We start from the raw sequence: 57,671 nt of genomic DNA, 5'->3' as shown, positions 1-57,671 counted from the left end.
GATGACAAAGCTGGAATTGTGGAAATCATTGAAGCAATGAAATTTTTGATTGAAAATCCACAGATTGAGCATGGAAAAGTGAAAATAGCCTTTGGTCCAGATGAAGAAATAGGTAGAGGCGCGGATAATTTTGATGTAAAAAAATTTGGTGCAGATTTTGCATATACAATGGATGGCGGACCAGTTGGAGAACTTCAATATGAATGTTTTAATGCGGCACAGTCAACTTTTAAAATAAAAGGAAAAAGTGTTCATCCAGGAACGGCAAAAAATAAAATGATTAATGCAAATGTTGTAGCAATGGAAATTGCAGATAGTTTTCCAGAAGAAGAAGTGCCAGAAAAAACAGAAGGTTATGAAGGCTTTTATTTGCTTGAAAAAATGACTTCAAACATTGAAGAAGGGAAAATGTCATATATTTTGCGTGATCACGATAGAGAAAAATTTGAAGCAAAAAAAGAATTTGTAAAAAAAGTTGCTAAAAAAATAAATGAAAAATATGGTGATAAAATTGTAGAAGTTGAGATAAGAGATCAATATTATAACATGCGAGAAATTATAAAAAATCATATGAATGTTGTAGAAATTGCTCAAAAAGCTATGAAAAATGTTGGAGTTAAGCCAGTGATTGAGCCAATTCGCGGGGGAACAGATGGTTCAAAAATTTCCTTTATGGGACTTCCAACACCAAATATTTTCGCAGGCGGAGAAAATTTTCATGGGAAATACGAATTTGTAGCACTTGAGAGTATGATTCTGGCAACTGATGTGATTGTGGAGATTGTAAGATTGAATACTGAAGGAGAGTAAAAAAAATGCGAAAGGCGGCACTAAAAACTTATCTGTATGAAATAATTTTTATATTGATTTATAAATTAAGCATGGACATATTTTTGAGAGTGTCTTATTTTGTATATTCTTTGTTATGGATATTGTCAGTAATAATAATGATATATTTATTTCCGTATTTAATACTACTTTTGATAGGAAATCATTATTTATTTGTTAAATTAGATCCTGAAAAATATATTTTAATAATAGAAAAAATTTACAAAATTTTTAAAATTAATATTATGAAAGATTTTAACAGAATTAATTTATCAGTTTGTTATTGGCTGCTAAACGAGAAAGAAAAAGCGTTAAAGTATTTAAATGAAATAAAAATAACTAGATTAACACTACCAATAATAAAATATTGTTACTATAGAAATTTAATGGAATATAAATATTTTATGGGAGAAAAAGAGGAAGCAAGAAAAATATTTGATGAAAATTTTAGAAAAAGTGGAGAAAAACTTGTAATAGGGATTATGTTGGATTATGAAAATAATCCACAACAGAAAATTATTGAACTGGAAAAACTATTGAAAGGGAAAAGAAAATTGTATCAAATAGAGATAAAGTTCAATTTAGCTAAAACATATGAAGAAATTGGAAATTTTGAAAAAGCATTGGAATTTTATAAGAAAGTGGCTGAAAAGGAAAGTGAAATTTATTTTATTAAAGTTGCGAAAGAAAAGGTTTTGGAGTTAAGTTTAAAGAATAAAGAAATGTAGCAGGAAAGGATATGAGATAAAATGTTTGATTTAGCAGGTGAGGTTGCTCTTGTTACAGGAGGAGCAAAGGGAATTGGAAAAGGAATTGCAAAAGCATTGAAACAGGCTGGGGCAAAGGTTATTATTGGAGATATTGATAAGGAAAAAGGGGAGATGACAGCAAATGAGCTGGATGGGGATTTTTACTATCTTGATGTTATAAATAAAGAACAAGTGCAGTATGTTGTTCAAAGCATTTGTGAAAAATATGGAAAATTGAGTATTCTTTGTTCAAATGCAGGAATTTTCCCGCAAGTGACTATTGAAAATATGACAGAAGAAGATTGGGATAAGGTTCAGAATATAAATGTAAAAGGAGCTTTTTTGGTAATACAAGCGACATTGAAACATATGAAAAAACAAAATTATGGACGTATAGTATTAACATCTTCAATTACAGGTGATATTACTGGATATCCAGGATGGGCACATTATGGAGCGAGTAAAGCGGCTCAATTAGGATTTATGAGAACTGCAGCTTTAGAATATGCAAAATATGGAATTACAATTAATGCTATTCAACCAGGGAATATTTTGACAGATGGATTAATAGAAGCTGGAGAAGAATATATGAATAAAATGAAAAGTGTCATTCCAGTTAATGTTTTAGGAAAACCTGAAGATATTGGATATACAGCTGTTTTCTTGGCAAGTCGTGAAGCAGGATTTATTACAGGGCAAAGAATAGTTGTAGATGGTGGACAAATATTGCCAGAAACACCTGACTTTCAATAAATAAAATATTTTTATTTTCTTTTGAAAAAAGTGTTGAAATTATTGTATATTTCGTGTTAAAATAATATAATTAAAAAAAGTAATGTAAAAAATATGGTTTAGTTAGGGAAATTTTGAAAGATAAGAAAAATAAACAAAGTTTAAAAATAAAATGAGGAGGAATCTTAAAATGAGTCAAAAAGATAAAGTTGTAATTTCTGAAGGATTGACTTTTGATGATGTACTTCTTATTCCGCAAGCGTCGGAAGTAGCGCCTAATCAAGTTATATTAAAGACAAAATTGACTAAAAATTTGGAATTGAATGTGCCAATTTTAAGTGCAGCTATGGATACTGTAACAGAATCAAAACTTGCGATTGCTATTGCAAGAGAAGGTGGAATTGGGTTTATTCATAAAAATATGACCATTGAAAGACAAGCTGAAGAAGTGGCAAGAGTTAAAAGATATGAGAGCGGAATGATTACAAATCCTGTTACATTGCGGCAAGATGCCATTTTAGAAGATGCTAATAAACTTATGAGAGAATATAAAATTTCAGGACTTCCAGTAGTTGATGGCGAAGGAAATTTAAAAGGGATTATTACAAATAGAGATTTAAAATATAGAGAAGATTTGTCATCTAAAGTGACAGAAGTTATGACAAAAGAAAATTTAATAACAGCGCCAGTCGGAACTACATTGGATGAAGCAAAAACAATATTACTTCAACATAGAATTGAAAAATTGCCAATTGTAGAAGGAACAAAACTAAAAGGATTAATCACGATAAAAGATATTGACAATGTAATAAATTATCCAAATGCCGCAAAAGACAGTCAAGGACGACTTCGTGTGGGAGCTGGAGTTGGTGTTGGACCTGATTCTGTGAGAAGAGTTCAAGCTTTAGTTGAAGCTGGAGTTGATATAATTGCGGTGGATTCGGCTCATGGGCACTCAAAAGCGGTTATTAATAAAATTAAAGAAATTAGAGAAGCTTTTCCAAAATTGGACATTATCGGTGGAAATATTGTTACGAAGGAAGCCGCACTTGATTTGATTGAAGCTGGAGTAAATGCAGTAAAAGTTGGTGTTGGACCTGGCTCAATCTGTACGACGAGGGTTGTGTCAGGAGTAGGAGTTCCACAGATTTCAGCAGTTATGGACGTTGCTGAAGTTTGTAGTGAAAAAGGAATTGGAGTAATAGCAGATGGGGGAATTAAATTGTCTGGGGACGTGGTAAAAGCAATTGCCGCTGGAGCAGATTGTGTAATGCTTGGTGGAATGCTTGCTGGAACTGATGAAGCACCAGGAGAAGAAATTTTATATAACGGAAGAAAATTCAAAACTTATGCTGGAATGGGTTCGCTTGCAGCTATGAAAAGAGGAAGTAAGGACAGATATTTCCAATTGGAATCAGCCACAGAAAAATTAGTTCCAGAAGGAATAGAGTCAATGGTTCCATATAAAGGTGCATTAAAAGACACGGTTTATCAAATTTGTGGAGGACTTCGCTCAGGAATGGGGTATTGCGGAACTCCGACAATTGAAGATTTGAAATTGAATGGAAAATTTGTGAAAATTACAGGAGCAGGACTTAAAGAAAGTCATCCGCACGATGTAATTATTACAAAAGAAGCTCCAAATTACAATAATTCAAATAAATAAAAAAATAAAAGGCTGTCTTAAAAATTATTTTTAAGACAGTCTGAAGTTTAAGATTAAATGGACTTTGAAAGGAAAAAAATGAAAAAAATAAAAAATTTGATTATTTATTCAGTGATGGTTTTTGGAATGAGCAGTTTTGTTTATTCTTATGAAGATTATTATGAAAAAGTTTACATTGTAAAAGTGTCCAAAGGCGATATTTTTAAGAAGTTGAATGTGACAAAAAAACAACAGAAAAAATTAGAAAAAATATTTGATAAATATCAAAATAAAGCAAAAGATATTGAAAAAGAATTAATAACATTTGAAGAAAAAAAAGAAAAAATTGGAAAAATTGAAATACAAAGATACGAAGAAATTGCAAAAATTCTGACAAATGAGCAGTTAGAAGAATATAATTCTTATATAAATTCAAAAAAACAGTCTTTTAACGAAAAAATTGACAGAATAAAAAAACTTGAAGACAATGTGAATTTGTCTAATGAACAAAAAGCAAAGGTACTAAAATTTGAGCGTGATTTTAAAAGAAACGTAGAAAAATTAAAAAATGATAGATTGAGTGTAGAAATGTTTACGCAAAAATATGAAGAATTAAAACAAAAAAGAAATGAACAAATTCGTTCAGTTTTGACAGATGAACAAAGTAAGTATTTTAGTGAAAATTAAAAGATAACAGAGTAGATTTTAAAAATTTACTCTATTTTTTGTTTAATTAATATTTTCACAAATTCTACTGTTATTTAATTGAGAATTCGGTTTTAAAAAAAATAAAAATAATCTTGATTTTTTTTAGTGTATTTGATAAAATCAAAGTATAAAAAAAAGTATTGGAGGAATTTTTATGGTTGGAAATGTAAAAAACGAAATTGGAGTATTATTTTCAAAAGATAATTTTATGTTGATTAAGAAAAAACTAAAAAAAGATGAGAAAATTGAAAAACATAATCACGAAAACGAAGAGATTATTTTTACGGTTCTAAAAGGAAAAGTGGAAGTGTTTTTAAATGAAAAAGAAAATCATATTTTAGTGCCAGGAGAAATTCTACAATTTGATGGAATAAACTTTATAAGTGCAGTTGCAATAGAAGATTCTGAATTTAGCGTCACGCTTATAAAAAAATAGATGAATTTATTTTGTCTAAAGATAATTGGCATAATAACAATGTTTATTGACCATTATCACTATATAATAGGTGGAAATCAAATATTTAACATAATTGGAAGAATTGCTTTTCCGATATTTGCGTTTTCCCTTAATGAAGGTTATTTTCACACAAGCAATTTGAAAAAATATTTAATTAGATTATTTACTTTTGCAGTAATTATACAAATTCCTGCAATTTTATTTAAACTTAATTATCCAGTAAATATATTTTTTACACTATTTTTTGGATTACTTGCAATTTATATTTTAAATTTAAAAAATAAAAAAATGCCTTTATATATTTTTGTTTTTTTAAAAATATTTTTGATATTCTTAATTTTTTATATAAGTAAAAAATTTAAATTTGATTATGGAATATATGGAATTTTGCTTATAATAATTTTTAATATATTTAGAAACAAAAAATTATTTTTATTCTTAGCGTTTTTTTTATTAAATTTGGCAGTTGTAGTTTTCCCAAATATTTTTGGATTATTTAAAATACAGTTTTTTTCAATGTTTTCATTGGTTTTCATATTTTCTTACAATGGGAAAAAAGGTAAAAGTTTAAAATATTTTTTCTATCTATTTTATCCGATACATTTTTTAATTTTAGAAACAATAAATTTTTTCCTTAAAAAGTTGTGATATGAAAAGTGAGAATTGAAATAAATAAGGTGATAAAATGACGAAAAAAGAAAGATTTGATAAAGTATTTCCGATATTGGAAAAAAAGTTTGGTAAAGCAAAAGCAGCTCTGAATTACGAAACGCCATTTCAGTTTATGATAGCTGTAATACTTTCAGCGCAATGCACAGATGCAAGAGTAAATATTGTTACAAAAGAGCTGTTTAAAGTGGTTAAAAATCCAGAAGATATTAGAAAAATGGATATTAAGACATTGGAAGAATACATTAAATCGACGGGATTTTTTAGAAATAAAGCTAAAAATATAAAATTAAATGCCCAAATGATGAAAGAAAAATATAATGACAAATTGCCAAGAACAATTGAAGAATTACTAGTTTTGCTAGGAGTTGGGAGAAAGACTACCAATGTCATATTGGGAGATTTGTGGAATATAAGACAAGGAATTGTCGTAGATACGCATGTTAAAAGACTCTCAAATTTAATTGGATTTGTTGAAAGTGATAATCCAGAAATTATTGAAAGAGAACTTATGAAATTTGTACCAAAAAAATATTGGTTTGAATACTCGCACTATTTGATTTTGCACGGTAGAGATAAATGCGTAGCCAGAAGACCAAAATGTTTGGAATGTGAAATAAATAAATATTGTAAACATGGACAAAAGTTAATTAATAAATAAAGATTGATAAATAAAATAAAGAAAGGAAAGTAATGTTTAGTAAAACAAAAAAAATTTTAATTTTAACAGTATTTTTTGCAGTTCTGTTGTATGGGGAAGGAGAAGGAACAAGTGAAAAGCAGGACAGCGGTAGTAGTAAAAGTGAAGCAGTAAAGGTGGTGAAAAGTGGTTCAGATGAAATAGAGCAAGCAACAAATCGTGGAAACAGCGCTCATAAGTACTCAAAAAAATCATCAAAACATAATAAAAAACATAAAAACAAAAGTGAATGGAATTCCAAAAATTCTAAAAATACATCTTCAAAAGCGTCAGATACATTAAACAGCAAAGGTAAAAACTCAAAATCCCAGACAGATTCTTTAACAAAATCGAAAAAAAATGTGAAAATTGTAAAAGCGGTAGAAAAAGAAAAAGAAGGGGAGTCAAAGTATAACGGAAAAGTTATAAAATTTATAGCAACAACAGATGGAAAAGTTATAAAAAATGAAGATGCAAAACAAAAACACCCAATAGCTTCGCTTACAAAAGTTATGAATATAATGGTTGCACTTGACCAAGTCGATAAAGGAAAGGTAAAATTAAGCGACAAAGTTTGCTTTACGCCTGATGTGGTTGATACAGGCGGAAGCTGGTTAAATGCAAAAGCAGGAGATTGTTTTACACTAAGAGATTTGCTTCGTGCAGAAATAATTTATTCAGCTAATAATGCGGCTTATATGGTTGCTTCCTACATCGGAAAAGGAAATCTTGACAACTATGTAAAACTTATGAATGAAAAAGCAAAGGAATTTGGAATGAAAGACACGCAGTATTTTACACCATCTGGGCTTCCGACTTCGATGACTAAAAAGCAAATGGATATTTCTACAGCATATGATATGTATTTATTGGGGCGACAGGCAATTAAAGATGAAAGACTTAGGGAATGGATGAGTGAAAAAGAACTTGAATTATTGAATGAAAAAGGTGAAGAAGTTGTCTACAATAATCGTAATCACTTACTTGGACAATTCGGAGTTTTTGGGCTTAAAACAGGATTTCATGAACAAGCTGGATATAATATGATAGTTTCGAGTAAAATTGGAAATCTTGAAATAATTTCAGTTTCGCTTGGAAATAAAAGTGATGTTGAAAGAACAGAAGAGCAGAAAAAAGAATTTCAAGCGATAGAAAAAAATCTTGTGCCAATTTACAAAGCGGGACAAGTTGTGGCAAATAAATTTAAAATAAAAGATGCTGTAAAAAAAGAAATTACTGGAATTTTAGCTGAAAACGTGTATCAATTGGGAAATACGGATTATAAATTTGAAGTAAAAGATTTAAGGGTTACAGCAGAAAAAGATGGAATTTTAAAAGGAGACGTAATTGGGAAATTACAAGTTTTATCAAATGATAACAAGATTGTAAATACAATTGATATAGTTGCAAGTAACGACTACAAACGGTTATCATTGCTTGGAAAAGTTTTAAGATTTGTAACTTTTGGAATGGCATAAAATAAAAAAATCACACTTTTATTAATTAATAAAAATTTAATTTTTAAAGGTGTGTTTTTTTTGTGTGCAAATTAATAAAAAATATGATAAAATTAAATATAAGAATTGAAAAAAGGGAGAAAAATATGAAAATATTGGGAGTGATACCAGCGAGATTTTTTTCAACAAGGTTTGAAGGAAAGCCACTAAAAGATATAAATGGAAATCCGATGATTGAATGGGTTTATAAACGAGCTAAAAATGCTAATATTGATGAATTAATTGTTGCAACTGATGATAAAAGAATATTTGAGGCAGTTAAAAAATTTGGTGGAAAGGTAGTTATGACATCAAGCGATCACAAAAATGGGACTTCAAGAATAATTGAAGTTATAAATAAAGAAAAATATAAAGATTTTGATTTTGTAATAAATATTCAAGGAGATGAGCCGTTAATAGATATTAAGTCTATAAATATTCTGGCTGATAATTATAGAAGCCAAAAGTCTGAAATCATTACATTAAAGCAAGAAATTATTGAAGAAAGTGATATTTTAAATCCGAATGTTGTAAAAGTTATCACAGATTTTTATGATAATGCAATTTATTTTAGCAGGCTTCCAATTCCATTTGAGCGGGAAAAAATACAAAATTTTAAATATTATCGACATATTGGGATTTATGGATATACGACAAAATTTTTAAATGAGCTTAGTAATTTGAAAGATGGAATTTTGCAAAGAATGGAGTCGCTTGAACAGTTAAAATTTATGGAAAATGGTTATAAAATAAAAGTTTTGGAAACAGATTCCAAAGTTATTGGAGTTGATACAAAAGAGGACTTGGAAGAAGTTATAAAGTTTATCTGCAAAAATGGAATTATTTTGGAGTAAAAAAATTTTTAGAAAATTGAAAATTTATTGTAAATTAAAAAATTTAAATTCTGACTGAAATGATTTTTAATAAAATTTTATGAAAAGAGGTGCTTTTTTATGAAAAAGAGGATTCTATTTTTAATTTTCTCTGTCTTATTTTTAAATTCTTGTGCAGCGACTGCGATTGCGACTGGACTTTTAATGACTTATGAACTCGGGTGTAATGAAGGGGAAATGAAAACTTGCGATTCAGATGATTCTGTTGTGAAAAGAGTGGCTAAAGGACTAACTTGGCCTGTGATAGAGCCAATAAAAAGTATTTCTGATGGTATAGAAGATTATCAGCCAAAAAGAAAAAATAGATATATGGCATATTCAAATAAAAGTCATAAGGAATCTGTTAGTCGTGTAACGTTACGAGTGATAGATAGAGAAATGGCGACACAAACAGTAAATATTTTGGGTAAAAATATACAAATTTCAGTTCCTAAAAATGTTGAATTAAAAGTTATAGATAATGATATAGAAATGATAGATGCACAGTCTGGTTATGGACTTCCAATAAAATTTTTTACTGTTTCAAATCCTTGTAATAATCAGGAAGAATGGAAAAATAAAGAGTACAAAGATAAATATTTGAAAAAAATATCTAAAGATGAATATTTTTATTTAAAATCTTATACTTATGATGGAAAAGAGCTGGAAGATAAAATTGTAAAAGCAAATAACATGGAAAAGATTTGTGAAAATAATTAAAAATTAATGATTGGAGAATTAATATTATGAAAAAAGCATTTTTATTAATTTTGAGTGCAATTTGTTTGAATTCTTGTCATGCTCTTGTTATAAGACCGCTGACAGAAGCGACAGTTGCAGTTATAGGAGCACCGTTTTATGCAGTTGGTAAGTTACTTCCTAAAAAAGATGAGCAGGATTATGGTAAATATAGAGAAGGTTATCGTGCCTATAAAGTCGAAGAATATAAAGACAGAATTGACAAATTGATGAGTGATATTTTACAAAGGGAATGGGAAAAAACGACATTTTTTTCTGGTTTTGTGGATACGGATTACCATACAGAACAAATTTTACTTCCTAAAGGTTTAGTTGTAGAAAAAGATGTGTTGGTTGATAAAGAAACTGGTTATGGATTGCCTGTTCATTTTTTAAAAGATGAATATCCTTGTTATTTTGACACAAAAAAAGGGATATATGATTTGAAGTCAAAAGAAGAATATTTTATAAAAGGAAATAGAAGAGATTATTTTAGAATTGAAAGTGAAACTGAAAAAGGAAATTTACTTGAAAAAATGATTTTGGAAAAAAATAATGTGCAAAGAGGGTGTAAGCAATGAAAAAATTGATACTTTTTTTGATAATATTTACCAGCTTTATCATATTTCCTGAGCAAAAAGATAAAAATAGTGAAATTTATGAAAAAAGAAAATATTCAACCGTTTTAAAAATTGAGAATGATGACTATGATAGAGCTGTTGGGATAAGGACGAGCAATAGAAGAGATTTAAAAGGAGTGATGACGGTTATAATGGGAGGCAGTTTTTCTGTAGACAATGATGTGGCTAGTATATACAATCAAATATCTAAAAATGCGAATAAAGTTACATTGATTTATTTCGATGACAAAGATACACCTGCTATAAAAAGAGTAATTGATACTTTAAAAAAGAAAAAATTTAGCGGAAAAGTTGAAGTTATTTCTTTTTTGAATAAAGAAAGCAAAATTTTAAAAAATAGTTTTGCAAAAAAAGATTGGAGTTATACAAATTATTATAATTTAGATGATATTTCAGAATTAGTTAGTTATGATGGGGAGAAAAAAACTAAAAGTGAAGTTATAAAAATATTTTTAGAAAAAATAAAAAAATCTTTAGAAAATAACGAAGATGATATAAATAAATTTTATGAAACAAATTAGGAGAAAAATATGATAAATGGAGTAATGATACAATATTTTGAGTGGAATTTAGCTGATGATGGAAAACATTGGGAAAGACTAAAAAATGATGCCGCTCATCTAAAAGAAATTGGAGTTTCAGCAGTTTGGATTCCGCCTGCCTATAAAGGGACTTTTTCAGGGGATGTTGGATATGGCGCTTATGATTTGTGGGATTTGGGAGAGTTTAATCAAAAAGGAACTGTGCGTACAAAATATGGGACAAAAGAAGAACTTATTGATGCGATTAATGAACTTCATAAATATGGAATAAATGTCTATTTGGACGCTGTGCTTAATCATAAGGGAGGTGCTGACGAAACAGAAAGATTTTTGGCAATAGAAGTGGACCCTGAAAACAGAAATGAAGAAATTTCAGAACCAAAAGAGATCGAAGGTTGGACGAAATTTACTTTTCCTGGAAGAAATAAGAAATATTCTGAATTTGAATGGAATTATACTCTTTTTAGCGGAGTTGACTATGATAATTTAACAGGGAAAACTGCAATTTATAAAATTGCTGGTGAAAATAAAGGATGGGCAGAAAATGTGGATTCTGAACTTGGAAATTATGACTATCTTATGAATGCTGATGTCGATTATTCACATCCTGAAGTGAGAAATGAAATTATAAACTGGGGAAAATGGGTTATAAACGAATTAAATCTCGATGGATTCAGAATGGATGCTGTAAAACATATAAGCGAAGATTTTATCAAGGAATTTTTAATTGAAGTAAGAAAAGTTTATGGAGAAAAATTTTATTCTGTTGGAGAATATTGGAAAGATGACTTGGATACTTTAAAAACTTATTTGGAAAATATAGGATATGAAACTGATTTATTTGACGTGGGACTTCATTTTAATTTCCACAAAGCTTCGGTGGAAAAAGAAAATTATGATTTGACAACAATACTGGATAATTCAGTGATGCTCATGGATCCAATTAAAGCGGTAACATTTGTGGATAATCACGATTCGCAAAAGGGAAGCGCACTGGAATCTGAAATAGAAAGCTGGTTTATTCCACATGCCTATGCAATAATATTGCTTTCTGAAAAAGGTTATCCGTGCTTGTTCTATGGAGATTATTACGGTGTAGGAGATAATAAAAGTCCGCATGGATGGGTAATAGATAAACTTCTTTACGTGAGAAGAAATAACGCTTATGGAGAACAGATAAATTATTTTGATGATCCAAATATAATAGCTTTTTACAGAAAAGGTAGGGAAAATGAAATAAATACAGGATGCGTAGCTATTTTATCCAATAATGAAGATGGAGAAAAAGCTATTGAAATTGGAAAAGATAGAATAGGACAAGTTTGGGAAGAAGTTACAGGAAGCGGATTTGAAGACGTGGTAATTGATGAAGAAGGAAATGCCGCATTTAGAGTCGAAGGTCAAAAAATTGCAGTTTGGATACCTAAAAAACAATAGTTTGAAATATGAAAAAATAAAAAAATAAAATTAAAGGAGAAAAAATTATGAAAAAAATAAAATTAGCATTAATATTATCGGTCTTAGTAGGAGCGCTTAATTCATGTACTGCAGTTGCGCTTGGAGCTGGAGCTGTTGCTGGAGGATACACTTGTACAAAAACAAATATCTGTAAAGATTTAATAAATAAAAAAAATAATACTAAAAATATTCAAAGTACACAGCCAAATACAGAACCATCAAGTATAAATGAGAGTGGATTATAAAATTATAGAAAGGAGAAGTTACAAAAAAACTGTAACTGCAAAGTATGAAAAAACAGAATAAAAGAGAAGAAATTTTAGAAGATATACAGAGAATAGTGATAAAAGTGGGGACTTCTACGCTTACTGATGAAAATGGACAGCTGGATTTGCAAAAAATGAAAAAAATAGTTGTGGAAATCAGCAATCTCCAAGACAAGGGATTTGATGTGATACTTGTTTCATCTGGAGCAGTTGGAGCTGGAATGGGGCTTCTTGAAATCGAAGAAAGACCGAAGTTGCTTTCAGAAAAGCAGATGTTATCAGCAGTTGGACAAGTGACACTTATGCAAGTTTATCAGACTTTTTTTAAAAAGTATGACAAGCTTATTGGACAGCTTCTTTTGACTAAAGGAGAATTTTCAAACAGAAAAAGGTATTTGAATGTAAGAAATGTATGTAACGCCTTTCTGGATAAAAAAATAATTCCGATTATAAATGAAAATGATGCAATTGTTTCAGATGAGCTTAAAGTAGGAGATAATGATACAATGTCAGCGCTTGTTTCAGGACTGATTGATGCAGATTTATTAATTATTCTGTCGGATATAGACGGACTTTACAACAAAAATCCTAAGAAATATGAAGATGCCAATTTGATTGAAGTTGTTGGAGATATAAATGAAGATGTAAAAAATATGGCTGGTGGAAAAGGCTCAAAATTTGGAACTGGTGGAATGATTACGAAAATAATGGCTGCAGAAATGGCAACAAAAATTGGGACAAATTTAGTTATCGTAAATGGAGATGACCCGAGAAACATCTCAAGAGTTGTGGAAAAAGAAAATATTGGAACATTGTTTGTAAGAAAAAATAAAAAAATTAGTTCTAAAAAATATTGGCTTGCTTATGGAACAAATAAAAAAGGTGAAGTCGTAGTTGATGAAGGTGCAGAAAAAGCTCTGCTTTCAGGAAAAAGTTTGCTTCCAATAGGAATTAAATCAGTTTTTGAAACATTTGACAGAGGTGGAGTCTTGGAAATAAAAAACTCTAAAAATAAAGTTATTGCCAATGGAATTTCAAACTATTCGTCAGATGAAATTGAACTAATAAAAGGGCAAAAAAGTGAAGACATCGAAAAAATATTGGGGCATAAATATGACGATGTCGTGATTCATGCGGACAATATTGTTTTGATTGAAAATGTATAAATTTAATTTAAAAAAATTTTGAAAAATAATTCATTAATGCAAAGTATTTAGGATTTTTTTTAAATAAAATAAAATAAAGTAAAGTATATTTGAATAAATTTTTATAAATTATTAATATTAATAAATTGAAATAGGAGAAAAAATTATGAATAAATATATCGAAGAAATGGGAAAAAAGGCAAAAATTGCTTCTCAAAAACTTTTGACGCTTGATACAAAAATTAAAAATAATGCACTTCGTGCCATTGCAGATGAAATAATTGAAAAAAAGGAAGAAATAAAAGCGGCAAATAAAATTGATTTGGAAAATGGGAAAAAGGCAGGGCTTAGTTTTGCGTTGCTTGACAGAATGGAATTGACAGACGCTAGAATTGAAGGGATGGCACAAAGTTTGAGAGAAATTGCGGCATTTAATGATCCGATTGGAGAAATTTTAACTGGATGGAACCACAAAAATGGGATGTCGATTGCGAAAAAAAGAGTCCCACTTGGCGTGATTGGAATGATTTATGAATCAAGACCAAATGTTACGATTGATGCGGCAGGGCTATGTTTGAAATCTTCAAATGCAGTAATTTTGAGAGGTTCTGAAAATGCAATAAATTCAAATATTTATTTGAGCAGACTTTTCAGCGAAGTTGGGAAAAAAGTGGGAATTCCTGAAAATTCAGTTCAGTTGATTGAAAAGCCAGAACGGGAATTGGTAAAAGAAATGATAACTTTAAACGAATATATTGATGTTTTGATTCCAAGAGGCGGAAAAGGCTTAAAAAAATTTATGATTGAAAATGCGACGATTCCTGTAATTGAAACGGGAGCTGGGGTTTGTCATGTTTTTGTCGATGAAAGCGCAGATATTGAGATGGCTTTACCAATAATTGAAAATGCAAAAACTCAAAGACCGAGCACTTGTAATTCAATTGAAACGGTTTTAGTTCATAAAAATATTGCAAGTGAAATATTGCCAAAATTGACGGATATGCTGATAAAAGATAAAGTTGAGCTTAGATACAGCAAAGAAGCGCTTGAAATTGTTGGAAACAGAAGTGATGTGAAATTGGCTCAAGATGAAGATTTTGGGGCGGAATATTTGGATATGGTGATGTCGCTAAAATTGGTGGACAATGTGGAAGAAGCAATTTGTTACATCAATGAACACGGAACACATCACTCGGATTCGATTATTACAAAAAATATTCAAAATGCTGAAAAATTCTTAAATGAAGTGGATTCGGCAGCGGTTTATTTAAATGCATCAACTAGATTTTCTGACGGCGGAGAATTTGGATTTGGTGGAGAAATTGGAATTTCTACGCAAAAATTACACGCTCGTGGGCCTATGGGAGTGAGAGAGTTGACTACGACTAAATATGTAATTCGTGGAAATGGGCAAATTAGAGAATAAAATTTTTTTATAAGAAAATAAAAAAATCATATTCAAGTTATAAAACTAAGGAGAAAAAATGAAAATAGGATTTATTGGAACAGGAAATATGGGAAGTTCAATAATAAAAGGAATTTTGTCTTCAAAATTTGAAAAAAGTGAAAATATAAATATTTTTGATTTGGATAAAGAAAAAGTAAACAATTTAGTTAAAGAATATGGAGTAAATGCCGTAAATAGTGAAAAAGAGCTGGCAGAAAATTGTGATATTATTGTTTTGTCAGTAAAACCCCATATAATTCCTGTCGTTTTGAAAAATTTGAGCGGAAATGTGAAAAAAGATACGATTATTTTGACAATTGCGGCTGGAATAAGTATTTCCATGATTGAAAATACTTTGGGAGAAGATAAAAAAGTTGTTAGAACAATGCCAAATACTCCTGCTCAAGTACTTTCAGGAATGACAGCGGTTACATTTAATAAAAATATTGAAAATTCTGAAAAAGAAATAATTTTTAAACTTTTAAATAGTTTTGGAAAAAGTGTAGAAATTGAAGAAAAATTGATGCATGCATATACGGGAATTAGCGGTTCACTTCCAGCGTATGTCTACATGTTTATGGAAGCACTAGCTGACGGTGGCGTACTTTGCGGAATGCCAAGAAATAAAGCATACGAAATAGTCGCTCAAACTGTAGCGGGATCAGCAAAAATGCTTCTTGAAACAGGAAAGCATCCAGGACAGTTAAAAGACGAAGTTTGCTCTCCAGCTGGAACGACAATCGAAGCAGTCAGAGTTTTAGAAAATGGAAATTTTCGTGGAAATGTAATTGAAGCAGTTGCAGCTTGTACGGAAAAATCAAAAGAAATGGCAGGAGAAAAGTAAATTTACAAAGAAAAACTAAATTTTTTGTTTAGTTTTTCTTTTTTTTATAAAAAAATTTTGAAAAAAGAGAAAAATATGGTAAAATAAGTTTGTAGAAAAAGTTCCTACCACTATAAGAAATAAAAAAGTATTAAGAAAGTCCATTCAAAGCCAGTAAAAATGGGGATTAGGAGTTACGGAAAATGCTAAAAAAACGACAAAAATTGAAAAAAATTAAGCAAAAAAAAGCGATTTTAATGTCTGAAAAAATCTCTGTAACATTGATGAATAAAGGATTTTCTTGAAAGTACGGGGTTAAAGTAGTTTATCCATTAAAACAAGGATTGAAACTAATATATTGTTCCCGAAGTACTCTTCGGAATATTTGTTAAAGTAGTTTATCCATTAAAACAAGGATTGAAACTAGTGTTTCCGATTTATTTTGAAAACATCATAATTTTGTTAAAGTAGTTTATCCATTAAAACAAGGATTGAAACCCAGCAGGGCTTGTGTCAGGACCTACTAAGTCTTCTCTGTTAAAGTAGTTTATCCATTAAAACAAGGATTGAAACTTTCTATTATTTTTCTTGCAAACATTACTGCTTCTATAAAGTTAAAGTAGTTTATCCATTAAAACAAGGATTGAAACACCATTCTCTACTTTTCTTATTCGCATATATATCACAGTTAAAGTAGTTTATCCATTAAAATAAGGATTGAAACTCAATCTTTTCACGTGACCACATAATGAATCAATCATAGTTAAAGAAGTGAATCCATTAAAACAAGGATAAAAATTTAAAAAAATTTAATCACAGTAGTATCTGTGATTTTTTTTGAAAAAAAATAAAAATATAAAAATAAAATTTGATTTTTTTAATTGATAAGGTAAAATAATAGTAAAATAAATATTAAATTAAAAACATATCTAAGAAAGGATAAAAAACTATGGAACTATACATAACAGATTTGGGGACAGTGGTAAAAAAGAGGGATGATTTGTTTGAGATAGCTACGAGTAAGAAGAAAGTAGCGGTAGCTCCACAAAAGATAAAATCATTAGTGCTATCTAAAGGGATTTTTTTGACAACAGATGTGATAAAATTGGCAGTGGATAATAATATTGATATAGTGATTGTTGATGATTTTGGAAATCCTTATGGAAGATTTTGGCAAAGCAAATTTGGTTCAACAGCTAATATTAGAAGAAAACAGTTGGAAATATTTAGGACTCAAAAAGGAATTGAATTGGCAAAACAGATATTGATACAGAAAATTAAAAATTGTGCAGAACATTTGGAAGATTTGAAGATAAAAAGAGAAGCGAAAAAGGCATTTTTGGATAAACAAATAAAAGAAATGAAAAGATATATTTATCAAATAAAATTAGTAGAAGGAAATGTTAGTGAAAAAAGAGGAACTTTGATGGGGTACGAAGGAAATGCAGCAAAAATATACTACCAAACATTGTCGGAATTGATACCAGAAGGATTTAAATTTGAAAAAAGAAGTATGCACCCTGCGGAAGATGAATTTAATGCAATGTTAAACTATGCTTTTGGAATATTGTACAGTAAAGTTGAAAAAGCTTGTATAATTGCGGGACTTGATCCTTATGTTGGAATAATTCATACAGATAATTATGGGAAAAAATCGCTTGTTTTTGATTTAATAGAAAGTTACAGACATTTAGCTAGTAGAACAGTATTTTCACTTTTTACACAAAAAAGAGTTCAAAAATATTTTTTCAAAAGAGAAGGAAATAGCGTTATGTTAGTAGGCGATGGAAAAAAAGTTTTGGTTGAGAGTTTTTATAATAGATTGGAAAAAAAGGTGCGTTACAATAACAGAAATATTTCGAGTTTAGATAAGTTACAGTTTGAATGTCACGAATTAGCAAATTTTTTGATATCAAAGTAAAATTAAAATTTTTGGGCTTGAAAACTATTTTTGAATTATTTATAGAAGGTGATTGAAAATGATGACTTGGTTAATATACGATATAACAGATGATAGAAATAGAAGAGAAATTATTAGAATAGCACAAAAACATGGATTATACAGAGTTCAGAAGTCAGTATTTCTAGGGAATATAGAAAAAGATGAAGTTGATGAAATTATAGTGGAAACAAAAAAAGCAATTGATTTACGAGAAGATTCGGTATATATTTTCCCAGTTTGTGAAGCAGATTACAAAAAGGCAACATTGCTGGGATTATCTTTTGAACAAGATATCGTTAAAGATGAAAAGCCAGTACTATTTTTTTAAAAGAGGTGAATAAAAATGGAAGTTATTAAATCTCAGAAAATATCAATATTTGAAATTTTGGACTATATTTTTTGTCCTAGAATAATATATTATGAAAATGTGCTAAAAATGTTTGGAGAAAAAAAGGAAGATTCTAACAAGGAAGAAGAAGAAAGGGTGAAAGGAAAAAATCGTATAAATAGGAAATGGATATGGGATAGATTGAAATTAAAAAAACAAAATATAGAACAAATGATAAATTCAAATCAAGAAAACATATTATACTGGTATAATAGAGAATTTAACAAAGAATTGTCTTCAGAAAAATATCATTTTTATGGGAAATTAGACGACATACTTCTTTTAGAAGACGAAACAATAGTTCCAGTTTATTACTACAATGCTAAATATACAGCAAGAGAAGAAAATAGATACAAATATATAGTAGCCATGTTTTTAATATTAATTGAAGAAAAGTATAAAATTAAATCTCAAAAAGGGTATATTTTGTTTTTAGATGGTTTATCATTAAAGAAAATAGAATGTACAAATAAAGATTTGGAAAAAGTAAAAGAAAGTGCTGCTGAAGTATTAAAAATAATTGAAACTGAGCGGTACCCAATAGAAGCAGAAGGCGGTACAAAATGCCGAGATTGTTATTACAAAAAAATTTGTGGAAGATAGTATTAAAAAATAAAAATAGAGAAAATCATTTTTTAGTAAAATTATCATAAATAGATTTTCTCTTTTTTTGCAAAAAAATCAAAAAAAATTTTGAAAAAATAAGAAAGTATGGTAAAATAAGTTCGTGGTGAAAATTCCTACCACTATCAAAAATAAAAAAAGAGAAAGAAAATCTACTCAAAGTCAATAAAAATGAGGGTTAGGAGTTACGGAAAATGCTAAAAAAACAGCAAAAAACGATAAAAATTAATCAAAAAAATACGATTTTAATGTCTGAAAAAATCTCTGTAGCACCTATAAATAAAGGATTTTCTTGAAAGTACGGGGGTTAAAGAAGTGAATCCATTAAAACAAGGATTGAAACACTTCCACATATTTATCTTCTAGGTAATCTAACACCTTAACGGTTAAAGAAGTGAATCCATTAAAACAAGGATTGAAACGCGTATGTTGTACCTCCCAACACCGCTGTTGCGGCAGGTTAAAGAAGTGAATCCATTAAAACAAGGATTGAAACATCTCAAATCAAAATTTTCTCTCTTCAACTTTTTATTTGTTAAAGAAGTGAATCCATTAAAACAAGGAAAAAGATATTTAATCACAATTTATAGTTGTGATTTTTTTTTGAAAAAATTAAAAGATGTGGTATAATTATACTAATAATATTAGTTTAAATTAAAAAGAGATTAGTAATTCTATTTTTTAAAAATTAATAACATAAGAAATTAAATAGTGAAATAACAATAGAATATTCTTTCGTTGAAAAAATTAATAAATAAAAATGAGAGGAGAAAATAAATGAAAAATTCAAAATATATTTATGAAGTAGAATTAGAGCAGATAACACCTTATGTCAATGAAATAGATGGAAAAGGTAAAGATATTTTGAGACCGACAGAGTTTAAACCGAGATTCGATAGATTTCTTGCTGGAAAATATAAAGAAAAAGATATAGAAAAATTTTTATTAGAAAGCAACGGAGAAAAGAGAAAAGCATTTGACTATAATGTTACTATTAAAACAAGGGGAAAATATGACAATCGTAAAGAGTATAGAATATTTATGACAGCAGGTGGGAAAAAAGTAGAAGGTTATAAAGCTAGAAAAGAAAATATAAAATTAGAAATATTTTTCTTTTCTTTGAATTCAGAAATGATAAAATTAATAAAAGAAAATTTGCCTGAATTTTTAGCGACAACAAATTTTGGGAAAAGAAAAAATAAATGCTTTGGCTCTTTTTATATTTCTAAGACTGATTTAAGTTATAAAGATATAGATGAAATTGAAGCATTAAAAGATTACAAATTCTTTAAGACTGATGCAGAAAATAAAGAATATTTGGAATTAAAAGGAAATGATGTTGAAAAAATATTAGAAGATTTAGAATTTAAGACAAAAATAAAAGAGAGAATTTCCAAAAAAGCATTAATTCTTTTAAGAATTGAGATAAACAGGAAAGAATCATTAGGAGCAATGAAAATTTTGAAAACTAAGAATAATGATTATAGATTATATTTTATACCTAATTTAGAATTAATAAAAGCATTAACTAAAGAAGACAAAATATATGAAACAAAAAAACAAACGAAAGAGTTCAGTATATCGGAGATCCTGCTTATAAACCAGAAGTATTTGATTATAAAGAGTTTAATAAGTATATAGAACAACAAATGAAAGGAGAATAAAATGATGAAAATTGTAGGGATTACATTAGGACCAATAGTAGAAACCATTTCAGAAAGTAGAAAAATTTATGAAATAGCAAATGCTTCGGCTTTTTTTCAACATTCATGTATGAGTTTTTAAAAAAGTGAGTACTTCAAAAAATTATGAGATAATAACACCTCATTTTGAAAATAATGAAAATGAGAATAAGTTATATCCCGATCGAGCCATTTTGAAAATAAAGGCGGAAGAAAAAGAAGAAATAGGAAAAAGTGATGAAGATATAGTAAAAGAAATAGAACATTTTAAAAATGAAGTTTTTGAGGAATTTCTAGAAAAAATAAAAAATAAAAACTAAAAATAACATTTTAGAAGATTTAGAAAAAATAAATAAAATTATTAAAAAAAGGAAAATAAAAGTTTCAGGGATAACTATGAAGAGCAAATAGATTTATTAAAAGAATATATAAATTTTAATATTGTTTTGATGAATGTAGAAAAAAAAGAAGATATCAAAGAAATTTTTTCAAAGTTAGACGGAATAGAGTTAATTAAAAACTTTCCAATTCAATACAATGAAAAAGTGATAAATGAAATTATAGCAGATAGTTTATCTGAAAAAATAAAATTGAGAGAAGATAGTTTTTTAGTAAATGAAAATAATTACAGAGCAATTATTTCTCTTGATTTAGACAACATGGGGAAATTTTCTCAAGAAGAAATTGAAAAAATAAAAGATGTTTCAGTTAGGATACACAACTATATTTCAAAATTAAAAGAATTTATAGAATCTAAAAAAAGAAATGAGAAATCAGAAGGATTAGTTTTGTATTCAGCTGGTGATGACATATTAGCTATTTTGAATCCTAAATATATACTTGAGTTTATTGAAAAAGCTTGTAGATTATTAAAAGAGTGCTTTGGAAATGAAAATAAGGCATTAAGTGTGTCTTTTGGAATATTTATTTGCTATGATAAAAATCCAATTAAGGAATCTATTGAAAAATCTCATGAGTTATTATTCTATAAGGCAAAAAAAACAAATAAGAAAGATTCAGCAGTAATATCAGTACAAAAGCATAGCGGACAAAGTTTTGAATTTATAATAAATAACTTAGTTAAAGATATGGAGTTTAATGATAAAAATAATATTTTTTTTAGCAAAATGAATAGTTATTTAAAAAAATATATAGAAAAAGGTCAAGTTTATTCAAAAGAAAGAGGAAAATTACTGAATACAATTATTCAAAAAGTTTATATGAATAATTTTATTTTTAAAGAAATTATTACAAGTCCAGAACAAATAAATAATTTTTTAAGTAACCTGTTTGATAGTAAAAAAGAAAATAATGAATTATTAAATGATTTATACGAGCTATTAGTTTATGTTGGAAAAGAAAATTCCAAACCAGAAGAAAAATTTGAGGAAAAATTAGAAAAAATAGTTTCATATTTTAAATTGATAAAATTTTATGAAGATAGAGGGGGAAAATAATATGGTAGAATATTTTATAAAATTGAAACCATTGAATCCTTTTTATTTTGGGAGTACAAAAAGTTTTGATGACAATAAAAACGACAAAGATTATAAAAAGCCATATTTCTTAAAAGGAAACATGTATCCGCAGCAAACAGCTGTATTAGGAATGTTACGAAAAAAAGTACTGGAAGATAATGGAATTTTAATAAGCAATGCGAAAAGGAATAATGAACAAAAAAATAGAGAAAAAGAATATATAGGAAATATAACTAAAAAAATTTCAGAAAGTACATTTGGGAAAATAGAGAGTATTAGTTCAGTACAAGTTTATATTGACGATATTCCATATTATTTTTATGAAGATAATAAAACAGGGGAAACAAATGCAAAATTTTCTGATATAAAAAATTTTACTAATAAAAATGGAGAAAAAAGGTTATTAGAATATAATCCAAAAAGTTTTGGAGAATATTTTGTGAATTTTAGAAATAAAGATAAAAAAAGTAAAGATAAAATTTTTAAAGAAGTTGCAGAATTGGGAATAGATAAGCAAAAAAAAGAAGGTGAAGATAATAGTTTATTTAAAAAGCAAAGATATTTATTTAAAGAAAGAAATATTTATTTTGGTTTTTATGTAATTCTAAAAGATGTCAATATAAAAAATGGGTTTGTTCAATTAGGGGATAAGTATTCGATTTTTTATTTAGAAGTTGAGCAAAAAAATAAAACAGAAAAGAATTTAGAGATTAATGTGAATCAAGAAAATAATTTGATGTTGTTTACAAGTGATATGTATATAGAACAAGATGATTTAAATAAATTGTTAGAATTAAGTGAAGGAATAAATTTAAAAAATAGTAAATTTAAATTTATTAATGATAGTAATAGTGAATTTTATAAAAATAAAAATTCACAGAACTTAATAAAAAGAGGTAGTATTTTATTAAGTAACAATGAAGTTAGTAAGATTTTAGAAAATGAGAAATATAAAAATTATAAAAAAGTAGGATTTAATGATTATAAATTATATAGAAGGAGATAAATAGTATGGAAGCAAAATTATTTAGAATGCGTTTAGTTACAAATTTACATATGGGAAGTGGAGAAGCTAATTTTAATTTTATAGATAATCAAGTGCAAAGAGATCCGATTACAGAATATCCAAATATGCATCCTTCAGGGATAAAAGGTGCACTAAGAGAATTTTTTGATGGAATTGAAAGTAAAGAATATGTGAGAGAAATTTTTGGTTCAGAAAATACTGAAAAGGAAGATAATAAACAAGGCGAAGTAAGTTTTATTGAAGGTAAATTATTATCAATTCCTGTAAGAAGTAATAAAAAGTCATATTTTATGGGAACAACTATAGAAATAATAAGAGAATATGTGGAATTCAGTAATTTATTTGGAAAAAATACTGAAAATCTAAAAGAAATAAAAGAAGAATTAGAAAAAATACATAAAAAACTAACTGAAGCAGGAAAAAAAGTTTGTGTATTAGGAAATGAAGAAAAAGGATTATTGATAGAAAGTTTTGAAAATAATGAAATAGATTTTTATGCTGAAAATGATGTCTTAAGTAAAGTGTTGGGAATAAAAGATATTGTTGTAATAAAAGAAGAAAATTTTAAAGATGAAATTTCAAAAAGATTACCAGTAATAGCAAGAAATCAGCTAGAAAATGGAGTAAGTAAAAATTTATGGTATGAAGAAGTAGTGCCTAGGGAAACAGTATTTTATACAGGACTTGTTAATTCTCAAAATATAGATAAATTTGAAGATTTTTGTAAAAAACTAGAAGAAAATTTAGTTCAAATAGGAGCTAATGCTACAATTGGTTATGGATTTACGAAATTTGAAGAGGTGAAATAAAATGAGTAGAAGAGTAGAAAAATATTTTCCTTATATATTAAAAATGACAAAAGAAGAATTTAGAGAAGATATAAACAAAAATGGAATTCCTTCAGAGTATAAAGGTTATATATCAACTTTTGGGGCTATGGTTATTCAAAATGGATTAATACCGGCATTAGCTTATTTTGAAAAAACCGATGCAAATGAAAAAGGAAACAGAAAAAAGATAGCAAATATAGTAAAAGAGTTCCTAAAAGTAAAAGGGGATATTAGAATAGATGATAAGAAAAAATTATGTCAATATTTAGCAGATGAAATTCAAACTAAGAGAATGTCAAAGGATAAATTAAGAGAAATCGAAAATAAAGTTATAGATATTTCAATAGCAATAAAATTAGCTTTAAGAACTTTTTTAGAAGAAAAATAGGAGGAGGTATAATGGAAAAGTATAATATTAATTTAGGTTTTCATTATATGAAATCAAGATTACAAAAGTTTTATTTAAATAGAGAGTATAAAATAGAAAATCCTTTTAAAGTAAAAAAACAGATGAAAATAGTAATCAAAAAAGATTAGAAGATTTAATAAATGTTGATAAAATTTATTTTTCAGTAAATTATCCAGGATTATTGATTGGAACAGGGACAAAAATTGAATATACATCATTTAATGAGAAAGAAAAAGATAATACAAAAAACAATTTTAAAAATGGTCTTTCTTTTGATTATACAACTGGACTTCCATATATTCCAGGAAGTGGAATAAAAGGTGTGATTAGAGATTTCTTTCCTCAAAAAATTGAAGATAAAAATTATTTAGAAAAAGAAAAATTGAAATATCAAGAGCAAAATGAAGCTAAAATGGAACTAATAAATCAAATTTTGGAATCAAATTATTCTTTTGAAGAGATTGAAAAAATAAAAGAATCTATTTTTGATGGAAGAGATTTTAGAGAAAAAGAAAATTTAGAGGAAGAAAAATTTTTACCAATATTTAAAAGAGATAAATTTATTGAAGGAAGAATACTGGTTCAAGATGGAAAACAAATTTTAGATAAAGATTATATTACACCTCATAAAAAAATATTAGAAAATCCTGTACCAATACAGATTTTAAAAATAGTGCCAGAGACAGAAATAGAAATATTATTTCAATTAAATGAAACTAAAATATTTAAATCTGAGGGAAATGATATAATTATTACAAAAGAACAAAAGAAAAATTTATTTACAGAAATTTTATTTTTAACAGGACTAGGTGCTAAGACAAACGTTGGTTATGGTCATTTTGATGAGGAGGCAAGTATTAAAGTAACAAGAAAAAGAGAGGAAGATGCAAGAAAAATATTAGAAAAAGAAAAATTAGAAGTTCTAGAAAAGAAAAAAGAACAGATGAGTGATTTTGAAAAGTTCGTTTATGAATTTAAAAATGAATGGAATGAACAAACTAAAAAAGGAAAAGTTTCGGAAATCGAAAAATTTGAAGGTAAAGAAAAAAAAGAAATAGCAAAATTATTTTTATCAGATTTAAAAAATGATAAAAAACCTAGTAAAAAAACAAAAGAAAAAATAAAAAAATTAGAAGAAATTATAAATTCTTAATATGGAGAAGCAAGTATTTTTTTAGAGAGGTAAAAATGGAAAATCATAAAAAAGAAGAAATGGATACTGAAAAAAGTAAGAATTCAGAAGAGAGTGAGAAACAAGAACAAAGAGAAAAGTTGATTTCAACTCATATTTTTATTTTGCCATTTAAGATATTGAATCCAGATAATATAGATAGGATAGAGTTGCTTCTTAAAGAAAAAGAAAAATGGGAAGATTGTAAAATTAATCCAGATGTAGAAAAATATTTAAATAAATATGCGAAAGAAGCACTATTCTCAAATTATGGCGATAGTGGTAATGATGATAAAGTAATAGAAAAAATTTATAAAGATATTCAAAAAGGAATATATAAAATTTATTTTGAACACAATGATAAAGAGGCAGAAAAAAGTTTTAAAAAAGAATATTTATTGGAAATAGAAGATATAAAACTGAAATGTTTTGATACAAATATAGGTACGTTATCATTTATTTTAAATAATAGAAAATATAAAGAAATAGAAGATATTTTATATATAAACAATTTAGGAAGAAAATTATATAGAGCATATACAAGAGAAGAATGTCCAAAAATAAGTTTGTATGATACAAATAGAAGAGAAATAGTAAGTCAGGATATTTATAGTGCAGATATTGTAAAGAAAACTGAAAAACTAAAAAATAATATAATTTCTTATTTTTTAAAAACAGAGGATATAGAGATTATACTAGATGACAGGATGTTTGTAATGTCTCATTATATTTCTGAACCCAAAAAGGAAAAAGGAATAGAAGATTTTTTCTTTGAAGAAAAACAAATTGATGAATGGAGAAAATCTAAAAACTGGTATAAATATATTTTTATAGATACTGGTGATCCAATGTGTCAAGATGAAAAAATGATGGAGGAACTATTGGAAAATTCTACATATGTACGTTGGAAGGATTATAAAACTTTATATGGAATTTCTAGATATTCGTTTTCTGCTTGGTCAAGTAGCGATTTTATAAACAATCACATGAAAAATCATTACTTTCAATTAGTTTCTTTAGTAGTCGCTCAAAAAGCAACTATTATTTCTTTGAATGAAAAAATGAATAATTTAATTAATAGAATAATTAATGGAAAAGATAATGAGACTTATGAAAGCAATGAAGAAACAAAAGAATATCTAACTTATTTATCGAAAATGCATTTTTCTGAAATTACACAGCAAGAACAAGGAATAGAATTATATGATTTTTTCCAAAAAAAAATGAGAATAAAGGAATTATTAGAAGAATTAGATTTGAAGATAAAAACTTTAAATAAAAAATTAGAAAGAGATAGCGATAAGAGAGATGAAGAAAGAGAAAAAGAAAACCAAAGTAAAATAGAAAGATTTGGAATTCTATTTGCAATTGTTGGTTTATTTGCTGGAGGTATATTTGAAATTAGTTTTGAGGGAAAAAGTATATTAGAAATAGCTACAATGGTTATTCTAATAGTTTGTGTAGTGATATTTAGCAAACCTTTAATAAATTATAGTGAATTTCCAAAATATTTAAAAGAAGTGTGTGATTCTTGGAAAGGTAAGAAAAATGATAGAAAAGAGTAGATGGATTGAAAAATTTGAAAGTGAATTAGAAAGAAAAAAGGTTTTTTGTTTGTATGGAAGTATAGATGACGATTATTTTTATAAAGAGAGTACTTGTGATATAAATGAATTTTTTGAAAAAAAATTTGGAGATGATAAGTTTATTTTTTTTGGAACTGATTATTTTGAAAAAATGATAGAAAGTGAAGAGCAGCAAGATGAAGAAAATGAAATAAATAGTTTATCTAATGGGGTATTTCTAAATACAAGAGTTGATTTTTTAAAAAATGTTCAAAAATTAGAAAATTCAAGTGAGAAAAATATAATTATTAAAGATCCAAGATTATTTTTTGGAGATTCTTCATGCTATGATTATTCATATACCTTGAGATATTTTTTGGAATATATTAATTCGGAAAAAAATGATAGGAAAATAATTTTTATTTGTGAAAATTTGGGAGATTTTCCTGAGAAATTGACAGTAAATAATCCTTATGTATCAACGATTTATATTGATTATCCAGAAGAAGATGAAAGAGAAACTTATATTAAAGATTTTTTAAAATTTTTTTATCATAGAGAAAAAAGTGGACAAGAATCGAGTTTCATAAAAGAAGATTTTAATATTTTCCTAAAAATAACAGGGAAAAGAAAACTAAAAGAAATAGCTAATATTTTTAAAAAATCGGTAAAAACTAAAACAATTTATGATCCTTCAAAGAGTATTAAAGAGATGGTTAATGATTATGATTTTGGTGAAAAGAAATCACCATGGGTAAATTTAAAGAATAGTACAATAAAAAGATTAGAAACAAAATTAAAAAAAAGAGTAAAAGGACAAGATGAAGCAATTGAATTTGTAAAAAAAGTAGTTTATAGAGCTAAGCTAAATTTAAATGGTGTTATGCAACCATATAGTACAAAGCCAACAGGAGTTATGTTTTTTACTGGACCTTCTGGTGTTGGGAAAACAGAGTTGGCAAAAGTACTTACAGAATGTATTTTTGGAGATGAAAGTGCTTTTAAAAGATTTGATATGAGTGAATATAAAAGTCCAGAAAGTATAAATAAATTAATTGGTTCTGATCCAGGATATGTAGGATATAATGAAGGTGGACAATTGACAAATTGGATTATGTCAAATCCGTATTCAGTAATTTTATTTGATGAAATAGATAAAGCAAATGTGAAAATATGGGATACATTTCTTCAAATATTAGAAGATGGAAGATTAACAGATAATAAAGGAAATACAGGATATTTTACAGAATCAATAATTATATTTACTTCTAATATAGGTAATGCTGAATTTGATGAACAATCTGAGAAAAACCCACGAAAGTATTATTTGGATGCTTTGAATAGATATTTTGAAAAAGAAGTTGGAAGAGTTGAAATTTTAAATAGATTTGGTAATAATAAAGTTGTTTTTAATCATATTAGTGAAGATGTATTTGAAGAGATTATTGAAAATAGACTTAAAATGGTAATAGAAAATATAAAAAAAAGAATAAAAAATTTAAAATTAGAGATAGAAAATATGGAAGAAATGAAACAATTTTTTTTAAAAAAATTGGATGATTCAAAAAAATTTGGTGCGAGATTAGTCAATACACTTATAGAAACTTATTTTATAAATGAATTTTCTATATTTTTTACTGAAAAAAATAATAAAGAAAATGAAATTATGGCTTTTATAAAAAATGAAAAGGTTGAATTTAGATGTTAATAAATATTGCAAAAATAGATAAAAATTGTAGAGTCTTAGGACCCGGTAAAAGATATATAATCTGGGTACAGGGATGTTTTTTTAAATGTAAAGGATGTTATAATGTAGAGTATCAATCCTTTGAGGGAAAAATATTGATTGATACAGAAGAAATTATAAAGGATATTTTATCGGTAAAGGATAAAATAGAAGGGGTAACTTTTTTAGGAGGAGAACCTTTACTACAAGCAAAACAACTTACTAAAATTGCTAAAAAATGTCAAGAAAATGATTTATCAGTATTATGTTATACAGGTTTTGAATATGAAGATTTAAAAGGGATGAAAAATAAAAATGTAGAAGAACTTTTTAAGTATGTTGATGTTTTAATTGATGGTCTTTATGTGGAAGAGTTAGCTATAAATAGAGAGTTTAAGGGTTCTTCTAATCAAAAAATTATTTATTTTACGAATAGATATAAGAAAAAGGACTTTGATGTTGAAAATTTATATGAGATAGAGATTGATGAAAATAATTTACATATAAAGGGGTTTTATAAATGATAAAAAGAAACGAGAAAGATATTTATATTCAGTATTTAGGAGGAGCTTCAGAAGTTGGAGCAACATCAATATTTCTGTACTGGAAAGGTGAGAGAATATTAATTGATTCAGGAGCAAGACAAGTTAAAGATAAATATCCTATTTTTGAAGAAATTAACGATGATATAGATTTATTTATATTAACGCACCTACATGGAGATCATGTAGGTTCTTTAATGGAATGTGAAAATAAATTAAATTTAAAAAGAATGATAACATCTCCAGACAATAAATCAATGCTAAAAATTGCTTTGGAAGATTCACAAAAAATATTAAAGAGTGATTTTGAAAAAGAAAAAAATGAAATTAAAAAACAAGAAATTGAAAAAAAATTAGACATTTATTCTAGTGAAAATATAGATAGAGTCATAAGAAAAATGGAAACAAAAGATTTTTATAAAACAATTTATCTAGGAAAAACAAATTTAAAAATAACTTTTTATAAAACATCTCACTTATTAGGGTCGTTAGGAATTTTATTTGAAGACGGTACTTACACATTATTTTTGACTTGTGATTTTACAGAATCTAAAAAATTTTTTCATCAAAAAACAGAATTCATATCAAAACTTAAAGGTAAAAAAATAGATACGATGATAACTGAAACTACTTATGGAAGAAATGATGAAAGTGATGAAATACTTAAAGAAAAAACACTAACAGATTTATCATACGGGATAAATAAAATATTTAAAAATGAGGGGAATGTTCTTATTCCTTGTTTTGCTTTGGGTAGAATGCAGGAAGTAATTTCTGCAATATTAAGATTAATTTTAGAAGGTAGGATATCAAGAGATACAAAAATATATATACATAACAGTCCAAATTCATTGGGAATAAAATATACTGAAAAATATCTAGAGCAATCTTTAGATATTTTAGCAGAAGAATTAACAATAAATGGAAAAAATTATTTTGAAATTTTGAATAAAAAACAATCTCAAATTCAAAATAAACAAAGAAACAATTTTAGTTTACTTAAAAGTTTACAAAAAAAATTAAATATAGCTAGATATAATCCGAAAGAAATAGCTAGTGAATTTAGAAAAGCTGAAAAAGCAATTTTTCTTATACAAGAATGTTAGGACCTGTAAATGAAGAACTTTTGGTGGTGCAGGATTAGCGTTAGAAATAATATCTGGAGATAGGGATGGTATAATTTTTGTTGGATATCAGGCTCCAAATACAATAGGTGGGAAAATACAAAATACAAATTATTTAGAAACTATAACAATAGGAGATAGAATATATAAAAATAATAATAGAAATATTTATAAAGTTACATTTCAGGTCATGTCAGTGTAAGAGGAGTAATAGATTTAATTAAAGAGTTAAATCCAGAAAATATTATGCTAGTTCATGGAGATTTAGAAGCTAGTAGAAGTGTAGAAAGAGGAATTAAGGATAAAAAAGTATTTATTCCAGAAATTGATGAAAAAGTCTATTTAATTGATAATGGAGAAAAAAATTTTTTAGTATGCAACATAAATTTTCTAAGATAGTAATAGATATTAACCAAGATTATAGATTAAATCCAGAGAATACTAATATTTTGGAAAGTGAAGAATATAATGAATATCCTGTGGTGAAATTAATTAAAAGTAAAAATATAGGAAAAATTCAGAAAAAATTATTACATTTTGAATTTATTATATCAAGAAAAAATGAGAAGTTTTTTGAAAGATTAATGCTAGAGTTGGGAGAAATAGGAATAAGTTCTAATATAAGTTATTATAATAATCAAAATGAAGAAATAATGGAAGATATAGCGATGTTAGTTTCTGATACTAATGAAAAATCTAATGTATATTTAGTTAGTGTACCGTTTGAATTAGTTGAAAAAGTTATAGTTATTTCACAAATGACAGGAACTCATATATATATTTATAATAATAATAATTTCGAATTAATTTTAAATTTTCCTTTTGATATTTCAGAGAATATAGAAAAAAAACTAAGAAAAGAGCTTAGAACTCCTGAAGTAAAAGCATTAATTCGTAAATTAAGATACTATCATCAACTAAAATCAAATGAAAGAAAGAGAATATACGAAGAAAAACTTTCTGAAAGACCTAATTATGATATTTCCAACGGAATTTATAAGAGTAATATTTTTTATTGTTTAGATAATTCATTATGGGGAGATATAGATCATATTTATGGAATAAAATCAAAAGAAGTAGTTGAAGATTTAGAATTTATATATTCTAAATTAAATGAAAAAATAAAATCAATTCGTATGTTGAATTATATATTTTCTTATAAAGAAAATAAAATTTATAGAGAAATTTTAGGAATAAGTGATAATAAAATATTTGGGAAATATTATTTAGAAAATGGAATACAATATTTTGAGATAGTTTTAAAGAGAAAAGAAAAAATAGATAGAATTGTGGAAGAAATAAAAAAATATAAAGAATTATAGGAAGTATAAAATGAGAGTAGCAATATATGATAATAAAAATAAAAAAGAAATAGAAAATAAAAATTACGATTTAATAATTTTTTTAGAAGATGAAATAGACTATTTGAATGGTGAAAAAGTTGATAAAAATAAAATTTTGAAATTTTTAGATTATTTATATGAAAAAATAGGGAGAATCCAGAATAAAGTGCAGGATAATATAGAAATACATTATTTTGGAGAAAATTTAAGAGTATGGTCATATTTACTTTTATTTTCTTATACTCATGAAGCAAAAAGATTATTTCAGAAAAATAGAGAAGTAAAAGAGAGTAATTTATTGAGATTAGGTTTAGATAATATAGGATTAGGCATAGAAGATATAAAAAATAAAATATCAAAAAGAGACTATAGCAATTTACCAGAATTAATAAAAAATTTTTATTATGAAAATTTGGAAGAGTATAAACTTTCAGAGATAGGAAAGGATTATGTTAAAAATATTAAAAATAAAAGAAAATGAATATAGAAATATTTATGTGATTTCAGATATTCATGCTCATGGGAATTTGTTAGAAAATTTATTAAAAAAAATAAAGTATTCAAAGGAAGATTTATTTATAGTTTTAGGTGATTCTTGTGACAGAGGAAACGAATTAGAAAAAACCTATGAAATATTATTTAAGTTAAAAAAAGAAAATAATTTAATACATTTGTTAGGGAATCATGAAAAAATGTTAGAAGATTATTATATGGATATCAATACAAAAACATATCTTATGAAAGAAAATGGAGGAAATGGAACTAAAATAATTTTAGAAGATAATGAAGAATTAAAAGATAATATATTAGATTTTATTTATGAAATGCCACATATTGTAGAAAGTGAAAATTATATATTTGTTCATGCTGGGATAGATAAAAAATTATCGCTTGAAAATCAAGACGAAAAATATATCTTATGGACAAGAGATAGGTTTTGGTTAGATAAAAGTAGTAAAAACAATAAAATAATAGTTTTTGGGCATAGAATACAGGAATATGGGAATATAAAAGTAGATAATTTTTATAATTATATTGGAATGGATTGTGGAACTTATAAATTTAACAGATTGGGATGTTATGAGTTAAAAAGCAAAAAAATTTATATGAGTGAGGAAAATATATGAAAAATGATAAAAAAAGATATTTTATTTTAAAAAAATACTCAGATTTTGTTTTGTATAAAGATGGTGATAAAGAAGTTAAACTTCCAAAAAATGTTTTTCTTGTATATGATGATGTTGAAGAAGGAGATGTTTGGGAATTAAAATATAATAAAAAGAACGGACGATATGATTATTTCTCAAATTTATTTGATCCAAATTATTATAAAGAAGAATTTTTAGAAGGAGTCGTATATAAAGGGAAAATATTTAGAATTGCAAATAATTTTTATTTAGTTAGGGTTGATAAATATAAATATGGATTAATTTATAAGAATGAAATGGATTCTAATTCAAAAGTTGGAGATGAGATAGAATTTATTATAACTTATAGTAAAAAAGGCAAACAAAATTTAAGTTGTTATAAAGTTAATGAAGAAAAATATATTAATCTGATAGAAAAATTAAATCAAAGTTCAAAGAAATTAATTATTCATAGTGTAGAAGAAATAAGTGGAAAAAAAAATGAAGAAATAAATGGGAAAATAATTGAAATAGATGAAATAGAATTAAAAGGTTGGAGTTATTTAGTTGAAGATATAGAAAATAACTTGAAATTTAAATTATTCATTTCCTCAAAAATAGATACTTACTATAATCAGAGAAATTATGAAATAATAGATAATTTAAGAATAGGAAATGAAAAAGTAGAGAGATACTTTAACTGTAAAATTATAAATAAAAAAATAAGATATGGTGTATACAGTATTCAGATGGATAAAGAATTTGAAGAGAGAATACAAATAGAAGATGATGAATTTTTTGCAAAGATGAAAAAAAATGAATCAGATATTAATGATTTAACTTATTATATAGAAAGAGAAGATATAGGATTAGCAAAATTTAATATAAATTCTTTTAGTTTAATAGAATTAAGTTTATTGGATACTTTACATGATGATTGGGTTTGTCTTGAATTAGCAAAAGACAAAAAAGAAAATCGAAACAGGATACAATTAAAACGAGTGATGAATCCTGAAGAAGAAATAGAAAATTTCTATATCTCAAAAATAATAAAAACATTTTCTAATAAAATTGTATATCAGTTGAGTTTACAAAATAAAAAAAATGTGTTAAATAATAGATTGTTCATAGAAGCTTCAGATATTGATTATTTGGAAAGTGTTGTAAAAGTAGGAAAAGTTTTTGAAAGATTGAGATATAAATATCAAGTAGGTGGAATTTTTTATTTTTATACGAGACTTCCATATTTAGAAAATCCGTTAGTTAAAATATTTGATGGAAAATTTTCAGGTGATACAATAATAGGAAGAGTATATGAAATAACAAATAATGATATTCAAGTTATTCTTGAAAATGAATATAAAATAATTATTCCAAAAGAAAAATTAAAAAAATTAACAAAATTTAATATAGTAGATTATTATGAAAAAGATAAATTGTATGAATTTTATATTGATAATGTTTTAATTGAGATGAATGAAGTATCTTTGACAGGTTATAATCCGTCTAAAATAGGAAAAATAATGCAGAGAATTGAAAAAGGTGATATTTTAGAGTGTACAGTAGAAAAAACTTATCATGGGCTAGTAGGAGTTTATGAAAAAGATAATGAATATATAGAAGTAAAGGTTCCGAATGAAGAAATATCATATCTTTCTACAGAACTATCTTTTGAAAAAAATAAAAAATATCAATTTAGAGTTTTAGAAAAAGAAAAGAATATATTGATATTGTCTCGTAAAAGATTATCACCGAATATACGATATGAGTTAGAAGAGAATTATCCTGTTGGCAGTGAAATAGAAGGAATTTATTTTACAGAAGATGATGAAGGTTTTTATTTTAATTTGACAAATCAAGGCTATTCTTTGAATTTAGGCGATTTAATAGGGTATTTGCCTTATAATAAGATTTCTTTGTATCCTAATGTAGAAGATTTGAAAAATCAATTTTTAAATAATTCGTATAAAAAATATAGAATTGATAGCTATCCTAAAAATATGAATAGCTTAAATTTAAAAGATAGGGCCATTCAATTAAAGATGCCAGACGAACATTTAACAATAGAAAAAATATTAGAGGGAATTAATTTTGAAAAATTTGTTTTAGATGTAAAAAATATGACAAATAAAAAATTAATAAAAATGGATGAAAACAAGTTATATTTTGAATCAATTGTAAAAAATCAAAAAATTATTTTTTCAATAAAAAAAGATGAATTTTTGTTTGAAGAAGTTTCAAAAGAAAATTATTTATTGAAATTGAAAGAATATTATTTACATTTAAAAGAAAATAAAGACCTAAATGATATTTATAATGATTTGTATTCAATATTTGCTGATAATTATAATAAAATATATGTTTCATTGAAAGGAATTGAATTATTAAATAATACAATAGAGGTATCCCTAAAACAAAAAATAAAAAATATTTTAGTTCAAAAAAAATATCCAAAGATAGAAAATTCAAAAAATATATATTTATTGGATGATAAAAAACTGAATATAAAGTTGAAGTTTGATTCAAATATGTCAGATTCAAATTATAGTTATTATATTTTTGGATTTGAAGAAGATTTATGTATATTGAAAATTAATATTTTTAATAAGGATATGATAGGGAATGAAATTGAAGTCATTGTCAAAGAAAAAATTTCAGAAACAAAATATAAATGCCAAATTTATGAAGCTCAAATTTTAGTAACTGCTGATTCAAAATTATATCTAGGTGAAAAAATTTATTGTAAAATTAATGAAGTAACAGAAGAAAAGGTAATTGGAGAATTGAAAATTTATGAAAATAAAGATGAAATTATAAAAAATAGTTGCTATAATTTACAAAAGTATTTAGAAAAAAATGTTCAAGAAATTTCTGTTGAAACTTTACAAGAATATATTGTAAAAAAAGATAAATATTATAAAAAAATACCACTATTTAATAAATATTATTCTATGATTTTATCAGGAAATAAAAAAGGTAAGTATATTTTTGACAAAGAAGAGTTCTCTAACGGTGCATTTGGTAAGATTTATGCAGGATATAATCTAATTACTGATGAGAAAGTTATCTTAAAAAGATATAGCGCAGACAAAGAAATAGAAGAATATGAAAGTTTTTATCATGAAGCGCGACTTTTAAATGAAATGAATTTAGAGGTATTAATGAAAGTATATGAGTATGATAAAGATGAGTATATAGGTGAATATATAGAGGGTAAAACATTTAAGAAATATTTGGAAGAAGATCACACAGTAAAAGAAAAATTAGAAAAATTAATTAAAATAAGTGATGCTTTGGATTTGATTTATAGCGAAGAAATTTACCATCTTGATGTAAAACCAGATAATATTATGATTGAAAAAAATGGAAACATAAAATTAATTGATTTTGGCTGTTCACAGTCGAAATATGAAGAGTATGGGAAGTATGGAACTTTATTGTATTCTTCTCCAAAACAATGTCTTGCCTATAAAGAAAATGAGAAAGTTAAATATAGTGAAAAAGATGATATCTACTCATTTGGTATAATGATGTATCAGTGTTTTGTAGGAAAAGTTCCTTATGGAAATGAATTGGGAGAAGAAGGAATAATTGTTGGACATAGAAAAGGAAGAATAGTTACTGAAAATGTCGAATATAAATATCAAAGTCCAGTTGAAGTAAATAAAGAAGTAAATTTAAATTTATCAGAAATTATAGACAAATGTTTAGAATTAGATGAAAATGATAGATATGAAAATATTTGGGATATAAAAGAAGAATTAGAAAGAATTATTGAGGAGATTTAAATGGGATTTTTTAATAATATTTTTGGAAGCCGTCAATCTAGAGATGAAGAAATATTGTATAATCAACGAGAACAGCAAAGAACACAAGAACAATTTAGGAATGAAGTATTAAGAAAGGAAAGACAGCATCAAAGAGAAACAAAAGAACTTAGAGATACAATATTTCAATTGCAAGAACAAATGAGAGCTTTAAAAAATGAACAAAGAAATTTAAAAAGAAGCCGAGATGCATCAGATAAAATTAAATTACAAGAAAATAAAATAAAAGAAGAAGTGACAAAAAAACAATTACAAAAAAAGGAGAAAGAGGAACAAGAATTAAAAAATAGAAATAAAATTTCGGAAAAAGAATACTTGGAAGCAAAAGAAATAACTGAAAAGATAAAGAAGCAATTGAAAAAGCATATTGAACATAAAAATAGTTTTGAAATAGAAAAAATTGAAAAAAAATTAAAAGATAACATTATAATTTTTAAAAATAGATTTGTAAATGATAGAAATACAAGTATGAAGGAGTTAGAGATTGTAAAAGAAATTATTTATAATATTGCTAATTATTATTACAATTCTGGTGAATATGAAAAAGCTTTAAATCTTTTTCTTGAATACAAGGAATTTAATACATCAGAAGATGAAAGAGATGTTGAAAAGAAAATTATTGATTCTTCATTTGAATGTGGAAAATATAAAGATGTTGAAAAATATTTAGAAAATTATCAAGAGAAAGAAAAAGAAAAAGAGTATATTTCAAAATTGGCTTTTTATTTAAAATTAGATAAAGATGAGGAAATAGAAAAGTATATAGAAAAGACAGAAAAATTATTTTTAAATGATACAAGTAATATAAGTAAACTTTATTGGGAAAAATACAGTGAACTATTAGAAGAATATTGTTTGAACAGAAAAAATAATAAAAAATTTATAAGTTATTTATTTTTTGTGCTTTTATATAGAAGAAAATTTTCAAAAATTAAAGAATTATTGATGAAATTTGATTCATTCGAGGAAAAAGAATTTTTTGAAGGTATTTTGGATTTAAGAAACAATGAAAATCGATTAGCAGCTAAAAAAATAGAAAAATATAAAGAGACACTATATGGTAAATTATATTACTTAGAAGCTATAAAAAATGATTTGAATGAGAATAATATGAATGATCTGAATGAATTTTTAAAAATTAAATTTGAAGAAGTAGATAAAAAAATATTTTTTACAGATTTTATACATATTCAAAATAAAAAATATGAATTTTTGTCAGCAAAATTAGAATATGTAAGAATAAATAAAAAAGAAAAATTATCTGATACATTAGATGAAATAACAAATATTTTAGAAGAAGATGTAAGAGTTAAACAAGAAAGAGGAAAAGCTTCTTTGTGGATAGCTCTGATAGAAAGTAAAGAGTATTTAGAAAAATTGAGTAGTCCACTAACAGGAAAAATTAATAGTATCTTGCAAAAATATCTATCTGAAGATGAAATTGAAAAATTAAAGGATGGATTAGAAGAACTACCAGAAATAGATATTTTAGAAGAGTATACAATGTTAGATTTAAAAAATAATATTTCTTGGTATAAAGACATAAGATGCAAAAATAATTTAACAGGAGATTTGAAGATTTATATTGAATTAACTGAAACAATGAATAAAAATAAAAAAGCTGAAAAACAGGTAGCTCTTTCAAATGATCAAAAATTAGGTAAAAATTCAGAAAATTTTTTAAGAATTGATAATTTTTATTTAGAAGATAATAAAATACAAATTATAACAGAGGATTATAAAGAATTATATGAAGAATTTAAAAGCAAATATACTGTTATGTCATATGAAGAGAAGTTAAAAGAGGCTGGTAAATTGATAGAAGCATTCAAAAAATTAGAAGCAGAAAAGATATTTTTTAATAGATTTAATCCAGATAATTTAGTTATTAGCGATGGAAAATATAAATTTAGATTTTTAAATTATATAAAAACTAATTCAAATGGAAGTTTAAGTTCAACTAACAGTTCTTTGAGTAAAAAAAGTAGCCTTTATCAATCTCCAGAATATATAGAGAAAAATATTGGGAAAGAGAGTAATATTTATATATTAGGGTTAATGTTATATGAAATATTTTATGGGTATCATATTATAACAGGAATTATAGATTCTAGTTTGTCTTTGGAAAATAAAGAAAAAGTAAGAGAAGCATTTTATTTTGAGAAAGATATAGATAAATCTATTGTGAAATATATTTCTTCAGATAGATTATGGGAAGAAAACAAAGAAAAAAATACAGTTAAAATTAGAAAAATACAACCAATGTATTATGTTCCAGAAGGAGTAAGTGATTTAATAAAAGAGATTTTATCAATCACAAAGTCAGAAAGACCTTCATTAGAAGAAATATCTGAAAGATTAGAAGATATAAAATATGATACAAAAAATTATGAAGGTTATATTCCGAATAATTTTAAAAAGAAGATTTAGAAAAGGTAATAAATTCTTTAAAAGCATCTATAAAAAGAGCAATTATCAGAGATACTAGTTTACAGAAAATTTTTTCAAATGTAAAATTTGATGAAAAGGCACCAGCTTTAATTGTACTTAAAATGAATGATGATAGAGTATTCGAAATAAGTGAAATTGGAGAGTTTTATACTCTTGTTGAAAGAAAGAGAAAAAATGAACTAAATATTTCAAAAGAAGAAATAAAAGAAAAAATTGAAAAATTATTACAAGAAAAAGATTATAAAGAATTTTCGGAAAAAAATAAAATATCAGAAACTAAATCAGAAGAATTTCTTTATGGCATGAGAGAGATTTTGGATAAATATTTTGAGAATGGTGTAATAGAATTGGATAATGAAAGAGAATATTTTGAGGAAGTTTTAGGGAAAACTGAAGAAGTTAGTCAATTATTTGCAACATCAGATTCAATAATTTTATTTAAAATATTAGAAAAATTATTATATTAAGTGAGGAGAAATAAAAATGTCAGCAGGAATAGAGTTTGAATTTTTTATAGATGATGTCAAAAATTTCATTTTTAGAAAAAGAAGAAATATGGATCAAATAAATTCTAGTATGAGAAAGGAAATAGAGAATTCTAAGAAGGATTTAGAAAAATTACAAAAAAGTTCTTCTAGTAATATTGAAGAATACAGAAATAGAAGTGCATCAGCAATAAATGAATACATAAATTATTTTTTAAGTAAAAACGAAATAGAAGAAGTTAAAAAATATCAAAAACTTTTAAAAAAATTGAATGAAACTATAAAATTTTCTGAAATTTTTGAAATTTATGATAAAACAACAGAATATTATGATGAATATCAAGATAAACTTGAAGAAAAAAATAATGAAGAAATTTTGAGAGAATATATAATTACAAAATTACAAGAAATGGGAAATGAAATATATATAGATGAAGATGGAAAAATTATTTCACCAAAAGGAGAAAATGATTTAGTTATTGAAATTAAAAAAGATAATTTGAAATTAGATATTCCAGGAAAAGGAAGAAGTTGTGTTTCAACAATGATGGAATTCGAGAGAATAACAAAAAATGAATTAAAAAAAGGCAAAATGGAGTGGCATGCATTAGAAAAAGAAAAAAATAAAAAAAGTATTAATAAAGTAAAAAGAAACTTAAATTTTAATCAAGTTTATGATAAAAAATTAATGGAAAAAATAAAATAAAAAATAATAGAGATTATAAAAGTTTAAATTTTTAAATGGAAGTGGAGAAAATTGAATAGTATAATTTTAGAACTTTCTGCATTAGAAAATAAAATAATAGATAATACAAAAATATATGGTTTAGAAATTCATAAAAAAATTTCTGAAATGTTAGAAGTAGAAGATAAAAATGATTTAAGAGTATCTAATATTTTTGGGGAATTTTTTAAGAAAAGAATAGAATTAGAAAAAAACGAAAAATATAAAATTAGGATAACTACCAAAACACAAGAAAAACTTTTAAAGTTACGAGATCAATTATTTCAATTAGCTATAAATGAAGAAAATATAGTAATAGGAGAAGGAATATTTCAGTTAGCTGGAATTATAACAAAGAATGATACTTGGTGTGGTGAGTATGATCTTAGGAAAGAAGTAAAAAATTTAGATATAAATAAATTTAATTTTTTAAAAAAAATAAATTTAAAAATTGTTACCCCAATTTTAGTAGATGGAAAATCAATTTTTGGGTTTGAAAAAATTTTAGAAATTATTTTAAAAGAAGTAGAGAGTAAACTAGAAGAAGCAGAAATAAAAGTACTAAAAGAAAAAATATTAAATTTTATTACAGTAAAAAGAGAATTTTATCGAGAGAAAAAAGTAAATTTATTAAATAATAATATAAAAAAAGTATATATAGGAGATATAGAAATAGAATTATATGGATATTATGGGGAATTCTTTTTAGTTCTTCTTCAGTATCTAAGATATGCTGGAATAGGTGAGTTTAAAGAATATGGATTTGGAGAAATAATTTTAAAAAGTTAAGTAAAAATAAAAAGTAATTATAAAAGAAATAATTTAAATATACAGTTATAAATTTGTATTAGTTGAAATTAAGAAGAATATTGAAAGGAAAGGATAGTTATCATTGAAATACTCAATACTAAAATTCAAAAGAAACGAAAAGCATACAATGAGAGACCTAGAAAAATTAAGAGGCTTTTTGGCAGATAAATATAAAGAAAATGTGTTATTCCATAATCATTTATCAGACGGATATAATTATTCGTATCCTAAGTTGCAGTATAAATTGATAAAAAATACACTTTCTGTGATGGGAATTGGTGAAGAGGTTATTGAAATAAATAAAAAACTTTTTGAGGAAGTTGATTATTTAAATATTGATGGAAATTTTATTTTTGATATTCAGAAAGAGCTGGAAATATACGATGAAGAGATAAAATATACAGGCGATAAAATGTATGAATATAGATTTATAACACCTTATTTGCCATTAAATGAAAAAAATTATGCAAAATACTTGAAAAGAGAATACACATTGGAACAAGCTATTACGAATAATATATTAGAAGTTTTAAAAGGATTGGGAATTTGGCTTGACAGAGAAAATAAAATTTATGTATCTCAAAATTTAGAAATAACATCAAGAGATTTAAAAAATGTAAATATGATAGCGTTTATTGGGAGTTTTTCTGTGAATATGAAATTTCCAGATTATTTTTCGATTGGAAAAAGAAAAAGTATTGGATTTGGAACTTTTATAAAAAATAATTTTTAATTTTTATTTTTTGGAGGAGAAATATCAAGAGTTTAATTTCGTAATATTTGGGTGTATAAAAATTTTTGTGAAAACCTCTAAATAATATATGGTAAAATAACTATATAATATTTGGAGGTTTTTGTTATGGCTAAAAAGAAAATTAGCATTGAAGGTCAAATTCTTTTTCTCTGCCCTAAAGGGGATGAGCAGCAGAGATATTGAATATTATTTTAACAATCAGAAAAACAGTTTGCTATTTAATAATCAAAGTTTAGGATAAACTATATAAAGTTTAAAATTTAATTTTAAATAATATGTCATTAAAAGTTACTTCTTTATTATAATAATCTAATTTTTCTAACCATATTTCTAATTCATTCTTTCTTTTTCTAAAAATTTCCAAATCCTTTTTATTTCTCGATATAATTCCTTCAAAATGCTCGGGTAAGTTGCATAATTCATAATAACCACACAAAAAATCATATTTTGAATTATTCCCTAATGAAATAGACCAGTTAAATGGCATTTTAGATTTTTCTATATCAATATAAATTTCTGAAACCCATTTTATTTCATTTTCTTCTTCTATTAAATAATATGGTTTTTTATTATTTTTAAAATAGCATATTCCCATTACCAGATAATCTATAATATTTTTACTATTTTTATATCTTATTTTCATACAAACTCCCTATTTATTTTTCAAATTCGTATAGCATATTATCAAAAATTTTACTATAGTCTAAAATTTCATCATAATATTCTAAATTTTTTTGCCAATTCTTTTTCATTTCATTAGATTGTAATTTCAAATATTCTATTGCTTCTTTTCCTTCCCAGTGATAAGCGGCGTAAATAAGATTTTTTGTTAATTTTTTTGGACCTATGACTACTTTGCACCATTTTTCATTTATTGCTTTCCAGTGCCAATTAAAAGGTATTCTTCCATCAATAATTTCTAACTCTGTACCAAGAACTTCAAAATTGCTATACAACAAAAATAATTTTTCCTGATTATCTAAAATAACAATTCCAAAAACTTCATAAATCGTTCCGTCTTCTTTTAATTTTACTTTCATTAAATATTTTCACATCCTAATTTTTCTATCTTTAATTAATAAGATTTAATCTACCGTTATTTTTGTATAGTTTTTTATTTATTACATCATATTAACAGGATCAACATCAACTGTAATTCTCACATTACTGTCATTAAATTTAGCCAAATATTTTTTTATAATTTTTTTTATTTTTAATATATTTTCTTTATTAAATTTAAAATAAATTTGGTAGCGAAATCTTGAGTTTATTTTAAAAATTGGAGCGCAAAAAGGTTCTGAAATAAATTCATTTTCAGATATTTCCATATTTTCGTCAACAATTTTGGAAATAGTTTTGTAAAAATCATTCGCTTTTTTTTGTGCTAAATCTTCTTTTTTTGAAGAAACTACAACTGCGATAAGTCGGCCAAAAGGCGGATAATTAAAAGATTTTCGCAAAAATAGCTCATTTTTGTAATAACCTTCGTAATCATTTTCAATTGTTTTTGTAATGACATCGTTATTTTCGTTAAATGTCTGAATTATGACTTTTCCATCTTTTGAACCTCTTCCAGCTCGTCCAGAAGCCTGTGTCAACAGCTGAAAAGTTTTTTCTCCGGCACGAAAATCTGGAAAATTTAAAATTATGTCAGCGTTGATAATTCCAACTAATGTGACATTTGGAAAGTGAAGTCCTTTTGCGATAACTTGGGTTCCCAGCATTATATCGTATTTTTGATTTTTGAAGTCATTATAAATTTTTTCATAGTCGCTTTTAGTTTTCATTGTTTCAGAATCCACTCTTATCATTTTTGCAGTTGGAAAAAATTCTTTCAATTCTTCTTCAACTTTTTCAGTCCCCATCCCCATTTGCTGCATTTTTTCGCTGCCACATTCCTTGCAAAATCCACTAAAATGTTCTTCATATCCGCAGTAATGGCATTTCAGCTGATTAGTTTTTTTGTAGTAAGTTAGCGAAATACTGCAATTTGGACAAGTTGGGATATTTTGGCAATTTTTGCATTTTAAAAAGTTTGAAAACGCTTTTCTATTTAAAATCAGTATAATTTGCTCTTTTTTTTGCAAAGTTTGAGAGATTTCTTTTAACAGTTTTTCTGAAAAATTTTCTGTTGTTTCATTTAAATTTACAATTTCATATTCTGGAATTTTAGAATTTTGAAATCTATTTTTTAATTCAATTAACTGTATATCGCCTTGTTTTGCTTGGTAAAAACTTTCAAATGATGGAGTTGCTGAACCCAAGATAACTTTGACTTTTGTATTTTCGTTTAAAAGCGCTCTTTTTATTGCGACATTTTTTGTGTGATAACGGGGATTATTTTCCTGCTTGTAAGTATTTTCATGTTCTTCGTCAACAATTATGTATTTTAAGTTTTGAACAGGCGCAAAGATGGCAGATCTTGCTCCGATTACGATTTTTTTCTCCCCATTTCTAATAAAAGTCCATTCTTCTCGCTTTTCTTTATCGCTAAGTTTACTGTGCAAAATAGCAACTTCATCCAAAAATTCTTCTTCCAGTCGCTCTATCATCTGTGTCGTAAGTGAAATTTCTGGCACCAAAAATATGCTTCCATATCCATTTTTTAGTGCTTCCTTTATAAGATTAATATAAATCTCAGTCTTTCCAGAACCGGTAATGCCTTTTAGCAAGAAAATTTGTTTTTTACTATTTTTTATAGCATTTACAGCATTTTGCTGTTCTTCGTTCAAAGTTATCTTTTTCTCAATAATTTTTCCTGTATTCTTTCTCTTATTTGAAATTTTAGAATTTAAAATAACTTTTTTTTCAACTGAAATAACTTTTTGTTTTATAGCTTTTTTAATAATTTCTTCTGAAAAATTTTTTTGCAAAGTATTTAAAGTGACTTCTGGCCTTTTTTTCATATATTCATTAAATTTTTGAGCTTCTAAATTTTTAAAATCTTCGTCAAAGTCTTTCAAATAAATGGCTCTTTTAGAATAATTCAATTTTAATGTTCCAGGATAAATAGTTTTAAAAACACTAAAAAAATCACTTAAATAATAGTTTTTTATCCATTTTGCAAGTTTCATTATTTCAAGTGGAATTGAAAGAACAGGAGCTGTGCAAATGATAGACTTTAATTTTTTTTTGTCAAAGTCAATTTTTTCTTCCTTTACAATATTTACTATAATTCCCATTTTATCACGATTTATGAAATTGACGATGCACCACTGACCAATTTCGTACTTTTCTTCAGATTTGTAGGTAAAAAGTCTTATATTGTTTTCTACATAAATTTCATAATAATACATTTTATAAGTTCCCCCTGTTCTATGAAGTATATTTATTTTACATTTTATTAAAAAAAAAATCAAGCAAGATAGATAAAGATAGATTATAATAAAATATTTTCAAAGTAAAAACAAGCTGAAATGAAAGTAAAAATGTTGTATAATTTATTAAGCATATAAAACTTTCAAGGAGGAAGAGATATGAAAAAAATATTAGCAATCGTTATGTTATTGGTGTTAATAGCTATTTCTTGTACAACGGCAGCGGACGGAACTCGAAAAATTAGCAAGACTGGAATTGGAACAGGAATTGGTGCGGCAGCTGGGGCGGTAATAGGACAAGCTATTGGAAAAGATACGAAAGGGACGCTTATTGGTACAGCTGGAGGTGCAGCAGTTGGTGCATTAATTGGAAACATTTTTGACAGACAGGAAAAAGAGTTGAAAGAAAAATTGAGTGGAACTGGAGTGAAGGTTGAAAGAACTGGAGAAGGTGAAATTAAATTGGTTGCACCTGAAAATATCACATTTGATACAAATAGTTACATTGTAAAATCGCAATTTAAAGGAACAATCGAATCAATTGCGGCTACTTTAAAGGCTTATCCTGATTCAAAAATAATAGTTTCAGGACATACTGATAACACAGGAAATGATGCAATAAATAATCCATTGTCAGTAAATAGAGCAAATGCAGTTGCAAATTTATTACAAGCAGATGGAGTTGCAGGTTCAAGAATTACTTCCACAGGTTATGGAAGCAGAAATCCTATCGCAAGTAATTCGACAGTACAAGGAAGACAGCAAAACAGAAGAGTTGAAATAAATATAGTTGCGAATCAAAAATAGTAAATTTTTTTGGCTACCATTAACTTGGTAGTTTTTTATTTTTAAGAAAAAAAATTGTATATTTAGATATATATTATACTAATAGTTAAATATATATAATATATTTTACAAAATATAGGAAGTTTGCTATAATAAATGCGTGAAATAAAAAAATAGTTTCTTTTAAAATTTTAATAAATTGGAGGAAAATTATGTTATTATTGATTTTAGTCTTATCATTATTACTGGTTTTAGAAATTTTAGAAATTAAAGTTGTACAAAATTTAAAATATTGTGCCTTAAGAGTTTCTTGGAATAATTTTCATAAAAGCACTGTAATGGATATTAAGATTAAGCGATAATAATTTAATGTAATCCGTAAATGAAATTATTTAGATTTGAAATTTTGTGAATGTTTGTGAATACTAGACTTTTAAGGCAGTTCTCTTTAGAGCTGTCTTTTTAATTTGAAAAAATAAATAAATATAAAAAAAATATAAAAATTATAAAAAATGTGGTAAAATAAACAAAGTGGAAAATCTAAAATTTTAAGGAAATAAAAAATTAGGAGAGTGAAAATCAATGCAAGGGAAAAAAAGAAGTAACAATTTAACAGAAGGTGCAGCAAGAGCGCCACATAGATCGTTGTTAAAAGGATTAGGCTTTATAAGTGAAGAAATGGAAAAACCAATAATTGGGATTGCAAACTCGTTTAATGAAATTATACCAGGACACGTTCATTTGAAAAACTTGGTGCAATCAGTAAAAGATGGAATTAGAATGGCTGGAGGAGTTCCAATGGAATTTAATACTATTGGGATTTGTGATGGACTTGCGATGAACCACATTGGGATGAAATATTCGCTGGTTACAAGAAATATAATTGCAGATTCGATTGAGGCAGTTGCTATGGCTACTCCGTTTGATGCGATTGTATTTATGCCAAGCTGTGATAAAGTAGTGCCTGGAATGTTGATTGCGGCGGCAAGGTTAAATATTCCTTCAATATTTGTAAGTGGAGGAGCTATGCTTGCGGGAGTTTATAAAGGTAAGAAAATTGGACTTAGTAATGTGTTTGAAGCGGTTGGAGCTTACAATACTGGGCAAATTACTAAAAGAGAATTAAATTCAGTTGAAGAAATGGCTTGTCCTACTTGTGGATCATGTTCTGGAATGTATACGGCAAATACGATGAACTGCTTGACAGAAGCACTTGGAATGGGACTTAAACGGAACTGTTCCAGCGGTATTTTCAGAAAGAGCAAGACTTGCTAAAAAAGCAGGAATGCAAATTATGGAAGTTTTAAAAGCAGATTTAAGACCGAGCGACATTTTGACAAGAGAAGCGTTTGAAAATGCAGTTGCAGTGGATATGGCACTTGGAGGATCTTCTAATACAGCTCTGCATTTACCTGCGATTGCTCATGAAGCTGGAATTGACTTGACTTTAAGTGATTTTAATGAAATTGCGCAAAAAACTCGTCAAATTTGTAAATTATCGCCATCTGGAGAATACTTCATTGAAGACTTGTATAGAGCGGGTGGAGTTACTGGAGTTATGAAGAGATTACTTGAAAATGAAAGATTACATGGAGATGCAAAAACTGTAGCATTGCAAACACAAGGAGAATTGGCAAAAGATGCATTCATTAATGATGACGATGTAATCAAACCTTGGGATAAACCAGCTTACAAAACTGGAGGAATTGCTGTATTAAAAGGAAACTTGGCACCAGATGGATGCGTTGTTAAAGAAGGAGCGGTAGATTCAGAAATGCTACAGCATACAGGACCAGCAAAAGTATTTAACAGTGAAGAAGAAGCTGTCGAAGCGATTACAGGTGGAAAAATTGTAGCAGGAGATGTTGTGGTTATCAGATATGAAGGACCAAAAGGTGGACCTGGAATGAGGGAAATGCTATCGCCAACAGCTATGATTGCTGGAATGGGATTAGATAAAGATGTTGCTTTAATCACTGATGGAAGATTTTCAGGAGCGACAAGAGGTGCATCAATTGGGCATGTTTCGCCAGAAGCTGCTTCAGGTGGAAATATTGCGATAATTCAAGATGGAGATACTGTTGAAATTGATATTCCAAACAGAACAATAAATATTAAAATTTCGGATGAAGAAATTGAAGCTAGAAAAGCTAAATTGGAACCATTTAAACTTCAAGTTAAAGGATATTTAAAAAAATATGCTATGCACGTGTCTTCTGCAGATAGAGGGGCTATCGAGATATTGGATTAGTTATGAACATAAAAAAAATTAAGGATCGTGTATTTGAAGAAATAGGAATAAATAAATATAAATTTTTTGTATCAGCAATGAATTATATTAATGATTTTCCAGATATTATAAATGAATTTTATACTGATGATGCTGGAAAAGGTTCAGGAGAATATTTAGGTTTTTTAATAAATGGGGGATGGAATAATGAGGATGAAACAGCAGTATATATATCTGAATATGACTATTTGAATAATGTTGAAATAAGAGTTTATTTTTCTTATGAAGAAATATTGCAATATTTTTTAATGTATTATTTTAAAAATATTCATTGTTATCCTGATATGATAGCTTTTATTGAACAGGAATTTGTTAATTATACTAATTACATTGGGGAATCTAAAAAATATAAAATCGATTTAGATGTTAAGAGTATTTTTGTGAGAGACAAACTTCGGGATTTTCTTTTAAAATATAACTATGAAAGTAATAAATATAACTTAGGAATTATTAATTTTAAAAGAGAAGCGATAAATTATTGGGATAAAGATATATTAAAATTATTTTTTTCTTATTTAATGGGTGAAAATATATTAAAAAATTTTTTAAATGGGAAAAATGAATTTTTTGAAAAAGAAAGAGAAAAATTTGGACATTTTAATGAAAGAGAATTATATTTTAATATAATGTCAAAAGGAGATAAAAATATTATATTTTATTACTATACAGGATATAAAAATGGAAAAATTTATGAATGGTTTGATAGAAAAAAATATAATAATATGATGAGTGATTTTATATTGGAAGAAGAAATTAAAACTTTAATTCCAGAAAGATTTAAAGGGAAGAGAGAAAAAGAAAATGTAGAAATAATTTCTAAAGAAGATTTTCTAAAAGAACTACAAGTTATTGTAACTGCTTATGAAAATATTTATAATGACAGTGGAATTCAAGAAATTTTTGAAAAATATAAACAAAAATTATCTTTTAAATGAAATATCAATTGTTATATGGCTGATTATCAGATAAAATTTTTAAAACTGATATATTATAGAAACTTTAATATAAAAATTGATATACTCAAATAAACTTAAAAGGGTAAAACTTTAAGAAAATTTGAGTATATAGTAAAGGAGAAAAGTGAGATGGGAAATGGTGGAGAAAGTAAAGTTTTAAATATTGAGCTGACACAGGAAAAAATAAAGTCGATAGTGAATATTACTTATTCTCAGCCAGTCAGCTATTTTGGGAAAAAAATTAAATTGGAAATGGATATTTTGAAACCGTATAAGGCTGAGAAATATCCAGCAGTGCTATTTGTTCCAGGTGGTTCATTTGCACATAGCTACAAGGAAAACTATTTGCAGCAGAGATTGGAAATTGCAAAGGCGGGTTATGTGGTTGCAAGTATAGAATATAGAACTATTCCCGATGGAGTGTTTCCACAAAGCGTGGAAGATGTGAAGGCGGCAGTAAGATTTTTGAAGGCAAATGCTGATGAATATGGCATAGATAAGGAAAGAATAGCTATAATGGGCGAGTCAGCTGGAGGTTATCTGGTGGCAATGGCTGGTGCGACAAATGGAACTAGGGATTTTGACAAAGGGGAAAACTTATCTGAAAATAGTGATATAAAGGCAGTTATTGATATTTATGGAATAACAGAATTTGGGAAAACAGAGTTTGAAATTCCTGATGATATTGAGGAAAGCTATAGAGCAACATTTTTATCAGTAAAATTTTGGTTAGACGACGTAAGAAACAATATAGAAATAACAAATCCTATACCACATATTTCGTCCAAAACTCCACCATTTCTATTAATGCATGGGGATAAAGACACGTTAGTTCCTCCAGTTCAAACGGAAAAACTTCATAGGGCATTGATTGAAAGAGGGGTAGAGTCAACAAGATACGTGATAAAGGGAGCAGGTCATTCCGATGAATATTGGTTTCAGCCTGAAATTATAAAGATAATAATAGAATTTTTAGATAAAAAATTAAAAAATAAAAATTTTTAAGAAGGTGAAAAAATTGCATAAACTATATGATTTTATGGAAGCAAGGGAAAGGTTAAATACTGTGATTACTAAAACTAAATTGATTTATAGCAACATTTTTTCCAATGAAACTGGAAACGATGTCTATATCAAACCAGAAAACTTGCAAAGAACAGGAGCATTCAAAATAAGAGGTGCTTATAATAAGATTGCAAAATTGACGGAAGAAGAGAAAAAAAGAGGGGTAATTGCAGCATCAGCGGGAAATCACGCGCAAGGAGTGGCACTAGCTGCTCAAAAATTGGGAATTAAGGCTGTAATTGTTATGCCTAAACATACGCCGCTTATTAAAGTTGAAGCGACTAAAAGATACGGTGCGGAAGTTATTTTGACTGGGGAAGTTTATGACGAGGCTTACGAGTATGCTAAAAAATTGCAGGAAAAAGAAGGATATACTTTTGTACATCCATTTGATGACGAAGATGTTATTGAAGGGCAAGGGACAATTGCTCTGGAAGTGTTGGATGAGTTGCCTGATGCGGATATAATTTTGGTGCCAATTGGTGGTGGAGGACTGATTTCAGGGATTGCTTCGGCTGCAAAATTGAAAAATCCACTAATAAAAATAATTGGTGTTGAGCCAGAAGGTGCAGCAAGTGCACTAGAAGCTAGGAAAAATAAACATGTAGTTGAATTAGCTGAAGCGAATACAATTGCAGATGGAACAGCTGTGAAAAAAATTGGTGAAATTACATTTGATTACATCGAAAAATATGTAGATGATATAGTTACTGTATCTGATTATGAGTTGATGGCGGCGTTTTTAATTTTGGTTGAAAAACATAAAATTGTTGCAGAAAATTCAGGAATTTTGTCGGTGGCAGGATTAAAAAAATTAAATGTCAAAGGCAAAAAAATAATTTCAATAATAAGTGGTGGTAATATAGATGTATTAACTATTTCATCTATGATTAATAAAGGATTGATAGCCAGAGGAAGAATTTTTACGTTTGCAGTAGATTTGCCTGATAAACCAGGGCAATTGGTGGCTGTGTCGCAAATTCTGTCGAAGCAAAATGCGAATGTAATAAGACTGGAACATAATCAGTTCAAAAATCTGGACAGATTTCACGAGGTTGAATTACAAGTTACGGTTGAAACTAATGGAGAAGAGCATATAAATAAAATAACAGAAGAATTTAAGAAAAGAGGATATAGAATAAAAAGATTGAATTCTCAAGCGATAATAGATGATTAAAAGAAAAAAAAATTAAGAAAAGGTGGTTTAAAAAATGAGTGAAACTAAAATGATTAACGGTGGAAGAATGTTATTGGAATCGTTACACAGATTAGGAATAACGGATATTTTTGGGTATCCTGGAGGAGCGATAATTCCTATATTTGATGAAATATATAGTTATGATAAAATAAATTACTATTTTGCTAGACATGAACAAGGATTATCTCATGCGGCAGATGGTTATGCGAGAGTTTCTGGAAAAGTGGGAGTTTGCCTTGCAACTTCAGGGCCTGGTGCAACGAACTTAGTAACTGGGATAATGACAGCACATATGGATTCTGTGCCAATGATAGCAATAACTGGACAAGTTAGATCAAATTTATTGGGAAGAGATGCTTTTCAGGAAACTGATACAGTAGGGATTACAATGCCGATTACAAAGAGTAATTATCTTGTTCAGAATGTAAAAGAAATACCAAGAATTGTGAAAGAAGCTTATTATATCGCAACAACAGGAAGACCGGGACCAGTTCTTATTGACATTCCAAATGACATTCAAGTTCACAAAATTCCATACGCTGAATTTGAAAGATTATTTGAGGAAAAAATTGAGCTGGAAGGGTATTCACCAACTTATGAAGGGCATCCAGTTCAAATAAAAAGAGCTATAAAATTGATAAAAGAAGCAAAAAAACCATTAATAATTGCAGGAGCAGGAGTTTTAAAATCGAAAGCGTCGAAAGAACTGTTTGAATATGCCGAAAAGACACAGACACCTGTGGCTATGACATTGCTCGGATTGGGAGCATTTCCTGGTTCACATGAGTTGTCGCTTGGAATGCTTGGAATGCATGGAACTGTGCCTGCAAATTATGCGACTGATGAAGCAGATTTAGTAATTGCTGCTGGAGTCAGATTCGACGACAGAATTGCTGGAAATCCTAATAAATTTATTGAAAATGCGAAAGTAATTCACATTGATATTGATCCAGCGGAAATTGATAAAAATAAAAGAGCTGATGTGCCAATCGTTGGGGACTTAAAACACGTGTTGTATGAAATTAATCAGGCAGTTGAGCCACAAACTCATAGAGAATGGGTTGAAAAAGTTATTGAGTGGAAAAAAGAATATCCATTAGGGTACAGAAAAGTTGGAGAGGATAAATTGCTTCCACAAGAAGTTTTACAAGCGATTGACGATATTTTAAAAGGGGACGCAATTATAGTAACCGATGTTGGTCAGCATCAAATGTGGGCTGCTCAATATTTTACCTATCAAAATCCTGATTCAATCGTAACTTCAGGAGGAGCTGGTACAATGGGATTCGGACTTCCTGCAGCAATTGGAGCGCAAATTGGAGCACCTGATAAAAAAGTTGTGTTAATCGTTGGCGATGGTGGTTTTCAGATGACAGTGCAAGAATTAATGATGATTAAACAGTACAACTTGCCAGTAAAAGTTGTTATTTTAAACAATTCTTATTTGGGAATGGTTAGACAATGGCAAGAATTATTTAAGGATAGAAGATACTCGTTTGTTAATTTAGAAGTAAATCCAGATTTTATAAAAATTGCGGATGCCTATGGAATTAAAAATGCGAAATTGACAAATAAAGAAGATTTGAGAACAAAATTAAAAGATTTGATATTATCTGATGAAGGTGTGTTAATCGAATGTGTTGTTGAAAAAGAAGAAAACGTATTTCCAATGATTCCAGCTGGAAAAACTGTAAGTCAAATGATCGGAAAGAAAGGTGAGTTAGAAAATGAATAGAGAACATGAAATTTTAATAATTGCGAAAAATACCGATGGAATTGTGTCAAGAATAATGTCTTTATTCAACAGAAGGGGATATTCGGTTTTAAAAATGACAGCAGGAGTTACAAATAAGCCTGGTTATGCCAGATTGACTTTGACAGTTGACGGAGATGACAAGACATTAAATCAGATTCAAAAGCAAGTTTATAAAATTGTGGATGTTGTAAAAGTAAAAGTGTTCCCGGTTGAAAATGTCATAAGAAGAGAATTGATGTTGATAAAAGTGAAATCTGCTCCAGAAACTAGGGCACAAATTGTTCAAGTTGCTGATATTTACAGAGGAAAAGTGCTAGATGTGTCGCCAACTTCGTTAGTTATCGAACTTACAGGGGATGTGAAAAAATTGCGTGGATTTGTGGAAATAATGCACAATTACGGAATTTTGGAAATCGCAAAAACTGGAGTTGTAGCAATGAGCCGTGGAGAAAAATTATAAAATTTTAGAAATCTTGAAATAAATTTTGAGCTTAAATATTAGGAAAATAGAAATTTTTTGCTAAAGTAAAAATTCTTGTTGAAAATATAAACAGGAATAGTACAGAAAGAAGGTACAAAAAATGAGTGTGAGTCAGCATTGGGAAAAGGAAAAATATGAGAAAAATGCACGATTTGTTTCTGATTACGGAGAAGAACTGATAGAATGGCTGAGTCCAAAAAAAGATGAGTATATTTTGGATTTGGGCTGTGGAGACGGGGTATTGACTAAAAAAATTTCAGAATATGGGTGTAAAGTTCTGGGACTGGATGGAAGCCAGAAATTTGTTGAAGCGACTAGAAAATTGGGAGTTCACGCAATACAAGGCGATGCACAGAATATGAATTTTGAAAATGAATTTGATGCGATTTTTTCCAATGCGGCACTTCATTGGATGACAGATTCAAATAAAGTTTTGGAAGGTGTTTCAAAGGCACTGAAAAAAGGTGGACGATTTGTGGTTGAAATGGGTTGCAAAGGAAATGTGGAAAAAATAGAAAATGCAATGTTTGAAGTTGCCCAAAAACATAATTTTAAAGCTGTAAAATGCTGGTTTTTTCCGACAGAAAAAGAAGAAAAAGAATTATTAAAAAAATATGGCTTAAAAGTGAAAAAAATGACAAGTTTTTCTCGTCCAACCTTACTTCCTACTGGAATAAAAGGATGGCTACAAACCTTTTCTGCACCTGCTTTTGTGAATATTCCGAAAGAGATGCACGAAAAATTGATTGATGAAATAGCTGAAAAAGTAGAAAAAGAGCTTGAAAAAAATGAAAATGGACAAATTATAGCTGATTATGTAAGATTGAGATTTGAGGCTGTGAAGGAATAGTTATTTTTATTTTGAGAGGATTGTAAAATTGAAAATAATAGGATTAATAGGAGGAATGAGCTGGGAAAGCACAGTAACTTATTATAAAATAATAAATGAAACTGTGAAAGAAAAATTAGGTGGACTTCATTCGGCTAAATGTATATTATACAGTATTGACTTTCAGGAAATAGAAGAATGTCAGGCAAATGGTAACTGGGAAAAAAGTGGAGAAATTTTGGGAGAGGCTGCTAATAATCTTGAAAAAGCGGGAGCAGACTTTATAGTTATTTGCACAAATACAATGCACAAGGTTATTAACCAGATTAAAGAAAAAATCTCCATTCCAATATTGCATATCGCCGAAATGACAGCAGAAAAGATATTAGAAAAAGGATTAAAAAATATAGCATTGCTTGGAACAAAATATACGATGGAACAGGGTTTTTATAAATCGAAACTTATTGAAAAAGGGATAAATGTCATAATTCCTGACAAAAATGATATAGAAATTATAAATAAAGTAATATATGACGAACTTTGTCTTGGAACTATCAATTCTAATTCAAAAAAGAAATTTTTAGAAATTGTTGATAAACTTAGAAGTAAAGGGGCAGAGGGTATAATACTAGGATGTACTGAAATAGGGCTTCTTATAAAAAATGAGGATACTGATGTTCCATTGTTTGATACAGCGGTTATTCATGCAGAAGAGGCGGCAATTTATTCTATATTGTAATAGTAACTTTTAAATTAAGTTAAAAAAGTTAATTGGAGAAAGGGAAGGGATATGAATATAGATTTAATAAAGGAAGCGGTGGAATTTTCAGAATTGCAAAGTAAAATTTTTCATAATAATTTATATGGAGTTACTGATGGTAAAAAAGTTGGAACTTATATTGAAAAATTATTTCAAAAGTTTTTAGAAGATAAATATGGAGATTTAGGAACAGGAAATTCTGCAAAAGGAATTGATTTGCCTGGATTAAATACAGATATAAAAGCAACTTCCATAGTACAGCGACAATCATCCTGTCCTTATAGAAATGCTAGACAAAAGATATTTGGATTGGGGTATAATTTAATTGTATTTGTTTATGAAAAAAAGGATTACATTGACAATGATCAAAGATTATGTAAAATAAATTTTAAATATATCACTTTTATAGAAAAACATAGAACGGCAGATTACACAACTACACAAATGCTAATAAATATGAAAAATGCAGGTGCTAATAAAGAGGATATAGTGTCTTATTTAAACGATAGAAGAATTCCAGGAGACGAGATAGAGCATAATATGATAGCTGAAGAGATTTTGAAAAAACCATTTGAACAAGGATATTTAACTGTTTCAAATGCTTTACAGTGGAGATTGCAGTATAAAAGAGTAATTGAGTTAAATAATCAAATAGAAGGTGTTTACAATTATGTTAGATAACAAAAAAGAATACGGTGATTATCAAACTCCTTTAGATTTTGCAAGTACAGTAGTAAAATACATAAAAAATAATTATGATTTTACACCAGATTTTATAATAGAGCCTAGTTGTGGAATAGGAAATTTCTTTGAAGCTTCAAAAAAGTATTATAAATCAGAAATGTTTGGAATAGAAATAAATAAAAATTATTCAGATACTGCAAAAAAGAACAATCCAAAAGCAATAATTTATAATGAATCCATATTTAGCTATAAGTGGGATAAAGATATGGAAAAATTTGGCAAGACATTAATACTTGGAAATCCACCTTGGGTGTCTAATACAGAATTAGGAAAATTTGGTTCTAAAAATTTACCCCAAAAAACAAATTTAAAAAAATACAAAGGATTAGAAGCATTATCAGGAATGTCTAATTTCGATATTTCAGAATCAATTATTTTAAATTTATTAAATAAATTCTCAAAAAGAAAATTCATATTAGCTATGTTATGCAAAAAAAGTGTTGCGATTAATATTTTTAAGGAATTATACAGAACTAGCTATAAAAGTAGAAATATAAAAATAATTAATTTTGATTCAAAAAAAATATTTAATATCAGTGTACCTGCCTGCCTTTTGATTATTGATTGTTCGAGTGATACCAAAGTTCAAAATGAAGTGAATATTTATAATTTTAACAATAGTTATGTAGATACAATAGGATATGCTGATAATAAATTTTTTCTAAATACTAATTACAGTTCTGATTTAGATGGAAAGTGTGAATTTGAATGGAGGCAGGGAATAAAGCATGACTGCTCTAAAATTTGTGAATTAGAATTAAATAAAAAAAATTATATGAATGGATTAAAAGAAAAAGTAGAAATAGAAGAAGATTTAGTATATCCATTAATAAAAAGTAGTCATATTAAAAATTTTAAAGAAAATGTTTTTAAAAAATATGTTTTAGTAACTCAAAAAAAAATGAAAGAAGATACTTTATGGATAAAGGAGAAATATCCTAAAACTTGGAATTATCTTGAAAAACATAAAGATAATTTTATGAAACGAAAAAGTTCAATTTATAAAAAAATGCCACAGTACAGTATGTTTGGAATAGGTGATTATAGTTATATGAAATATAAGGTTGCAATATCAGGATTTTATAAAGATCCAATATTTAAAGTAATTTTTTCTGAAAAACCTGTCATGGTTGATGACACTTGCTATTTTTTAGCTTTTGAAAATAAAAAAGATGCAGAGATTGTTTGTGATATATTAAATTCAACGGAAACAATTAGATTTTTAAAATCCATATCAGATATGACAGCAAAAAGACCATTTACAAAAAAGGTTTTATCAAGAATAGAATTTAAAAAATTTAATTATGAGATTTTAAATTACACAGAAAAAGAAATTTTGGATTTTAAAATTAGAAATGGATTGTATATAAATAAATTATTTTAAAAAATTAAGTTTATAGAGAGGGAGATAAATATGAAACATATTAAAATATTTGATACAACACTAAGAGATGGAGAACAGACACCAAGAGTTAATCTTAACGCACAGGAGAAATTGAGAATTGCAAAACAGCTTGAAAGTCTTGGAGTGGATATAATTGAAGCTGGGTTTGCTGTGGCATCGC

58 protein-coding genes, 1 pseudogene and 1 CRISPR repeat array (2 of these 60 cut by a window edge) are annotated in these 57,671 nt (G+C 26.9%); of the genes and pseudogenes, 56 read left to right on the top strand and 3 right to left on the bottom strand.

Annotated elements, in window-relative coordinates; genetic code table 11:
• The 43 genes from pepT to AB8B22_RS07205 all read left to right on the top strand — a co-directional run.
• Positions 1 to 810, top strand: partial view of a peptidase T gene (pepT, locus tag AB8B22_RS07415; protein WP_369710634.1) — the 3' portion only. 423 nt of this gene lie to the left of the window's left edge; the window shows 810 of its 1,233 coding nt (coding positions 424-1,233); its start codon lies off the left edge, out of view; the stop codon is at positions 808 to 810.
• Positions 811 to 947: 137 nt separating this feature from the next.
• Positions 948 to 1,556 carry a tetratricopeptide repeat protein gene (locus tag AB8B22_RS07410; protein ID WP_369710633.1) on the top strand — a complete coding sequence of 203 codons (609 nt, stop codon included), beginning with the start codon at positions 948 to 950 and terminating at the stop codon, positions 1,554 to 1,556.
• A gap of 21 nt (positions 1,557 to 1,577) precedes the next feature.
• A complete protein-coding gene (gene fabG, locus AB8B22_RS07405; protein WP_369710632.1) occupies positions 1,578 to 2,330 on the top strand; it encodes a 3-oxoacyl-ACP reductase FabG in 753 nt (250 codons plus the stop codon).
• A gap of 169 nt (positions 2,331 to 2,499) precedes the next feature.
• A complete protein-coding gene (gene guaB / locus AB8B22_RS07400; protein ID WP_094080026.1) occupies positions 2,500 to 3,975 on the top strand; it encodes an IMP dehydrogenase in 1,476 nt (491 codons plus the stop codon).
• Between the two features lie 78 nt (positions 3,976 to 4,053).
• Positions 4,054 to 4,641: a viral A-type inclusion protein gene (locus tag AB8B22_RS07395; RefSeq protein WP_314080588.1), complete on the top strand. Its 588-nt coding sequence runs from the start codon at positions 4,054 to 4,056 to the stop codon at positions 4,639 to 4,641.
• A gap of 175 nt (positions 4,642 to 4,816) precedes the next feature.
• A complete protein-coding gene (locus AB8B22_RS07390) occupies positions 4,817 to 5,098 on the top strand; it encodes a cupin domain-containing protein (RefSeq protein WP_094080028.1) in 282 nt (93 codons plus the stop codon).
• On the top strand, positions 5,099 to 5,767 hold the full coding sequence (locus tag AB8B22_RS07385; protein WP_314080584.1) for a TraX family protein: 669 nt from the start codon (positions 5,099 to 5,101) through the stop codon (positions 5,765 to 5,767).
• 37 nt (positions 5,768 to 5,804) lie between these two features.
• Positions 5,805 to 6,449 (top strand): endonuclease III, encoded by a 645-nt coding sequence (nth, locus tag AB8B22_RS07380; protein WP_369710631.1) that lies wholly within the window; start codon positions 5,805 to 5,807, stop codon positions 6,447 to 6,449.
• Between the two features lie 32 nt (positions 6,450 to 6,481).
• Positions 6,482 to 7,945, top strand: a complete 1,464-nt coding sequence (locus tag AB8B22_RS07375; RefSeq protein ID WP_369710630.1) for a D-alanyl-D-alanine carboxypeptidase family protein — start codon at positions 6,482 to 6,484, stop codon at positions 7,943 to 7,945.
• 125 nt (positions 7,946 to 8,070) lie between these two features.
• Complete coding sequence (gene kdsB, locus AB8B22_RS07370; RefSeq protein ID WP_369710629.1) at positions 8,071 to 8,817, top strand: 3-deoxy-manno-octulosonate cytidylyltransferase; 747 nt, start codon at positions 8,071 to 8,073, stop codon at positions 8,815 to 8,817.
• Positions 8,818 to 8,916: 99 nt separating this feature from the next.
• Positions 8,917 to 9,555 carry a hypothetical protein gene (locus AB8B22_RS07365; RefSeq protein ID WP_369710628.1) on the top strand — a complete coding sequence of 213 codons (639 nt, stop codon included), beginning with the start codon at positions 8,917 to 8,919 and terminating at the stop codon, positions 9,553 to 9,555.
• Between the two features lie 26 nt (positions 9,556 to 9,581).
• On the top strand, positions 9,582 to 10,154 hold the full coding sequence (locus AB8B22_RS07360; RefSeq protein ID WP_369710627.1) for a hypothetical protein: 573 nt from the start codon (positions 9,582 to 9,584) through the stop codon (positions 10,152 to 10,154).
• Entirely contained in the window at positions 10,151 to 10,735 is a 585-nt protein-coding gene (locus AB8B22_RS07355; RefSeq protein ID WP_369710626.1) for a hypothetical protein, read from the top strand. Before AB8B22_RS07360 ends, AB8B22_RS07355 begins: the two co-directional genes overlap by 4 nt.
• Positions 10,736 to 10,744: 9 nt before the next feature.
• The gene (locus AB8B22_RS07350) at positions 10,745 to 12,193 is read left to right on the top strand and encodes an alpha-amylase (RefSeq protein WP_369710625.1); all 1,449 of its coding nucleotides are present in this window, start codon (positions 10,745 to 10,747) and stop codon (positions 12,191 to 12,193) included.
• A gap of 47 nt (positions 12,194 to 12,240) precedes the next feature.
• Positions 12,241 to 12,459 carry a hypothetical protein gene (locus AB8B22_RS07345; protein WP_094080036.1) on the top strand — a complete coding sequence of 73 codons (219 nt, stop codon included), beginning with the start codon at positions 12,241 to 12,243 and terminating at the stop codon, positions 12,457 to 12,459.
• A gap of 44 nt (positions 12,460 to 12,503) precedes the next feature.
• Entirely contained in the window at positions 12,504 to 13,646 is a 1,143-nt protein-coding gene (proB, locus tag AB8B22_RS07340; RefSeq protein WP_094080037.1) for a glutamate 5-kinase, read from the top strand.
• A 145-nt stretch (positions 13,647 to 13,791) separates the two neighbouring features.
• Positions 13,792 to 15,051, top strand: coding sequence for a glutamate-5-semialdehyde dehydrogenase (locus tag AB8B22_RS07335; RefSeq protein WP_369710624.1), 1,260 nt, complete (start codon positions 13,792 to 13,794; stop codon positions 15,049 to 15,051).
• 58 nt (positions 15,052 to 15,109) lie between these two features.
• A complete protein-coding gene (gene proC / locus AB8B22_RS07330) occupies positions 15,110 to 15,916 on the top strand; it encodes a pyrroline-5-carboxylate reductase (protein ID WP_369710623.1) in 807 nt (268 codons plus the stop codon).
• Between the two features lie 293 nt (positions 15,917 to 16,209).
• Positions 16,210 to 16,694: a CRISPR direct-repeat array (repeat unit 37 nt; unit sequence GTTAAAGTAGTTTATCCATTAAAACAAGGATTGAAAC).
• 150 nt (positions 16,695 to 16,844) lie between these two features.
• Complete coding sequence (cas1, locus tag AB8B22_RS07325) at positions 16,845 to 17,816, top strand: CRISPR-associated endonuclease Cas1 (RefSeq protein ID WP_369710622.1); 972 nt, start codon at positions 16,845 to 16,847, stop codon at positions 17,814 to 17,816.
• Positions 17,817 to 17,874: 58 nt separating this feature from the next.
• Positions 17,875 to 18,165, top strand: a complete 291-nt coding sequence (gene cas2, locus AB8B22_RS07320; RefSeq protein WP_094080051.1) for a CRISPR-associated endonuclease Cas2 — start codon at positions 17,875 to 17,877, stop codon at positions 18,163 to 18,165.
• A gap of 15 nt (positions 18,166 to 18,180) precedes the next feature.
• A complete protein-coding gene (locus tag AB8B22_RS07315) occupies positions 18,181 to 18,828 on the top strand; it encodes a CRISPR-associated protein Cas4 (RefSeq protein ID WP_369710621.1) in 648 nt (215 codons plus the stop codon).
• Positions 18,829 to 19,626: 798 nt separating this feature from the next.
• Positions 19,627 to 20,490 carry a hypothetical protein gene (locus tag AB8B22_RS07310; protein WP_369710620.1) on the top strand — a complete coding sequence of 288 codons (864 nt, stop codon included), beginning with the start codon at positions 19,627 to 19,629 and terminating at the stop codon, positions 20,488 to 20,490.
• Between the two features lie 148 nt (positions 20,491 to 20,638).
• A complete protein-coding gene (locus AB8B22_RS07305) occupies positions 20,639 to 20,851 on the top strand; it encodes a hypothetical protein (RefSeq protein WP_369710619.1) in 213 nt (70 codons plus the stop codon).
• Between the two features lie 129 nt (positions 20,852 to 20,980).
• Complete coding sequence (locus tag AB8B22_RS07300) at positions 20,981 to 21,988, top strand: Cas10/Cmr2 second palm domain-containing protein (RefSeq protein WP_369710618.1); 1,008 nt, start codon at positions 20,981 to 20,983, stop codon at positions 21,986 to 21,988.
• A gap of 1 nt (position 21,989) precedes the next feature.
• Positions 21,990 to 23,015 (top strand): hypothetical protein, encoded by a 1,026-nt coding sequence (locus tag AB8B22_RS07295; RefSeq protein ID WP_369710617.1) that lies wholly within the window; start codon positions 21,990 to 21,992, stop codon positions 23,013 to 23,015.
• Between the two features lie 5 nt (positions 23,016 to 23,020).
• The gene (gene cmr4 / locus AB8B22_RS07290; protein WP_369710616.1) at positions 23,021 to 23,845 is read left to right on the top strand and encodes a type III-B CRISPR module RAMP protein Cmr4; all 825 of its coding nucleotides are present in this window, start codon (positions 23,021 to 23,023) and stop codon (positions 23,843 to 23,845) included.
• Position 23,846: 1 nt separating this feature from the next.
• Positions 23,847 to 24,254, top strand: coding sequence for a type III-B CRISPR module-associated protein Cmr5 (locus AB8B22_RS07285; RefSeq protein WP_369710615.1), 408 nt, complete (start codon positions 23,847 to 23,849; stop codon positions 24,252 to 24,254).
• A gap of 11 nt (positions 24,255 to 24,265) precedes the next feature.
• The gene (locus AB8B22_RS07280; protein WP_369710614.1) at positions 24,266 to 24,403 is read left to right on the top strand and encodes a hypothetical protein; all 138 of its coding nucleotides are present in this window, start codon (positions 24,266 to 24,268) and stop codon (positions 24,401 to 24,403) included.
• 53 nt (positions 24,404 to 24,456) lie between these two features.
• A complete protein-coding gene (gene cmr6 / locus AB8B22_RS07275; RefSeq protein ID WP_369710613.1) occupies positions 24,457 to 25,428 on the top strand; it encodes a type III-B CRISPR module RAMP protein Cmr6 in 972 nt (323 codons plus the stop codon).
• Positions 25,429 to 25,463: 35 nt separating this feature from the next.
• Entirely contained in the window at positions 25,464 to 27,011 is a 1,548-nt protein-coding gene (locus AB8B22_RS07270; protein ID WP_369710612.1) for a hypothetical protein, read from the top strand.
• Positions 26,995 to 28,719 carry an AAA family ATPase gene (locus AB8B22_RS07265; protein ID WP_369710611.1) on the top strand — a complete coding sequence of 575 codons (1,725 nt, stop codon included), beginning with the start codon at positions 26,995 to 26,997 and terminating at the stop codon, positions 28,717 to 28,719. The genes AB8B22_RS07270 and AB8B22_RS07265 overlap by 17 nt, the downstream gene beginning before the upstream one ends.
• On the top strand, positions 28,713 to 29,261 hold the full coding sequence (locus AB8B22_RS07260; protein ID WP_369710610.1) for a 4Fe-4S single cluster domain-containing protein: 549 nt from the start codon (positions 28,713 to 28,715) through the stop codon (positions 29,259 to 29,261). The genes AB8B22_RS07265 and AB8B22_RS07260 overlap by 7 nt, the downstream gene beginning before the upstream one ends.
• Positions 29,258 to 30,385: an MBL fold metallo-hydrolase gene (locus AB8B22_RS07255; RefSeq protein ID WP_369710609.1), complete on the top strand. Its 1,128-nt coding sequence runs from the start codon at positions 29,258 to 29,260 to the stop codon at positions 30,383 to 30,385. Before AB8B22_RS07260 ends, AB8B22_RS07255 begins: the two co-directional genes overlap by 4 nt.
• 198 nt (positions 30,386 to 30,583) lie before the next feature.
• Positions 30,584 to 30,802, top strand: a complete 219-nt coding sequence (locus AB8B22_RS07250; protein ID WP_369711939.1) for an MBL fold metallo-hydrolase RNA specificity domain-containing protein — start codon at positions 30,584 to 30,586, stop codon at positions 30,800 to 30,802.
• On the top strand, positions 30,778 to 31,725 hold the full coding sequence (locus tag AB8B22_RS07245; RefSeq protein ID WP_369710608.1) for a hypothetical protein: 948 nt from the start codon (positions 30,778 to 30,780) through the stop codon (positions 31,723 to 31,725). Before AB8B22_RS07250 ends, AB8B22_RS07245 begins: the two co-directional genes overlap by 25 nt.
• Before the next feature lie 10 nt (positions 31,726 to 31,735).
• On the top strand, positions 31,736 to 32,227 hold the full coding sequence (locus AB8B22_RS07240) for a hypothetical protein (protein WP_369710607.1): 492 nt from the start codon (positions 31,736 to 31,738) through the stop codon (positions 32,225 to 32,227).
• On the top strand, positions 32,196 to 32,873 hold the full coding sequence (locus tag AB8B22_RS07235; RefSeq protein WP_369710606.1) for a metallophosphoesterase: 678 nt from the start codon (positions 32,196 to 32,198) through the stop codon (positions 32,871 to 32,873). Before AB8B22_RS07240 ends, AB8B22_RS07235 begins: the two co-directional genes overlap by 32 nt.
• A complete protein-coding gene (locus tag AB8B22_RS07230) occupies positions 32,870 to 36,661 on the top strand; it encodes a serine/threonine-protein kinase (protein WP_369710605.1) in 3,792 nt (1,263 codons plus the stop codon). The genes AB8B22_RS07235 and AB8B22_RS07230 overlap by 4 nt, the downstream gene beginning before the upstream one ends.
• On the top strand, positions 36,662 to 39,130 hold the full coding sequence (locus tag AB8B22_RS07225; protein ID WP_369710604.1) for a hypothetical protein: 2,469 nt from the start codon (positions 36,662 to 36,664) through the stop codon (positions 39,128 to 39,130).
• A 122-nt stretch (positions 39,131 to 39,252) separates the two neighbouring features.
• Positions 39,253 to 39,618, top strand: coding sequence for a hypothetical protein (locus tag AB8B22_RS07220; protein ID WP_369710603.1), 366 nt, complete (start codon positions 39,253 to 39,255; stop codon positions 39,616 to 39,618).
• A gap of 16 nt (positions 39,619 to 39,634) precedes the next feature.
• On the top strand, positions 39,635 to 40,342 hold the full coding sequence (locus AB8B22_RS07215; protein WP_369710602.1) for a hypothetical protein: 708 nt from the start codon (positions 39,635 to 39,637) through the stop codon (positions 40,340 to 40,342).
• Positions 40,343 to 40,393: 51 nt separating this feature from the next.
• A complete protein-coding gene (locus tag AB8B22_RS07210) occupies positions 40,394 to 41,149 on the top strand; it encodes a hypothetical protein (RefSeq protein ID WP_369710601.1) in 756 nt (251 codons plus the stop codon).
• A 103-nt stretch (positions 41,150 to 41,252) separates the two neighbouring features.
• Complete coding sequence (locus AB8B22_RS07205; protein ID WP_369710600.1) at positions 41,253 to 41,903, top strand: CRISPR-associated endonuclease Cas6; 651 nt, start codon at positions 41,253 to 41,255, stop codon at positions 41,901 to 41,903.
• A gap of 274 nt (positions 41,904 to 42,177) precedes the next feature.
• Here AB8B22_RS07205 and AB8B22_RS07200 read toward each other — a convergent pair whose 3' ends face one another.
• The 3 genes from AB8B22_RS07200 to priA form a co-directional block, all read right to left on the bottom strand.
• Positions 42,178 to 42,567, bottom strand: a complete 390-nt coding sequence (locus AB8B22_RS07200) for a hypothetical protein (RefSeq protein ID WP_369710599.1) — start codon at positions 42,565 to 42,567, stop codon at positions 42,178 to 42,180.
• Between the two features lie 13 nt (positions 42,568 to 42,580).
• Positions 42,581 to 42,964 carry a hypothetical protein gene (locus AB8B22_RS07195; protein WP_369710598.1) on the bottom strand — a complete coding sequence of 128 codons (384 nt, stop codon included), beginning with the start codon at positions 42,962 to 42,964 and terminating at the stop codon, positions 42,581 to 42,583.
• Between the two features lie 81 nt (positions 42,965 to 43,045).
• Positions 43,046 to 45,220, bottom strand: coding sequence for a replication restart helicase PriA (priA, locus tag AB8B22_RS07190; RefSeq protein WP_369710597.1), 2,175 nt, complete (start codon positions 45,218 to 45,220; stop codon positions 43,046 to 43,048).
• A 180-nt stretch (positions 45,221 to 45,400) separates the two neighbouring features.
• On the opposite strand from priA, the gene AB8B22_RS07185 reads away from it, so the two are divergent.
• From AB8B22_RS07185 to AB8B22_RS07125, 13 genes and pseudogenes are all read left to right on the top strand, one after another.
• A complete protein-coding gene (locus AB8B22_RS07185) occupies positions 45,401 to 46,048 on the top strand; it encodes an OmpA family protein (protein ID WP_369710596.1) in 648 nt (215 codons plus the stop codon).
• 191 nt (positions 46,049 to 46,239) lie between these two features.
• Positions 46,240 to 46,389 (top strand): LemA family protein, encoded by a 150-nt coding sequence (locus AB8B22_RS07180; RefSeq protein WP_157697363.1) that lies wholly within the window; start codon positions 46,240 to 46,242, stop codon positions 46,387 to 46,389.
• 220 nt (positions 46,390 to 46,609) lie between these two features.
• Positions 46,610 to 48,278, top strand: a pseudogene (ilvD, locus tag AB8B22_RS07175) (dihydroxy-acid dehydratase).
• 2 nt (positions 48,279 to 48,280) lie between these two features.
• Positions 48,281 to 49,252 carry a hypothetical protein gene (locus AB8B22_RS07170; RefSeq protein ID WP_369710595.1) on the top strand — a complete coding sequence of 324 codons (972 nt, stop codon included), beginning with the start codon at positions 48,281 to 48,283 and terminating at the stop codon, positions 49,250 to 49,252.
• A 150-nt stretch (positions 49,253 to 49,402) separates the two neighbouring features.
• Entirely contained in the window at positions 49,403 to 50,278 is an 876-nt protein-coding gene (locus tag AB8B22_RS07165) for an alpha/beta hydrolase fold domain-containing protein (RefSeq protein ID WP_369710594.1), read from the top strand.
• A gap of 13 nt (positions 50,279 to 50,291) precedes the next feature.
• A complete protein-coding gene (gene ilvA / locus AB8B22_RS07160; RefSeq protein WP_369711938.1) occupies positions 50,292 to 51,515 on the top strand; it encodes a threonine ammonia-lyase in 1,224 nt (407 codons plus the stop codon).
• 34 nt (positions 51,516 to 51,549) lie between these two features.
• Positions 51,550 to 53,271 carry a biosynthetic-type acetolactate synthase large subunit gene (gene ilvB / locus AB8B22_RS07155; RefSeq protein ID WP_369710593.1) on the top strand — a complete coding sequence of 574 codons (1,722 nt, stop codon included), beginning with the start codon at positions 51,550 to 51,552 and terminating at the stop codon, positions 53,269 to 53,271.
• The gene (gene ilvN / locus AB8B22_RS07150; protein WP_018498824.1) at positions 53,264 to 53,752 is read left to right on the top strand and encodes an acetolactate synthase small subunit; all 489 of its coding nucleotides are present in this window, start codon (positions 53,264 to 53,266) and stop codon (positions 53,750 to 53,752) included. The genes ilvB and ilvN overlap by 8 nt, the downstream gene beginning before the upstream one ends.
• A gap of 121 nt (positions 53,753 to 53,873) precedes the next feature.
• Positions 53,874 to 54,623, top strand: coding sequence for a class I SAM-dependent methyltransferase (locus tag AB8B22_RS07145; RefSeq protein ID WP_369710592.1), 750 nt, complete (start codon positions 53,874 to 53,876; stop codon positions 54,621 to 54,623).
• 28 nt (positions 54,624 to 54,651) lie between these two features.
• Entirely contained in the window at positions 54,652 to 55,341 is a 690-nt protein-coding gene (locus tag AB8B22_RS07140; RefSeq protein ID WP_369710591.1) for an aspartate/glutamate racemase family protein, read from the top strand.
• Positions 55,342 to 55,392: 51 nt separating this feature from the next.
• A complete protein-coding gene (locus tag AB8B22_RS07135; RefSeq protein WP_369710590.1) occupies positions 55,393 to 56,043 on the top strand; it encodes a restriction endonuclease in 651 nt (216 codons plus the stop codon).
• Positions 56,033 to 57,490: a hypothetical protein gene (locus AB8B22_RS07130; RefSeq protein ID WP_369710589.1), complete on the top strand. Its 1,458-nt coding sequence runs from the start codon at positions 56,033 to 56,035 to the stop codon at positions 57,488 to 57,490. Before AB8B22_RS07135 ends, AB8B22_RS07130 begins: the two co-directional genes overlap by 11 nt.
• A gap of 30 nt (positions 57,491 to 57,520) precedes the next feature.
• Positions 57,521 to 57,671: the 5' portion of a 2-isopropylmalate synthase gene (locus AB8B22_RS07125; RefSeq protein WP_369710588.1), read on the top strand. It continues 1,358 nt past the right edge of the window; only the first 151 of its 1,509 coding nucleotides appear in the window; the start codon lies at positions 57,521 to 57,523; its stop codon lies beyond the right edge, outside the window.

The organism is Leptotrichia rugosa (genome assembly GCF_041200005.1).
GTDB lineage: Bacteria > Fusobacteriota > Fusobacteriia > Fusobacteriales > Leptotrichiaceae > Leptotrichia > Leptotrichia rugosa.
This window is presented reverse-complemented; position numbering and strand designations above follow the sequence as displayed.

Excerpts from the sequence above, each read along its gene's own strand:
- AB8B22_RS07410 (WP_369710633.1), top strand. The coding sequence starts at position 948 with ATGATATATTTATTTCCGTATTTAATACTACTTTTGATAGGAAATCAT.
- fabG (WP_369710632.1), top strand. The coding sequence starts at position 1,578 with ATGTTTGATTTAGCAGGTGAGGTTGCTCTTGTTACAGGAGGAGCAAAG.
- guaB (WP_094080026.1), top strand. The coding sequence starts at position 2,500 with ATGAGTCAAAAAGATAAAGTTGTAATTTCTGAAGGATTGACTTTTGAT.
- AB8B22_RS07395 (WP_314080588.1), top strand. The coding sequence starts at position 4,054 with ATGAAAAAAATAAAAAATTTGATTATTTATTCAGTGATGGTTTTTGGA.
- AB8B22_RS07390 (WP_094080028.1), top strand. The coding sequence starts at position 4,817 with ATGGTTGGAAATGTAAAAAACGAAATTGGAGTATTATTTTCAAAAGAT.
- AB8B22_RS07385 (WP_314080584.1), top strand. The coding sequence starts at position 5,099 with ATGAATTTATTTTGTCTAAAGATAATTGGCATAATAACAATGTTTATT.
- nth (WP_369710631.1), top strand. The coding sequence starts at position 5,805 with ATGACGAAAAAAGAAAGATTTGATAAAGTATTTCCGATATTGGAAAAA.
- AB8B22_RS07375 (WP_369710630.1), top strand. The coding sequence starts at position 6,482 with ATGTTTAGTAAAACAAAAAAAATTTTAATTTTAACAGTATTTTTTGCA.
- kdsB (WP_369710629.1), top strand. The coding sequence starts at position 8,071 with ATGAAAATATTGGGAGTGATACCAGCGAGATTTTTTTCAACAAGGTTT.
- AB8B22_RS07365 (WP_369710628.1), top strand. The coding sequence starts at position 8,917 with ATGAAAAAGAGGATTCTATTTTTAATTTTCTCTGTCTTATTTTTAAAT.
- AB8B22_RS07360 (WP_369710627.1), top strand. The coding sequence starts at position 9,582 with ATGAAAAAAGCATTTTTATTAATTTTGAGTGCAATTTGTTTGAATTCT.
- AB8B22_RS07355 (WP_369710626.1), top strand. The coding sequence starts at position 10,151 with ATGAAAAAATTGATACTTTTTTTGATAATATTTACCAGCTTTATCATA.
- AB8B22_RS07350 (WP_369710625.1), top strand. The coding sequence starts at position 10,745 with ATGATAAATGGAGTAATGATACAATATTTTGAGTGGAATTTAGCTGAT.
- AB8B22_RS07345 (WP_094080036.1), top strand. The coding sequence starts at position 12,241 with ATGAAAAAAATAAAATTAGCATTAATATTATCGGTCTTAGTAGGAGCG.
- proB (WP_094080037.1), top strand. The coding sequence starts at position 12,504 with ATGAAAAAACAGAATAAAAGAGAAGAAATTTTAGAAGATATACAGAGA.
- AB8B22_RS07335 (WP_369710624.1), top strand. The coding sequence starts at position 13,792 with ATGAATAAATATATCGAAGAAATGGGAAAAAAGGCAAAAATTGCTTCT.
- proC (WP_369710623.1), top strand. The coding sequence starts at position 15,110 with ATGAAAATAGGATTTATTGGAACAGGAAATATGGGAAGTTCAATAATA.
- cas1 (WP_369710622.1), top strand. The coding sequence starts at position 16,845 with ATGGAACTATACATAACAGATTTGGGGACAGTGGTAAAAAAGAGGGAT.
- cas2 (WP_094080051.1), top strand. The coding sequence starts at position 17,875 with ATGATGACTTGGTTAATATACGATATAACAGATGATAGAAATAGAAGA.
- AB8B22_RS07315 (WP_369710621.1), top strand. The coding sequence starts at position 18,181 with ATGGAAGTTATTAAATCTCAGAAAATATCAATATTTGAAATTTTGGAC.
- AB8B22_RS07310 (WP_369710620.1), top strand. The coding sequence starts at position 19,627 with ATGAAAAATTCAAAATATATTTATGAAGTAGAATTAGAGCAGATAACA.
- AB8B22_RS07300 (WP_369710618.1), top strand. The coding sequence starts at position 20,981 with ATGAATGTAGAAAAAAAAGAAGATATCAAAGAAATTTTTTCAAAGTTA.
- AB8B22_RS07295 (WP_369710617.1), top strand. The coding sequence starts at position 21,990 with ATGGTAGAATATTTTATAAAATTGAAACCATTGAATCCTTTTTATTTT.
- cmr4 (WP_369710616.1), top strand. The coding sequence starts at position 23,021 with ATGGAAGCAAAATTATTTAGAATGCGTTTAGTTACAAATTTACATATG.
- AB8B22_RS07285 (WP_369710615.1), top strand. The coding sequence starts at position 23,847 with ATGAGTAGAAGAGTAGAAAAATATTTTCCTTATATATTAAAAATGACA.
- AB8B22_RS07280 (WP_369710614.1), top strand. The coding sequence starts at position 24,266 with ATGGAAAAGTATAATATTAATTTAGGTTTTCATTATATGAAATCAAGA.
- AB8B22_RS07270 (WP_369710612.1), top strand. The coding sequence starts at position 25,464 with ATGGAAAATCATAAAAAAGAAGAAATGGATACTGAAAAAAGTAAGAAT.
- AB8B22_RS07265 (WP_369710611.1), top strand. The coding sequence starts at position 26,995 with ATGATAGAAAAGAGTAGATGGATTGAAAAATTTGAAAGTGAATTAGAA.
- AB8B22_RS07260 (WP_369710610.1), top strand. The coding sequence starts at position 28,713 with ATGTTAATAAATATTGCAAAAATAGATAAAAATTGTAGAGTCTTAGGA.
- AB8B22_RS07255 (WP_369710609.1), top strand. The coding sequence starts at position 29,258 with ATGATAAAAAGAAACGAGAAAGATATTTATATTCAGTATTTAGGAGGA.
- AB8B22_RS07245 (WP_369710608.1), top strand. The coding sequence starts at position 30,778 with ATGCAACATAAATTTTCTAAGATAGTAATAGATATTAACCAAGATTAT.
- AB8B22_RS07240 (WP_369710607.1), top strand. The coding sequence starts at position 31,736 with ATGAGAGTAGCAATATATGATAATAAAAATAAAAAAGAAATAGAAAAT.
- AB8B22_RS07235 (WP_369710606.1), top strand. The coding sequence starts at position 32,196 with ATGTTAAAAATATTAAAAATAAAAGAAAATGAATATAGAAATATTTAT.
- AB8B22_RS07230 (WP_369710605.1), top strand. The coding sequence starts at position 32,870 with ATGAAAAATGATAAAAAAAGATATTTTATTTTAAAAAAATACTCAGAT.
- AB8B22_RS07225 (WP_369710604.1), top strand. The coding sequence starts at position 36,662 with ATGGGATTTTTTAATAATATTTTTGGAAGCCGTCAATCTAGAGATGAA.
- AB8B22_RS07220 (WP_369710603.1), top strand. The coding sequence starts at position 39,253 with ATGAATGATGATAGAGTATTCGAAATAAGTGAAATTGGAGAGTTTTAT.
- AB8B22_RS07215 (WP_369710602.1), top strand. The coding sequence starts at position 39,635 with ATGTCAGCAGGAATAGAGTTTGAATTTTTTATAGATGATGTCAAAAAT.
- AB8B22_RS07200 (WP_369710599.1), bottom strand. The coding sequence starts at position 42,567 with ATGAAAATAAGATATAAAAATAGTAAAAATATTATAGATTATCTGGTA.
- AB8B22_RS07195 (WP_369710598.1), bottom strand. The coding sequence starts at position 42,964 with ATGAAAGTAAAATTAAAAGAAGACGGAACGATTTATGAAGTTTTTGGA.
- priA (WP_369710597.1), bottom strand. The coding sequence starts at position 45,220 with ATGTATTATTATGAAATTTATGTAGAAAACAATATAAGACTTTTTACC.
- AB8B22_RS07185 (WP_369710596.1), top strand. The coding sequence starts at position 45,401 with ATGAAAAAAATATTAGCAATCGTTATGTTATTGGTGTTAATAGCTATT.
- AB8B22_RS07180 (WP_157697363.1), top strand. The coding sequence starts at position 46,240 with ATGTTATTATTGATTTTAGTCTTATCATTATTACTGGTTTTAGAAATT.
- AB8B22_RS07170 (WP_369710595.1), top strand. The coding sequence starts at position 48,281 with ATGAACATAAAAAAAATTAAGGATCGTGTATTTGAAGAAATAGGAATA.
- AB8B22_RS07165 (WP_369710594.1), top strand. The coding sequence starts at position 49,403 with ATGGGAAATGGTGGAGAAAGTAAAGTTTTAAATATTGAGCTGACACAG.
- ilvB (WP_369710593.1), top strand. The coding sequence starts at position 51,550 with ATGAGTGAAACTAAAATGATTAACGGTGGAAGAATGTTATTGGAATCG.
- ilvN (WP_018498824.1), top strand. The coding sequence starts at position 53,264 with ATGAATAGAGAACATGAAATTTTAATAATTGCGAAAAATACCGATGGA.
- AB8B22_RS07145 (WP_369710592.1), top strand. The coding sequence starts at position 53,874 with ATGAGTGTGAGTCAGCATTGGGAAAAGGAAAAATATGAGAAAAATGCA.
- AB8B22_RS07135 (WP_369710590.1), top strand. The coding sequence starts at position 55,393 with ATGAATATAGATTTAATAAAGGAAGCGGTGGAATTTTCAGAATTGCAA.
- AB8B22_RS07130 (WP_369710589.1), top strand. The coding sequence starts at position 56,033 with ATGTTAGATAACAAAAAAGAATACGGTGATTATCAAACTCCTTTAGAT.